Below are 46595 nucleotides of genomic sequence, written 5' to 3'. Positions count from 1 at the left end.
TTTGGTTACTTAAACGCAAGGCATTAGATATCATCATTCCGAGCAAAATCACAAGAAAAATAGATAATGTCTCTATACCGAACCAATGCCCGATAAGTAAACTGACGGCGACTCCGAGAATGATCCCTACTGTTCGTTGCATAGCTTTTTCAAGAGAATCAGCAACCGTAATCTGTACCGTTAAAACAGCGGCTAATGGCGCAAAGTATGGGTAATTATTAGACGTAAACTGAGTTGCCACTTCCCAAGACATGGCTGCCGCGAGAGTTGTTTTAACGGTTTGTAGTATCATACCGAAACGCATCGGAGTATCGTAATGTAGCTTCAAAGTCCCATTCCTCCCAAAATTTCAGCGGGCTTCTCCCGCCAAAACTTGCCGTTACTTGCGGTTCTCCGCGTTGGCAGTAATATTTATTAGACCAATTCCCACCGTTTTTCCACAATGGTTCTTTCCCGTTATGTACATACCCGAACCATCTCCAGCCTTCTCGCGTACATGGCTATCCGAAAACCTCAGTAAAATCAAGGCTTTGTAAGGATATGTTTAACTTTTGCAAAGTTCACTAACAGACTTTATTTTCCACTAACAAACTTTATTTTCCTTCACCACTCACTGATGCAGGAAAATAGAATTCGTTAGTGAAAGTCCAGTAATCACGTGGTTCTCTCAATGGTAAGAAATTTAATTAAGTTCGTTAGTTAAATGATTTTTTCAAGAATTGTTCAGTAAAAGTGGAAAATAAAGTTCGTTAGTAATATTTACTTTTGTAAATTAATTCAATGATTTTTCTTCATAAAATGTAACGCGGCTGCCGAATTGAAATGGCAGCCGCGCCAGGTATTTTTGAGCTAACGTTCTTCGTTATGCCACCGGTATCCTTTTCGTTCGGCCTTTTAAGGGCATCCAATTGCCATTTTTACTTTAGGGATTAACGCGGTTAAACATTCAGCTGATTTCTCCACATGGTCGAATTCACGTTCTATAGCAAAGACGGCTCTATTCATTTTTGCTTCCATTCCAAGCAAACTTGCGATCTCCGACATCTTCCTTTTCATTGATAAAATCTTCTCTTCAGACCACTCTATTTTATTTACGTTAAAACCAAAACGAATGATAATTTTCGGTTCAGTTTGACGAAAGACATGAATATGAAATGAACAGCTATCATTATTCCAGTATTTCTGATTTGGATACCATAAATGTTTATATACGAATCTCGCTTTCTCCGGAGCGGCAGTCCTCCCTACGTAAAGGTCTACATCGCCTGACAAGTGAATAGCAAGGCTAGACACCTCATCGATTAATGAGATTGGTCGGCTGCTATCCAAGATAGGTTTTTGCCGTGAATCACTAACCTCTACCTCTTTTGAGCTCCCCCGCGCAGCTTTGCTCCCATTGTCATTTTCATGACCTCGTGTATTTATTACAGCCGGTTGTGGCAGCGTACCAATAATTGAGCATACATAATTCGTAGCGGCTGGCGGGATAACGTATTTCACACCATTTGGGGTCTGCCTACTGAGAATAACAATAGGAGTTCCGTCCTCTATTGACTGATAGTGAATGACACGAGTAGGTACACTTCCCTCAAATTTCTCCGTTGTTTTGGAGTACCAACTCATCGTATCAAGAGCATCTTCCCAGGCCTTGCCAATTCCTAATATTGCACGAACTCGTTTTTGCTCAGATATTTCGCGAACCGCTTGGAGAGTCAGCTGCATGAATGGAAGATTAAAAATCATAGGAAGATGATCCTTTATCTTCTCATCGAATTTTTGGGAGTGAAAAGGAAACAACTCGATACTATGAAGGAATCTAAAGTCGTTAAGTCCAAAGTTACTTCTCAGTTCTTCATAAGGCAATTGAAATAGCGGAATAGATAATCTGGAATTTCCTAAATGCCCTGATCCACTTAAAATTCCCGTTATCAAATATTTTTTCAAAGAAATAGGTGAGTGTTGGTAAAAAAACAGCAAGTGAAATATCAAATAAATCAAGAAATAGGTCGCCATACTTCGTGAAATTTGCGTACATGAAAGGTGAATATGTAATAAAAATAGTTCCTAGCGCTAAAATAAGTAAACTAAGTGAAATCCAGCTTGCAAGTTGAATTTGCTTCAAAAAGAAAGAACATATCAGCATAATCGCCGCAATAAAAAGAAATGCACAGCCTAGAATGATGTTCTGCAAATCTCGAAATATAAATGATCGAGTCAAAGCTGAGTAATGATCCAGTTTAATTTCTGAATGTAAACCCAAACGATCCATCGATGTCCCCAGCTTTAAATATACGAACTCCCCCCCATCTTCACTACCTACAGGAAATAAGCTTCTCTGTTCATCAGTTGGAAAATCAAAGTTTATTTCTCGAACTAATCGATCACCAATATATACCCTGAGTTGCTGGGCATATATTTGTTCAATAAAAATGCCATAGTCTTTGGGTACATGAGTCGGAAGCTGAAATCGAACCCATGCCGAAGAAATATCTTTCGGTTTCTCGGGAGGCATGTCGCCATTCCTGATTGTTATCCATTTATTTGTAGGTGAGGGAATCACAACATTATCAATTCCTTCAGCTGAATCACTCCACAATATACTCCACACTGGAATCGGAATCGGTTTCAAATCTGCTTGCTCATCGGCATAAGTATGGGAAGACATGAAGCCACAACAAATAATCATAACCAACATCGTTTTCCACAATACTCGAGATATCCGTTTCATTCATTTTCCTCCCCCGAAGAAAACTGTAAGTAATTAACAATATAATAAATTCGACAGGTTTCTTTTCATTCCCTTTTTATTTCATGGTAAACATTTGAAAAACAAAACATAAACAACCCCCTGCAAATATCAGGGGGTGCTGCTAATTTTATAAATTTTTACATTTATAATGTGGTGAACAATTGACTCCATGCAGGCACAGTTTCAGCAACAATGCGGCCTCGGCTCACAACGTACCGACAACTAGGCTGCTCGCGAACAAGATCCATAGCATCATCTCCAGGCAGAATAATGAAGCTTGCTGAATGGCCAATCTCGAGCCCGTATTCCTTGAGCTGCAGGGTGTTCGCTGCGCGTGTCGTGATCATACGCACAAGCTCAGCCACTTCCTTGCTCCCCGTCATATGTGCTAAATGGGCAGCAATATGAGCTGCTTGCAGCATATTCCCTGTACCCAGCGGATAGAAAGGCGTCTGAATATCATCATGCGCAATGCTTACATTCACACCTGCCGACCATAATTCCTTTATCCGGGTAATGCCTCTACCTTTGGGATAGCCGTCGTATCTGCCCTGCATGGCACTATTGATAAGCGGACAACAAACAACATTCACACCCGAACGCGCCAGCAGTCCCTGCACCTTCTGGAAATAAGCTTCACTATAATAGGCTGCTGCGTTCGCATGCGCAGCTGTTACTCGCTCGCGCAAACCAGAACGAATCGCGAGATAGGCCACGTTTTCTAAAAACGTGGAGTGAGCATCGTCCATCTCATCGCAAAAAACATGGACGAAGCAGCCATACTTCTCTGCTAAGCTGAAGCAAATCTCCAGCGAGGCCAGACCTTCCTCACGCGTAGGCTCAAGATGCGGAATCGCTCCTATGCCATCAGCGCCAAGCTCAAGCGCTTGCTCCAGCCGGCGCTCATTATCGGGACACGCGCGAATGCCATCTTGAGGAAACGCGATAACTTGCAGGTTCATATATGGTTTAACGCGCTCGCGCAAGGCAATAAGTGCACGTAGAGCAGTCAGTTTCGGGTCGGAGATATCTGCTTGTGTACGCACATGCAGGATACCGGCAGCCATCTGCATCCGAAGCACCTTCTCTGCTCGTTCCGTGACGTCTTCGTAGGTGAGCGCTTGTTTCCGCTTTTGCCATAATCCGATGCCTTCGAATAGGGTCCCGCTCTCATTCAATGCGGGCTCCCCTGCCGTTAGGACGGTGTCCAAATGAATATGGGACTCCACAAATGGAGGGAGCAGCATGTGACCAACGCCATCAATTTCGCGCTCACCCTGCTCGTCAATACTTCCAAGCATGGCGATTTTGCCGTTTTTCACACCAATATCTATAAGACCTCGGCTCTCCGAATGTTCAAGCATACGCACATTACGAAATACAATATCCAGCAGCTCACTCACCCTCTTTACCTTGGTGCCTTTTAGTTATCCTTTTTCATCTCTGATTCATGCCACGAACTAAGCAACCATTTGGCAAAAGCGTTGACTAAGAGGAAGAAAATAATGCCTAGCGCTGATGCTGAAAGTCCACAAGCGAATAAGTAAGGTGTTTTTAAGCGAGCAGCGGCATATGTTATTGCATAACCAAGCCCGCCTTGGCCTCCGCCGATACCGGCAATGTATTCACCGACAATAGCCCCGACTACGGATAAAGTACAAGAGATTTTCAGACCGGCTACGATATAAGGCAGGGCAGCTGGTATGCGCAGCCTCCACATCGTTTGAATCGGACTCGCATTGTATAAATAAAACAGGTTGCTCATATTTTGATCCGTGGAATTTAGACCGATTAACGTATTCGAAAGCATGGGGAAAAATCCGATTAAGAATGTAATAATGACAATCGCATTCACACCCGCATCGAACCATATCACAATGAGAGGGGCAATGGCGACAATTGGAATCGTTTGTAAAATAATCGCATATGGATACACGCTCTTCTCGATCCATTTGGAGCTTGCCAATAGAATGGCGCCTGTGACGCCTAATATAATACTGAGGAAAAATCCAAGCACAGCTTCCAGCGTCGTTGTCCTTACAGATACCCATAGTCCATGTCTGTTTTCTACGGCTGCTGCGACGATATCGGAAGGCTTAGGCACGAGATAAACAGGTGCTTTCACTAAATAAGCGATGAGTTCCCATCCTCCAATGAAAACAACAAAAGCAACCAACGGCGGTAAAAGATGTTTAAGCAGCATCAGAAGCCTACGCCCTGGCGAAGCACCATCTTCCGATCGATTAGCCCACGCCGCCCGTTCTCGGGCAGGGAATATTTCATCCGGTAGTATTTGCAAGTATTTAGAATCTACAGCCATTGTACGTCCCCCTTCATTTACATCTCATAAATGATTTTCCCTGGATTCAGCAGCCCACGCGGGTCATTCTCACGTTTCTTGCGCTCCATGCTGCCAACTTCACCGCGTCCGCCATGATCCAGCACCCAGGTATGAGGATCAAATATTTTCACGCCGATGGATTCACAAAATTGAATAATCTCGTATAAGCGTTCTTCGCTTTCAAAGCGAACAATAGGAAGCGAATTAGGCGAGATTTCCCCACCGCTGCGTACCCATTCAAAATGCAAGTACACTTCTTCCCCATATTGGTCTTTAATCTTCCGAATTTGTTCCATATAGGAATCCAGCTTAAAGCCAGCTTGCAGATACGTCATCGAAGGGTCCGTTTTCATTGCCCATAACGTCGTATGATTCCAAGTAAAATCCGATACGCCGATCGTTTTCCGGTAATTCTTAGCCTCAATCAGATGGCCGATGTGCCCGCCATAGCTTTGGGCAAGAGCTTCGACTAACGGCAGCGTATCCTCAGCAAATTCAAGCATAACAGCGGCCATGCCTGGCTTAATCACTTTGGCAAACGGAACGAAATACGAGGGAATCGGCCACTCCATGGGAGCAATCAATCGTTTCAGAATAGCTTCCTCTCTGGCAAGAGCCTCACCGAATTGCATCGACTGCTCGAAGGTATCGAAATTAGCAATAGCCTGAGCCCATTCTGTGCGAGGAGAAAGCGGGATGGTTACCTCGGTCAAAATGCCTGTCGTCCCATAATTATGAATATAATCAAATAAATCACGGCCTTGGATAACTAAGCGCTGCGGCGATTCTTCCATGGTGTAGATGACAGCTTCCAGCACATTGCCATCCCATAGGTTTCCATGGGTAATCGAGCCGATTCCGCCGGAACCCCCACTCACAAAGCCGCCCACCGTCGCTTTCACATAGGTGCTGGGGTAAATGCGAATTTCTTGTCCGACTTCGCGAGCCTTTTTATCAATGACACCCAGACGAACTCCACATTGTAAACGAGCAAACCCAGGTCCGATTTCAAGAATTTCATCCATTCGGCTTAAATCTAGGACAATACCGCCTTGCAGGGGAACCGCCTGACCATAGTTGCCTGTACCGGCTCCTCGAACCGTAACAGGAATATTGTGGCGGTAACCAAAGGCTAATACTTCTGCCACCTCAGTTTCGTTACGCGGTATGGCAACGACATCGGCCGCTTTCATATGCTGCAATTGACGATTAAGTACAGGGGAGTACCAGTAATAATCTTTAGAGAGCTTTTCTCTCGTTTCGCCATCAACAAACAGGATATCTTTCGCAAGCTGCTCCTGTATCACTTTCTCCCAGCTAATATTCATGGCCATGAACTTATTCACCCTTTCATATCAATGATCCAAAGCGGCAGATACTTCACGAACTAAATCACTGAACTGTGTCGTTGTACGAAAGCTTTCATCTCGAGGAAAAGGGACGGGAATATCAATCCTCGCCGATATTTTACCTGGACGCGGTGTCATGACAACAACACTTGTGGATAAGAACACCGATTCGAATACATTATGAGTGACGAACAGCACAGTCATAGATGTATCCTGCTGCCAAATATTGAGCAGCTCCATTTGCAAAGTTTGACGCGTAATTTCGTCTAAGGCGCCGAAGGGCTCATCCATCAGAAGCAGCTTAGGTCTCGAAATGAGGGCACGCGCGATGGAGACACGCATCTTCATCCCCCCGGAGAGCTGTCTAGGCAGCACCTTCATATAGTCCTTCAAGCCAACCAGCTCCAATACGCGCTGTGCCTCTTCTTTCTGTGTCTTCTTATCTACTCCGCGCAATTCAAGCGGCAATCTTACGTTAGCTTCTACCGTGGACCAAGGCAGCAGCGTATGATCTTGGAAAACAAAAGCGATATCACTTTGTTTGCGCGCTTCTTTCGGCGTCGTTCCGAATACGTCTAATGTCCCTTTACTCGGTTTGGCAAGACCTGTGATCATTTTGAAAATCGTTGATTTCCCACATCCAGACGGACCTACAAAACAAAGGAATTCTCCTTCTTGTATCGTTAGATTCACATCTTGCAAGGCAATAGTACCGTTTGGGTAAGTCTTAGAGAGATTCTCCATGCTTACGAAATTAGGGCTTGATACTTGTGAATTGGATGTATGGATCAGAGAAGAATTCATAGCCATTTACTTCATCTCCTGTATGTGATTTTTTGGAACTTTCCTCCGTTATTGTTCCTTTTTCAATGACTTCATCTCAAAAGCTTGAAAGGTGAGCAGCGCCTCGGCAATATGTGCACCATACTTTTCAGCCATCGCATGGCCTTTCGTTATCGTTGCTTGCGTGGCATCACCAGAAATGCCCGAATGAGATAAATCATCCATGACCCAAGCAAAAGCACGGTTGCGAAAGCTCAAATAACGCGAATCCGGATAATTCGGATATTCCATAGGAGCAAGCTCCATATGGACCCAATCTGGCTTAGCAGACATCACTAAAGAAGTTTCCATGTCACCCGCATGAATACCAGCCTGCTTCTCCAGCGGCGTTATCCACTCATCAGCGGCACCAAGTCCGCCAGGATCTAATCGAAATACAGCCAGCCCCGTTTCAATGCGGATTTCCCGGCCCATCATATTTAATAAATCCGTGTTGCCCCCGTGCGTGTTCACCAACACCAATTTCTGAAATCCGCTTTTACTCAGACTTTTCGCTATATCCATCACGACAGCCATTAAAGTAGTTGCTGATAACGTTATGGTTCCTGGATGGCCTAGGTGCTCCGTACTTTTGCCATACGGAATGGCTGGAAGCAGCCATATATTCGCATCATCGGGAAGCTGTTCGAAAGCCTCGGTCAAGAGCACTTCGGAAATTAACGTATCGGTAAACACCGGCATATGCGGACCATGCTGCTCTATCGCGCCAACTGGCAGAACGATGAGCGCATCATCTTTGGGAACCCGAGTAACCTCGAGCTTACTTAAGCGGGGAAAAAAGCAGCGATCCCACGCCTTACCTTGATAGCGATTGAATGACAAGCTGAGCACCTCCAAATGAGTGGACATTATTGTACGCATAAGCTCTTATGAAAAAAGACCCAGACTCAGAGTGAAGAGCGGATCTTAAGCTTTCAAATTAGCATCGTTCGAAATTAAGGAGAGACTAACAGGTTAGCCATTAAGCTGCTCACCCTTTCGCGAATTCATGTTTATGGAAGGATACACTCTCACTTGCTTCTTGCCAAAAATGAGCTAAGGTCATATCCTGCCACTCCGTTTTTTTTGCAGCCATCCGCACAAAGCTTCCTTGACTATATACCCATCGGCGTTCAGGCAGCATGGTAAAGAGCTCTTCCGGCGTACTCCCGTCAATGATAATAAAATTCGCATGATTACCAGCCTTTACCTCATAGGATGTTAAACCCAGCACCTTAGCGGGCACATCTGTGATCATGCGCAGCAGTGTGCGAAGATCATCCGGTCGCCCCATATGAGCGGCATAGGAGCCAATAAGAGCAATTTGCAATAAATCGCCTCTGCCAAAAGGGTGAAAAGGATCGTGAATATTATCAGAAGCGACAGCAATAGGAATACCTGCTTCCCAAATCTCCTTCAAACGAGTTACGCCACGTCTAACGGGGAAACTGTCATGCCTTCCTTGTAAATACAAATTGACTGCAGGTAAAGAGACTGCTTTGAGCCTCGCGTCAGCCATACGCTCAATAATGCCGTGAGCATCCTGATCCGTCATCGAAGCTAACGCACATAAATGATCGACAGTAACTCTTCCTGAATACCCCTCTGATTTCGTTCGCAAAGCAATATGATCAATGGTGCGCATGGCTGGATTGTCTGTTTCATCACAATGCAAATCAATTGGCACATCATATTTCTCTGCTAATTTGAAAATATAATCGATATCTTCCTTAGGGGTTAATGACAAATGCGGTGCTCCACCAATCCCATCGACACCCATCCTTAGTGCTTCCTCCACGGCATCAACATCGAGTGACATAAAATTGTAGGGACACATCGGAAACAGCTGCAAGCTGATATACGGTGCTAAGGCTTCTTTGGCTTCCAAAGCAGCCTCAATTGTGCGTATTGCTACTTCACGAGAGGCTCTCAAATTAAAATCAAGATGTGTGCGAATGTGCGTTGTACCAAAAGACAAAGCTTGCAAAGCCGAACGCATGATTCTTGATTTAATCTCATTTTTGGTAAAAGACGGTGATGCACTTGAGTAATTGCGTACAGCCTCTTCTAATGTCCCGCTCCGGTTCTCAACCGAGGTTAGCGAGAAAGATTTGTCTAAATGCATATGAGCATCTACGAAGCCAGGCAGTATTATTTTTCCCTCAAGATCAATGAACGAGACGTTCGATTCGCCTTTACCCAGATGCGGGTTCCATTGTTCCAATGACACTGCATCAGAATGGGCAGCATTAGCTTCTTGCCTCTGAATCTGAGTCCAAATGCCTTCACGAATCGAGAGACGAAACAAATGCCCCTCATCCTCCATTGGCAATCGAACGTTCACTAAATCCATATTCATATTAGAAGCCAATGCCGCCACCTCCTGATTATGTCTTCAACTTCATTTCTTACTTCTTAGGTAAAAATTGCGTTGTGAACACTTTGTCGATGTTCTCTGCTGTTTTCAGAACACCTACATCAACAAGCTGCTTCTGAACTTCTGTCCAGCGTTCTTTGGTCATGACTCCTGTTCCCTTGGACGCTGCATCTCCGCCGAATACGAAGTCCATCTCTTTAGCAGCGCTAAATTTCATCATATCTAAGCCCATATCTGGGTTCTTCACTTGAATGGAAGGATTAATCTCCTCGGAATGATCCTTGTAATAATCCCACCCTTTAACCGTAGCTTCGACGAAAGCTTTCACTTGGTCAGGATGTTCAGCAATCATTTTCTCCGTCGTGAAGTATACACCAGCGTAAATGTTGTAACCGGAATCGGCAACCATGAGCGTACCGTGCTCTACCTTTTGCTGAGAAAGAGTGAATGGTTCAGAAGTTACATATCCTTGTGTAAGAGCTTTTGGATCGCTGACAAAGTTAACTAATTGACCTGTATATTTCATTTCTTGGGCACTGTCTAATTTGTATTTCTTCTTAATAAACTGCCAGAAGCTGGCCGTTGAAGCTACATATACCTTATGTCCGTTTAAATCACCAAAATCTTTAATCGCAGTATCTTCTTTATGATAAAACACAGCTTGCGGACTCTTTTGCATGGAGGTTGCGATAGCTACAATCGGAATACCCTCTTGTCTGGCTACTAGGATATCATCACCATTCGCCATACCGAATTGCGCTTTGCCTGAAGCGACGATTTGTGTAGAAGATACCTGCGGACCACCCGGCATGAGCGTCATATCAAATCCTGCGTCTTTGTAGAATCCTTTGGCTAAGGCCGCAAAGTTCCCGCCATGTTCTGGTTCGGCGAACCAGTTTAAAACAACAGTTGCAGGTACGACTGCTTTGGTAGCAGTAGTAGAAGCCGGTGATGCTGCTGGAGCAGTGGAAGCCGTCGTTGCTGCCGATGGTGCTGTAGATGGCGCTGACGTTGAAACCGAGGAGCCCGCGTTACCGCATGCGGCGAGCATACTTGAGATCATAACTAAGCTAATGAACAAAACAACTGGGCGTTTCGCAGCAAGCGGATTAGTAAGATTAAATGGTTTCATATTAAACTTCCCCTCCATATTTGGTTTTCTCTACAAAAGAACTTATCAATCTTTAGTCAAATATAGGGTTGATGGCCTGTTCAAGTCAACGAATAGACTAACGTTTTGTATTTTCACACAATAAAAGTACGTCTTTTTATTACTTTTCCAAGAGTTATTTTTAATAAATGCACAAATATCCCATAAAACACGAACGTTCGCTCAAATTGTACCAACCACCACGCCTAATTCTTTCAACCAACGACGATAAGCAATGGAGAAACGATCTACCTTATGGTTGAGTTCGACCTGCAGGTCCAGCGGAAGCAGCTCCGGCTTCTGAGTCTCGATAACCCTCGCATCTTGTTCAAACACGATATCCTGGAAGCGAATAAAATTCGCATCATCTACGTCATAGGCATAATTCCGCGAAACCATCATGAACACGACACATTCTTCTGCGGCTACAGGCAATACCGTCAACATAATCCACAAGGTTTGGCCATTGCTCGGATCTGCTTTGGACAATCGAGCCGATAAAGGCCGATAAACTTCTTTCATATAGACGTAAGTCGTCCCTTCACTCTTATCCGAACCAGAATGGGCAACCGGTTGAAAGATCGGAATATTTTCGATATAAATGCGTTCCTTCTCTTTGATAACCTGAAAGTCGGGCAGCTCCGCATAGTCGGGGTGTCCGAGCAGATTCTGATGGACGAACATCAAATGTGCAAAGTCTGTGAAATTCTCAATAACCCTTGTCCCAGCTGCCTCAACTTTGTAGGGGCCGCATGGTAATGGATGAAACTCCGGATTAGCAAACTCTTCGAAATGAGGCAAAGCTGCCACGGGTTCACCTATACATACCCAGATGAAGCCATACTTCTCTTCACAGGCATAGGTTTGCGCTTTAGCTCTGAGAGGAATTTTCTCCCCCTTGGGCTGCGCTGGAATACAGACACATTGCCCAGATGAATCATACTGCCAGCCATGGTATGGACAGACAAGGACATCATCTTGTACCCACCCTTTGGAAAGCATAGCTCCACGGTGAACGCATAGATCTTGCATCGCATGAACCCCTTTGCTAGAGCGGTAAATGGCTACTCTTTCACCCAAAATGATGACACCCACAGGTTGGTCTTTCAGCTCAGACGCGAGGTACACAGCATGCCAATCATTTTCAAGTACAGGATCATGTAGACGTTGTAAAGCCATTGAAATCATCCTCCCTATCGTTTCTGAAAATTTGTTTAGCGCAAGCTTTAAGATGAATTACTCTATATTTGAAAAAATAGGATATTGCCCAGCCAGTTTATTGCGTAGAGCATCAACCCTTGCTTGGGCCCTTTGCAGAATTTCTTGCTCATCGATCCACGTGCTTATGCCCTTCTCTACAACAACTTGACCGCCAACAATTACGAGATCGACATCATTGCCGTTCGCGTTATAAACTAGCGCTGAAGAAGCGCGATGCACAGGACTAATGTGTGCTTTGAGCATATCTACGGTCACTAGATCTGCCTTCTTGCCTGGCTCGAGACTGCCCAAATCAGCACTCCTTCCAACGGCCTTTGCGCCATTCACTGTAGCCATACGCAGCACATCCATCGGCGGCAATAAGGTAGCATCCAACTCATTCACCTTATGCAAGCATGCCGTGAACTTCAGCACTTCCAAATTATCTTGGCAATTATTGCTGCCAGGACCATCCGTACCTAGGGCGACATTAATGCCCATACGCAGCATTTCAGGTACTCTGGCAACACCAGAAGCCAAATACATATTGGATACTGGACAATGGATGACGGAAGCTTGCTTTGCACGAATCAGTTCTAATTCTCCATCATCGAGCCACACACCATGAACAACCTGAGTTTGTTCGCCCAGCAGTCCAACTTCATTCAGCAATTCCAAATTGCGGAGGCCATAGTGGGCCATCGTCGTGTCGATCTGCTCGCTTGTTTCAGCAACATGTACATGAGAAATCAACTTTCGATCCCGGCTAAAGACAGCCGCCCGCTCGAGATACCCTCGGGAACATCCATATAAATTAAGCGGCCCTAGTGCAATTCGAATCCGGCCGGACGCAGCCCCATCCCATTCATCGAGCAAACGATCTGTGCAGTGGAAGATCTGTTCCTCTGTCTCCCGCAAGCGGACTTCACCAGCCAAATCCGAGCCGCCTCTGGCCAAATGTCCGCGAATCCCTGAATCCACCATCGCTTGTAGTACACTTGCATCATTCTCTGGATACGTGTGGATATAATGGTGATCCATCATATATGTCGCGCCCGATTTCAAATTTTCGATACACCCAATTAAAGCAGCCAAATAAAAATCTTCAGGTTCCATCGCGAGACTCATTGGCCAAATAATCTCCTTCAGCCACTGTGCGAGCGGGGAGTGATCCGATACCCCTCTCATGAACGTTTGAAACAAGTGTGTGTGGCCATTAATGATCCCGGGAATGATGACTTTACCCGAAGCATTGTACGTATACGAAGATTGTGAGATTAAATGGTCCAAGCTCCCATCGGATCTCCATTCCCCCACTTCACGGATCACATCATTCTCCATATACACATAACCGGGTTTGAAAATCTGATTGGTGGCATTCATGGTTAACACCGTACCGTTGTAAATTAACTTATTTGACATGTTACCACCCCTCTATAATGTTATATAATCTAACATAAATTTGTTTATTTTATTTATGTGTTATGTTAATTAACATCATTATATGAATGAACCTTTTTACCGTCAACTCCATTTGTAAATAAAATCACTGTATATAGTTTCGTTTTTAACATAATATTAGTTAATTCGATTAACATAGTTTGATTTTTCGCATAAAATTTGATCTTTTCATGAGAATACTGTGATAATATTAACAACTGTATATATTTCACGAAAAAGGAGTCATGTCTGTGTTAGAACTCCCTCACCTCGACCAAGTCGATCAAGAAATCATCAAGTTACTACATGAGAACGGCCGAATATCCTATGCAAAAATCGGTGAAATTCTCAATCTCTCACGTGTTGCGATTAAAAAAAGAGTCGAAAGCCTCATCGAGAAAGAAGTCATCGAAAACTTTACGATCCGGTTGAACGCGACGAAGTTAGGAAAAGTAGTCAGCGCTTTTTTCGAAGTCGAAGTGGAGCCGCGTTTTGCTGAGGAAGTAGGCAATCAGCTTTCCGCTGACTCCAACGTTATCAGTATTTATCAAATGACAGGGAGCAGCTCTCTGCATATGCATGCTTTGCTCAAAGACGATGCTGCACTCGAAGACTTCCTCTACCAAAATATCTACAAATTGAAAGGCGTCGTACGCGTTAACACGCAAGTCGTTATTAAACGGTTTAAACAAGGGACTGGATTGGAATTGTGAAAAAAGACAAAAAAAACTGCGCAAGCATCTGTGCTCACGCAGTTTTCGTTATTTTGATATTAATTATAAGTTCAAACGATACATCGCCTTATTTTCTAATCCGCGGATCATCGGCGTCCATACTTCTGTTTCCGGCGTTGTCATCAGAGTATCCTCAACCATTTGGAGCTTCGCATCCATCGAATCTATGTAATGTAAAGCAACAGCTTCTGGAATTTGAGGCAGTACCGGACTCCCCCATTCAGGCAAGTTGTGGTGGGACAGCACAATATGCTGCAGACCAATGACAACATCTGATTGGAGATCAATCCCATGATGTAAGGCAGCTTCCGTAATCCAATTGGATGCCATTGAGATGTGTCCAAGCAGCTTTCCTTGCACACTGTAATCCGAAACGATTCCTAGCTGCGCGATCATCTCTTCGGGTTTGGCAATATCATGCAGAATGATGCCCGCTTTAATTAAATCAGGATTGAGAAATGGCCGCTGTTTACAAATAAATTCACCAATCTCCAGCATCCGTACAATATGATAAGCAAGGCCGCCGAAATAGGCATGATGATGAGTCTTGGCGGCTGGGGAATGGTTTAACTTCTCCTCTACTTTGCTCACACAAAACGAAACAATCGACTTGATGGTCGGATTCGTAATACTTTCCAAAACTTGATTTATCGTATGAATAAGATCGATTGGACTAATTGGTGCTGAACGAATGAAATCCGTAATATGTACGCCATCCTCTGGCAGCGCCTTGCGCAATCTACCGATTTTCACCTATCCCTTCTCCATCGACACCCACTTTTGTGTCTGGTATTTAAGTAACAACTACATTTCTTATTCTTACTAACCGGCGAAGTCTCGGTCTGAGCACCGCATTCCCCAAAATAATTAACAGGCTCCCATTCTGTGTATTGACGAATTATTTCATTGTTCCAACTTTCCGTAGCGTGTTTGACTGCCCCGGGGTTCATAAACAACCCAAGGACATCTGCACGTATGTCTCTATTGATAAACCCGAAATATGCCTCTGGAAAATATATATCCTGGTCTCCAATTGCACTCATAACAGAATCATAAGCAGTATCGAAGTCTCCACGGCGTAGTTGTATCTTTTTGAGTGGTCCTAATAGTTCTTCCACAATTCTCTCGCCATTCGGGCGGCCACGATATAACTCATTCCAATACTGTACCATTTCGTCAGTAGCAGTCATTTGATCAACTCCAATAATTATTTAAAAAGTCTTAGGTAGGTGATTGAAAACAGAAGAAATAAACCGCGATCAAGTATACGCGGTTTGGTAGTACTGAGCCAGTTATATATTCTTCATTATAAGTACTCACACCTTTGTTCCCTCAGCATTCCCGTCTGTTCGCTTTCAAGTTATAATGGTAATAAAGAAAATAACTTGGAGATGAATGCCATTGAATCCACTAAGAGCTTTAGCAAGCTTCCTTCAAAGCACATACAGAAGACTTTTCAAAGCCGAAATCAAGCACTCAAAGCACCTGGGAGCCTTTGATGACGTCATAGTAAGATCTACACGAGAAGCTACAGATGACTTGTTGAAAATGGGAACTCTGCTTATCGTGAAGGATGGCACTTTCTACAAGTGGGCTCGTTTTCAATGCCCTTGTGGGTGTGGTCAGAAACAGGTTATTTCACTAGAATCTAACCACAACCCACACTGGTCAATTTATGAAAGTAGCGGGACTATTACGCTGCAACCTTCTGTACATGTAAATGGTCAGGGAGGCTGTGGAGCGCACTTCTTTATACGGAACAATATGATCGACTGGGTATAAGTTACCAAACCATTTCAAGAAACATTGGTGTATCCCCGCTACCCAGCACATCACTTTGCCCACATTTACAATTCCTATTTTTACTTGATGATAGTCTGCGGACAGCGTGATTGCCGAAATTATAAAGAATACCGGTTAATTCCTGTCCGCGCGACATGCCGGTTAACTTATTAATAAACTCTGCCGCCGCAAGCGAAGCAATAAAAGTGGTATAAGCAATAACTGCAGGATCAGCTTCAGGCAGCTCCGGTGCATATCCTTCTCGAGCAAGAGACTCGCGCTCCTTTAAAGTTTTGGATTCGAGCATTATATCCTGAGAATTAACCACTCCCAAGCATAATAAGCATGCGCTTCCAGGTTGAACGATAGTTAGGCGGCTCATAATGGAATCGAGCACCTGATTATTGGACTCTATTTTTGTGCCCATATCGTAAAGAGGAATATAATACCTCAAAGCAATGTCTGACAGTATGGATCTTCCCAGCTGGTCATCGGTACATCCAAAAATTACATCACAATCACGAAGTGTCTTCGCAATTTCTTCTTGATTAATGCGATTGGCGTAACGATGAACCTTCGTTCCAAATCCGATCTCCTCAATCATTTCCCCCATGATATCAACTTTCGGCAAACCAATTTGTTTCTTAGCGGAACCGTGAATCCGCGTCAAGTTCGTATCCGATAGCGTATCATCATCATATAAGCTAATAGATCCAACCCCAAGGCGTGCCAATTGTTCGATCATTGGAGAACCTGTTCCACTAGCGCCAACAACCCCTACATGCAAATTTTGAAGAAGGAGCTGCATATCCTTACCGAACGCCCGAACATTACGATCAAATGCCGATAGATCGAGATCACTACGAGTGACCGGAAAGAAGAAACGATATTGGGTACCGATCACACGAATTGCATCTAACGGCTGCGCATAGACTCCTCCAGCTCCATCCTGCAACCATACACGACCAGTGATGCCATCTGGAGAATTCATTAGCAGACTACCGTGAACCTGTCCTGGAGCACGAACATATGCCGGCCTAAAGAGCTCCGGCTCCTCACGATCATCGACTTCGGAGTACTCCAGCCAGCCGCCTGGGTGTGAATGCACCCAAAAGAAACAGTAATCTTCCTTGGCTGCTTTCTGAAATCCATTCGCGTACACGTCAGCAGGTACGCGAATGTTTCTGCGAGTTTGTTCTAGAACTTCACTAGGCTCAATTGGCCTTATTTCCTTTACCAAAAGCCTTGTCTCACCATCAGTTTTTGATTTATTGCAGTAAACTATGGCTGCCTGCTCTACCGTGTCATCATGGAATAGATGACGGAACAGTTTAGTATAGTCTTTTTCAGTGAATGTCATTGTATATCTCAATGAGACCCCTCCTTATAATATGACGAGGCTCCATAAGGAGCCTCTTTAAGTTGCTTTGTACCGATTATTCGCCTTTGCGCAGTGCCTCAGAAACGAAGGTAAAATGTGCACGAAGCCCACCTGTTATAGGGTTCCAAGTACCCTGGTCACGATGGCGTGAGAACCTTTGCCAAGTACTCCCGATGTATTGTTCATCACAGACACTTGCAGGCAAATGCCCGTCCGACTTCGTAACAGCAGGCTTCACCCAAAACATGTCCATTGCAGCACTAGGGAAGCCTGCTGGAATTTTCACGAGCATCGTAACATGACGGGGTGAATAATTTTCACCCATATCGAAGTTATCGATCGTTAGAAATAACTCACTTGGGTTTTCTGGGTTACGGCGAAGTTCATACTGAAATCCATTAGCCTTCAGGTAACTAATCTCACGCTGCGGCAAAACTGCCGCAGCATCAACAAGTGTATTTCCGTTGTTAATATTGCTTTTCATTGAAATAAATTGCTCGTCCGTAATCAGGTATACGATCTGATCATCAGGAATTTGAATATCACTACGCGCGCTCTGTATTAAGTAAAGAGCAAATTCTGGAGGAATGTTTGCCAGCTGCTTCAATTCTCTTCCAGTCATTGCATGCTTCGGTGCGGTGTAATTCACTGTATCGATCGTAATGCTGACATCAGGATTAACACGATGCTTGATGAAAAATTGCATCTCATCAACCAAGATGACCCTCTGCTCGTCTGGAATTAACTCTGTCTCCTCGGGTCCGTCAACCTCAAGGTACAGGTCGTATTCTTCAACATTTGCACCTGCCAACTTCTTAATTTCGTTTGCAGTCATTGACTGCAGCGGCACTTTATACTCCGTAGTGCCAATGGTGATCTCAATCGGATATTTGCTTAGATTATGATTGCTTTCCATTTTTTGTTGCCCCCTATAAAAGATGTAATAGTATTCAATTCGTTAACTTTTCGCTCTGCTCATGACTAAAACAACGGAATCATTCTTAGCGTACAGTCATGGACCAGATGACCGCACTTTCTTTGCTTCTATGATGTATCCAGATTCATAGGTTTCACATCCTTCTAGGCGTAGTTGTCCGCCCATAATATTCGAGGTGTCAACGGCCAGAATATGACAACTCTGAAAATATATTTTTTCTCTCCCTGTAACTCTCGTTACTAGGTATCTGTCCTCACTATATAAGAGTGGTAACATTGCCCAATGTGACAAGATTTTTAAAAAAACTTTTCAGAGAAATATCGCTATGTTATGATAGCCTTACAATATCTGCTAATGATTAAAGGAACGGAACAGTTTGCTTACCTGTTCTGGAACGAAGAAAGAGCACAGCATGGACCAGATGCTGTGCTCTTCTTATTTTGATATAAGGATGGTTGAAGATGGAAATTTTAAATCAGAGTCAAGCAGAACAAACGGCTAATCTTGCTGTCGCAAGGAATGCTGCAAGGAAGATCCACAAAGATCTCAAATTAACATTTCCGGTTCCAATAAGAGAACTTCTAATTGAAACTTATGGTTTCACAATATTAGATATCGAAATTGATGAAGAGATATCTGCACTAGTTGACCTAGATAGCAAGTATATCGGACTTAACAACGGTCACCACATTAACCGTCAACGTTTTACACTGGCTCATGAATTAGGGCATATAATCTTGAATCATAAAGATGTTAGATATACCGATCATGAGAATTCTGATAAAGGTAAGGCACCATTTGAAAAAGAAGCTGATGAATTTGCTGCAGAACTACTCATGCCACAACATGAATTGAAGAGAGTTAAATCAAAAGACATTGCAGATCTTCTAGCACATTTCCACGTAAGTAAACAAGCGCTTTTTAATCAGCTCATGAAGTATAAATTTATTTGAATTGTATTTCCAGTTCTTTTAAAAATGCATCCCTCTTACTTTCAATTATCTTCTTAGCAAATTCCGTATTCGCGTTTTTAAATTGTTGGTTCGATGCCTTATCCGATCTTGCCATGACACGTCCTAATTGCAAATCAAGTAGCAATTGATTTTTTATTCGATTCGTTGCTTCAGTCAAATTAATGTTTAGAGATTTGAAAAGATATGCAACGCGAGAAGGTTTGTAATCCCAGATGTATTTATTGTTTAAGATTAGATCTGTAAATTCTATCTTAAGATCACCATCTAACTTTCGAGCTAATAACTCTGCCAAAGGAAATTCGTCCGATGTTTCCTCAACCCGTATTTCTTCTTGAGTTATATTCCCTTCCTTTACCGTGGATTGTAATTTATTGAATAGGTTTCTGAAATTATTTAGACTACGTTCTTCCTCAAAAATTTCGTCTTTTCCTTGAGTCAGAATATCAACGATATAGTCATCATTAATTTTTCTAGACATAGTACTTACTCCTTTAGTACCACTGCCGGGGGAGCCTCGTGTGTAAAGGTCCTCCTTCCCGACATGGTAAATATTCAGTTTTAAAGTGTTCCGATTCAGCTACTCGTCGATTTCGCTATAATGCTGCTCGACATACTTCTTAGTTTTTTCAATTGCCCTCTTGTATTTAACCGTTACAGTGTTAGGCAATTGACCCCAACTCTTCGCAATTTCTTGGATCTCTTCACCCAAGTCAATTCTGCGATAAATTAGTTCTCTTTCCTGATCGCTAAGGACTTCGTTCTTTGCTTTATGGAACAAAGCAAACTCTTGATCCTTCCTACTCCGAATCGCTGGAGTCAAGTGATCTCCTCCGACGCTTCCTTGAATCTTTCCTTCAGCGACCTTATCTAAAGGAGCGGATTTTCTCGACTCTGGTTCTGGTTGATATGACTTCCTCCTCAGAACGCCTCTGATGATGTACGGAGCAACAGTCGCAATGTTCGTACGAATCCGATTGTTAACCGACATTTCCCAAAGTTTTATCAAAGTCTCTTGCACAACTTCATCAAGATCTGCCCAAGAAATATCATTTCGGAAGTATTTCGTCATCCGCGTTAAGTATCTAAAAAGTTCATCTATGCTATCTTGGTCGACTTTATTACTCTTTGCAAAGTCTTCCTGAATGTCGGAAAAGTCATTATTGTTCTGACTCATATTTTAAACCACTCTCCTGTACACTTTCTAGGTAAACTTAGTTTTGGAATTAATCATAATTAGTTCCCCCCGTTATCAGCATCTTTCCATCACTCTATAAGAGTCAATTACGGGTAAAATGTGACAGAGTTACGTCAGGAAAGAGTTTAATAAATCAATTATTATAATCTTTTTGACAAAATTATTGTCAAAAAAGAGGATTCTAGAATATAATATAGAAATATATTTAAGAAACATATTATTAATACATTATATTCTACTTTTATATCACTTGATCAGAATGGCCACGAGCTGTTCGATTTGCCGATCGAAAAAGCTCATGAAATTAAAACAATCATAATTCATCATCCTCATCTATTGTGTCATAACCGGGAAATGAGCCTGAGAAACTCTCCCACATATCATTTTACCACCGTCCTGACCACTTGGTACAGGTCTATTTTTCTTTGTTTTCGGCTAAAATTTACCGATATCGGGTTAATATGACGGAAAAAACACCTCTTTTGTGATAATTTCTCCCATTTTCTTCGATTATATGATGCATTTAGTATTTTCATATATACGCCCCCAACATGTTTTTATCCAATTACAATTTATTTTGCCGGCTGCTGCCGGAAATACAGGTATTCCGAGACCGTTTAAGCTATCAAATTGACTACTTGATCAATAATTTTCATATATAGTTTGAAAGGATTTATTCCCGCCCGACTTGTGTTAAATCGAATCACGCCAAAAAACACCATCAAGTTGGTGGTTTTTGGCATTCATATTTGAATAGACCTCAGAACTAATTAGTTGTATTAATCTTTTAAGGTATTGCCAAACCTCGGAACGGAAACCTTAACGGATAAATTTACTTGAAATTTCTTGTTCAGCAATCTGAATCAAGCGTCTGGTGATATTCCCGGCCAATGGACCCTGCATCTCTTGTTGTCATAATTGTTCACTAACTTTAGACATGCTTATTGGTATACTCTTAATGGGAGGTGGGGCTTTCCACCTATAAAGGATAATTCGTTCGACTGTCTCCCCTCATTGACTTGAAGATTGTAAAAGATACTCATTCGACACCCCAAAAACAATTTTTTAACTACTTATATTCATCAATGTATTGGAAGAATCCTGCTCGTTAGCTTAATACCCGCCGCCAGCAGCAGCCTTTATCATTAACTAATAACGAACCTCAAATAATAAAAAAATGGTGTTCACAAAAGTGAACAACCACTAACGAACTCTATTTTCCACTAACACACTTTATTTTCCACTAACGAACTTTATTTTCCTTGATCACTCACTCAATTTAAAATGATTCAGGAAAATAAAGATCGTTAGTGAAGTCCCAGTAATTACGCGGTTTTCACGATTATTAAAAAATAAATTAAGTTCGTTAGTTGAATGGCTTCTTCAAGAGTTGATTCATTAAAAGTGGAAAATAAAGTTTGTTAGTGATTTTTACTTTTGTAAATACATCTGATGTTTTTTCTTAACAAGGTTGCCGAATTCTGCTGGCAGCCGGGCCGTTATTAAGCTATCGTATCCGTTAGCTTAATGAATGTCAGCTTAGACCACTAATCAAATCATGAGATTCGCCTGAAACTGGTTTAATCCAATATGTAGCAATAAATGATTTTGGTGCTAAATAGATTCTGTCTCTAACGGGTAGTTCAGACAAGACTTGTAATCAAGTAGATAACCTGGAATTCATCTAATTGATTCCATCAGTTTTTAGTGCCTCAATGACCTTTTTCAAAAATCTTCTGGTTTGGTCTATATCCGCAATAGTGTTTTTATCAAAGCGGCTATCAGCCCATGATGTCTTGCCCACAGAACGTACGAGTAATTTTCCACCCTTAATTAAATAGTAATTCGTTTCCCTGAAATTTCTACCGACGGATTCAGTAGTTTTCACAAATCCTTCATTCATATCTAAGAGTTTTTGTATGACATCTTTCGTTAATCTCATTATAATTTCCCTCCTCCAATGCGGTGCTCAATATATATACTCTGAATTAAAAAACGCCTCAATTACAATATTAGTTGATTATTTGAAATGATATCAATAATCTTTTCACATTTATCAAATTTGCAATGAATCCAACTGACATAAAATACACCTCTTAGCCCCTTATTTAAATAACAACTACATTTTATAAAATAATTTAAACATTGGAATTCGACGCTAACTCCATAAAATTAAAAAACTCAAAGTTAGCCAATTCGAATTGGAAGCATTGATTACGTTAATCTGCCAGTGTCAATTTTTTACATTAGTAAACACCAACTAACGAACTCTGTTTTCCACTAATACACTTTATTTTCCACTTACGATCTTTATTTTCCTTGATGAATTGCTTAATGTAATTCCCAAAAATATTAATTTGTGATTTTAGTGTTTCTGGTTTTCTGAGACGCGCAAGCATTATAACTCCTTTTACCTCCTTCTTTTTCTTGGCCTACTACTGGCACACCGTTTACATCCGGATCCTTTCCCAACTCTATTATCAGGACTAGCGAAGTAACTATGCTGCTTTTCTGAACATAACCACCAGACGTTCTCGCGTCTTTTTGGTTTAATCGCCGTGGGTAAAAGGGGATAGTTTTTCTCATAATCCCATTCTTTTGCAATGTGAGGATATAATTCAAGTAGAGACCCATTTATTGGGGTGATCATCTTTTCGCATATCCTACAATCTACAAATCTTACTCGGCTCTTTACTTTCATTCTAACTGAATGATTTAGACGACACGTCCACCACACATATATTTCACTGCGAGGAAATATATATTTGGGATTTAAACCAATGTTCTTTTCATAATCCCAGTACAACTTCAGATACGGGTACCTAGTTAGTAATCCCATTTTCGAGTCATTAGCTTTTTTATAACCGGAGATTATCCGTACTTTCCGCTTCAAGTTCAGATTTAATTTGTGAATCTCGTCTACTTCGATGTCTGAATTGAAGTTTTTCATGGATCTAAATTGCGGTTTTGCCAGCTGTACCATATTTAATCACCTGTTTATTTAAGAAGGTAGATGTTCGGAAAAAGTTAGGCATTTAGTCCTCAACCGAACAAAGCATGTATATTTAATTCTATCACGAATTGTTAGTTCTTTCCTTATTGCTTAATTGGTAACATAAAAATAAGAAAGTGTTCACTGGATACTAGAAAACTGGCTTTCCGTCTATTATTAGAGGAATGCTCTCCAGGACAATATTCCCTTTATTACGAATGATTGCATGGAAAACACATGGGCCGTCCCCTTTTAAAAGATCTAAATGTTGCGTGGCTGCCTGGTAAGTAGGGAACGAAATTCTTTGATCTAAGATCTCCAGATGGTAAGGTAATTCTAGTATTTTTTTCATAGTTTTTGCTCCTTTTTTATAATACTTGAACGAAAAAGACAAAAAGCACCCGTCAACGGCCTTAATCCGTCAACGAGTGCTTCTCGTGGGTTCGTTCAAATTCAATTAGCTATATAATATCTTCTAATTTACATATTGACAAGAGAATTTTATTTCTTTGTTGGTAACAAAATTCCTAGAACTCCAATTGTAATTAAACTAAACGATATCTTGAAGTATAAAGATCTCCTTCTCGCTACCTCAATTCCAGTAGAGAGTGCCGACAAAAATACAATAAAAATTAATGAAATCAAACTGAGCTGAATCATAAATGCAACTCCCTCATTTCCACTCTTTTTTGCTATTACCATCAGTTATTGCTGCAATAACTGATGCAATATGCAGAAGCATATCTATTCTCTCGTAATATCTTTAAAATACCACACTTTTCCGATCCCCTCATCATTCGTCATAGGTATTGCGATGATAGAGAACACTTCATCACTTTTGCCACTCAACGTGACATTCACTTTGCAGGAGTAGCCTGTACGGTTTGAAGTAATGGTGATCCCATTCACACTGACGAGTTGCTTGGGTTCGAAGAGGGTAACGTATTGTTTCAAAACCACATCCCGAGCAGTACCTTTTTTTTCAGCAAATAAAGTGAAGGTATAATTAGGCTCAATATAGCTTACTGCAGTTTCGATATCTCCGTTATTGATAGAATCCAAAAAATGCGCAATGGTATCTTTTACGGCATCGATCTCTTCATGGTTTTGTGGGAATTGCTTCTTACGTTCAGCATTCTTCTCAGTGTTTGCTTGAGGAATAGGGTTACCAAGCTTATTGTGATTCACCAATCGAGGAATCACCAATACAGCCAGAAGCAGTACCAGCCAGGCAATAATGAGATACTTGATCATTCTCATATCGCTTCCACGTCCTTCTTAATGATTAGGTGTTAAGAATTGGGCCGGATTTACATACGCCCCATTGACGATCACAGAGATGTGCAGGTGACGTGCTGTAGACTTTCCGGTGCTGCCCATAAGTGCTATCACCTTCCCCTGCTTGACAGAATCGCCTTTATGAACTTGAATACTTCCGTCCTTCAGGTGCCCATAAAGCGTCTGTAGCCCTCCTCCGTGGCTAATAACGACTTTACAACCATAACCATCATTACTACAGCCGGCCTCGTCTACGGTGCCATCCTTGATGTCATAGATCGGATAATCATTAGGGTCACCATGATTAGGTGCGATATCGAATCCTTCATGAAAAGCACCAGCTTTTCCTGTAACGGGATCTGTTCGAGCTCCAAAACCAGAGGTGATCGTCAAATTAGTTGCCGTTGGCCAAATCATGGTTCCATCACCGGTGGTTTGATTCGATGGTGGAAAATTTGTCGGCACGGACCCAGCTCCTGTATTGGAAAAAGCACCTAAGAACAATCCGTTATACCCGGCGAGTAAAGATGAATCATGATTGTTCAGTGCTTCAAACACAATCTCCGCATCACTAGCGGTAAATCCAAACTTCGTCATAGCACCATCAAACTTCGAAAAGTTGGGTGTACCACAGAAGCTCGTCCCCCCAACAAAACCTACATCTGGATAAAGCTGTCCGGTACTTGCATCAATGCCCTTATCCCGATCAAAAAGAGCCGCTAAGTTATAATCATGGATGATCTGCTTCAATTTGTTACTGTATTGGTTATCTGTTGCGTAGCCTGCTGCTTGTAACTCATTTGCAAATTCATACGGATTCTTCTTTTGAAGGGCGATCTGATAACGACCATTCATTAATAGAAACTTCGAGTGATCTAAAAAGGAAGCTTGCGCAGAAGGGTATGCCCGAAATAGTGCTTGTACTGGCACCCGTACCCCACCAATTTCCTCCGTCGTCCATAATAACTGTGTAGCACCTGTCCAGCTGGAATCCGCTTTGATGCCGAAAAAATTGTAACCTGGAGCTGATTTCCCATAACCAGACTCCAATGCAGCTTGGGCTAAAGTAATCGCCGCTGGGATTCCACTTTGTATCTCATTAGATAACGCATCCGGACCAAACGTATTAAAAAATGGATTGGTTAGATTGCCGCTTCCGGAAAGTACAACACCACTCCCTCCCGAGCTTGGGACAGAAGTCATCACACAGCCCTCATCTTGTTCCCAGGTAATGTCGGTATAGGAGTAAAATGAGGACTCCCCATCTCCATACGAATCGGAGTGCCCCCCTGACACCACTTTCTGGTGATAGGTAATATCAATATCCCGATTCCAAGTATGTACGTGAACCAATAATTTCCTCGGTGTATTATAGGAACTTTCCGAGGAGTCCGTCGTTCCATCTTTATGGGTGTGGCTTGTGGTACTTCGATGTTCATCATAGAAAGTTTTATAGGTAAAATCAGGTTTCAATAGGTCTGCAATTTTCGGGTCAATATCGGTCAGATCTAAATTCTTAAGCGTAATCCGCATATTATCGATTGCTTGAATGACGAGCTTGGGCGGACGATATTGGGCTAGTTCATCTGGAGTCGTCTCAATGATGGCCTCATCATACTCTTTATTGATCTTCGCTGTATCATCGGCCGAACCAAACCACCCAAGCTCATAAGCAGCAAATATCAACCCGCCACCGGCGATCAAGCAAACGATCAATGGTAAGCCTAATGATGTAACGAAATAGAGCCCAATCTTGACTAATAATTTGAGGATCAGCTTGCCTATCGCTTTGAGTGCCTTTTTTGCTATTTTTTTCAGAGCATTCTTTGCGGCCCCTTTTAATTTTCTCGAAATAACATTACCGATACCTTTGGCAGCCGAAGATAGATCACCACGAAAGAAATCTTGCATAAAATTAGCTTTAATACCTCCTTCCAAAAACAGAGAAGCTCAACTATTGTTGAGCTTCAAAGTTGTCTCGAAGCCGCACTGGCCTTAACAAAATTCATGGTTTTCGAATAAGCGAAGGTACGCTGACATTTCGCCGGCGAAGATCGATATGGTTTGACGGTCTACCCTTCTCCATAAAGTTAATTGGGTTGGCTGTCTTACCTTGATACTCCAACTTTTGCCCCTCTGAATTAAAAGTATAGGCAGGTGCTTCTTCAAGCGCACCAGGCTTTGTTAGGGAAGATATCATGTTTGGTTTAAATGAAAAGGGTTCTCCATTTTCCTTATGTGCCTTGTATTCTTTAGCAACCATTTGTCCTGATTGTAGAGAGGAATTCCCTCTATGGATATTGGAGATACGTCTGAAGGAACCATCCTCCTCCGTAGCTAAAAAACTTCCATCTCTCGTTTCCACTGTGAAAACAGATTGATCCGGGGTAAAATTTTGAGGGGCTAATGTAGTACCGGCAATTCGCGATTTAGCAAAAGCCTCTCCCATCTGATAACCCCCGCGTCCGAATAACGTCTCCGCTACCGCCCCTAACTTCTTCTCCGCAGCTTGACGCTGATAAGATGGTTGAAGCTTTGGATCATCGGTTCCAGCAGTACCTCCACCGAAGCCTTTAATTGCCGATGAAACAGCTGGTGCGGCTTTTAAAGCTGCCTTCGTTGCAGGATCGCTGTTCTTATAACGAGGATCTTGCTCCATCTGTTCCTTGGCTTCCTTGTAATGCTCCTGTACATTTCGTTTATAATCAGCAGCACCTTGAGTCCCGGCAACGGCGCCAGCACCAACGCGGTATCCAATTCCCTCGCCAACTGCTGAGCCAGCTTCTGCAAATATGTTTTGAGCCATTGGCCCAAGGCCAACTCCCATCGATTGACCCGCAAATCGCATGGCTGCTGCACCAAGTCCCGATGCAATTTCTCCGCCCATTCTCATGCGGCTTGCAAAACCATTCGGGCTTCCACCAGGTACAGAGGCACCTTTGTTGGATGAAGTTCCTCCAGCCCCCAGTATGTGTCGACCGATATTCGTCGAGGGAGATGATCCTGGAGTCCCTTCCGTTGTCGCCGTCTGTTTCTCTGCACTACCCGAAGCGAGTTGTTTAACAGCCGAAAATCCATTTCTCACATCTGAAATAGCGCGACCCGCATGAAGTAACGATCCAAGGCCAGCAGCTGTCCCCGCCATTGCCAGTTTGGAACCTGTCTCGGAAGTCGCTCCAAAAATAAAACGAACTGACTCCGATAGAGGGATAAAGAGTGCCATGGCTACCGTAACGTGAAACCAATCAAGGTTATTGTCAAAAAGATTAAAGTAGAGCCAAAACAATCCCGCATGGATCGCTTGAGCAGTGATTTGTGACCAGAGTTCCTTGAATGCAGCCATCGTGATCGACTGCAACATGGGATAGAACATAACAGCAATCCAGAGCGGCGCAAGTACGATCAAAAGGGCAATGAACATAAATCGCTGCAGATAAAAAACTTCCCACCATATACTTAATCCGGTAGTTGCAAGCTTAACAATGACTTGATTTAGACCGCTTTGATCTTTAGCGAAATCATTCAACTTTACTCTACTATCGGTCGGAACCTTGGACGTCATATTACCATTTAAAGAGGGATCCGTGCTGGACAAATCTAATGGCGCTTTAATATCCTGATAAATAACGCTGACGACCATATTATTTGCTTTAAAAAGCGTTCCTGTAATATTAAAGAAGTTGGCGATAAGGATGAGTCCGACCAAGCACTTAATCAGTGTCTCCGTGGTCTCCACTTTCAGTGTTGAGGATAATTGTCTCGTTGAAGACAGGATACCAACCTTGATAAAGGCAGCTGTAATAATGAATGTGATGGCGAAACTGAAAATGACGAAGCCACGCCGTAAGACATGGTCAAACTTATCTTGGGTAACGAACCCCCATACTTTATCTGCACATCCAGGGCGATTTACACTCCCATCGACCGAGGGACCAATGGGGTCCGTACTAAAGGTAGAGCAATAGAATACATGATCGGCAGGTTCGTGTATACCTCCGAACACCTTGAGGATGGTATCAATTAACGTTGAAATCATCTTCACGTACCATGGGTCACCATCTAAATACATATGTGGCCCGACAGAGGTAAGTGGTGCTGCAAAAGCCTGAGATGGCGCCAAAATTGACATGATGAGGATAACGAGGGTAATCACCCGGATTAACTTTCTCCTCATACACCGGCCTCCTCTAAAACATCCAATTCCTCAATCTCCGGTAATAGTCCATGAGACTGGAGATATGCCGGATCAGTGTCAATAAATGAACGCATCTCGTCGGACACGGTAACTTTCACATAGGCCGAACTTCCGCCGACTCGTAAAATCCCCTCACCCTTACTGTCATCTTTCTCAGACTCTGGAGGCTTCCTACAAATGACATCCAATTCCCCCTCGGAGAAGTTGAAGATTGATTTGAGATTTTGCTTCTCCTCGAGCGAGATTTGACCGATACGTAAGAACAGAGCTGTTGTCGCGTTCTTGACTACGGCAACCCCATTTGGATCATCTAAAAACGGTGCTAGGTCCTGAGTGATGATATCTATTCCACCGTTATATTTTCTTGATCTTCTGGCCATATCTTCCGTGAATTCCATCCCGCCAGGAATCCGTTTTTGCCGCCATGCTTCTTCAAGTTTGACTCGCTTTCTATACTTCCGTAAGGAAGGTCTTTTAATGAAATACTCCCACGCTTGAGTCGTAATGATATAGTTCATGAGATCATAGACATCGCTTCCCTCAATAGGCTTGAGATTAAAATTGATCCAGCACACATTGTCGAGCATGTTATCGATCGGTTTTCCGTCACCAAAATTGGTTTGCCCATCAAGGAGTTTTCCATCCGGATAATCCCGTAGGTAACCGCGTAGAACTCGCAGAATGCGTTCCGCATAGGTATCCTTTATTTCGCCATACGTTAATTTCTCCAGATCCGAATTAATCGTACAGTTAACCATAATTCGCTGATATATGTCACGCAACTCAATTTCACGCTTACGCTTTTTGCGATACTCAATCCCGCCATGTTCAGTTCGTATTGCTATCTTTTCATTCTCATACAGAGAATCTGGTTCTTTGGTGATTTCAAAATCCGTAAATACGTCCTTGATAGCCTCTTTGATGATTTGTTTCTCTTCTGCAGACATTCCGCCAGCTAACTTATCGTAGAATTTGAGAAGTTGACCAGTTTTTGCTCCAATAGGAACGATAACTTCCGTAACACGCCGTCCATTAGCTAATGTCTTCTCAATTTCCTCCTCTGTAATCGCACAAACGTTGATGCATACTTCGCTGCCTTCCCGAACTTCAACCTCTCTTCCGCCCATCAATCTGCATATTGGGCCATTTTCTCCATCCGGGTCGATCGAGAAGATTCGATAGCCTAAAAGTACCTGTGAGGAGGTAATATACTTATTGCTAAAACTCTTTCCACTTCCACTGGAGCCGACAATAAGGCTCGTATAGGAATCAAGATACTTGGCGAAAACGTTCAAAAATTCCATGGTAAAAGTATGTTTATTAACGGCTAGCGGAACACCTCCGCTATACGGAATCTTCGATGAGTAAAAGGGAGATGCCGCTACAAGTGCTGTCCGGTCAAAGAATCGACGATCCCCTTTTTCACGAAACAAGTTATTGCCAACGGGCAAAGTCGAAAGCCATCCGTCCCGCTGACGGTCGAATAATACCCGTAAGTTATGGTCGTTACCAATTAAATCATCTTGGATTAGCATGCCAATGTTATCTAAGGTTTTCTCATCTGGTGCATAAACTGTGGCCACACAAGCACCGAGGAATCCATCATTGTAGCCATCTGAGATTTCTTCAAGGAGACGCTTAGCAGCGTTCATTGATTTTTGGGCATCTGCCGCCTCGATGTCGTTACCGCTTTTGAGCATATTAACAAGTCGCGCACCTTCATCGGTCGCAGCAGCCTTATAAAGCTTGACCGCCTGACTCTTTGTTAATTTGGTCATATAAAATGTTACGTTGACGGCTCCAGCGCGATACAGTGTATCCAGTGCACCCGTTGTCAGTGTGGTTGTCCCAAACCGAAGAATGAACGATCTGAACGGATAGCTACTAACGGCACCTTCACTTTGGTAGCCAATATCACGTCGGCCGCCTGGAATGGCGTGACCATTTAATTTCAGATGATTCAGAAAGGAAGATGAAGTCGGTAGATCATAGCTCTCGGAGGATGGTCCGTTTATGTCCTTATTTTCATCTAATTTACCTGGTTTAAGCTTACTTAACCATTTCTTCGGCTTGAGCATCGTATTTCTCGTCCTCCTCTTCCATATACCGATATGAATCTCTCTCGTAGGTACTGCCTATAAATGGTGACAATGGATTATCGCTATCTACCAATTTTCTAAAGCGCTCGATACTCCCAGTTTTCTTATGCGTAGCAAAGTAAAGAGCTTCAAGGATCATGCGCTGGTCACATATTTCTGAAATACCACCCATGCGCGAATAATTGCTCATAATACTGCTGGCAAGCCGTCCAAACTCATTTCGTACTTTGAGAAGAATAGATTCTTCATCAAGATCACCTAGAAGTTTGTCGTTATAATCCAAAATCACTAAGAAATATCGGGCGTAGTCGTATTCCTCTACCTGACTTTGCCACTGTTCCATGAAAGGAAAGAACATGGTTTGGGCATATCTTTGTGCAATCGGATCAAGACTTGGAAAAGTTTCATGGTATTGTTTCAGCTGATCCGTAAGCTCGATTGGTCGTGAATGTATATGGGTCGCAATGTTTACTTCTCTCCCCGGACCAAGAGACAGACTTGCCAACAAGTGCTCGTAGGATTCATCCGTTTGCTTTTGCTCCTCGTAAGATCGCAGCGCATAATTGATGGGCTCACAAGCCACGGCGCCCACAAACGAACGCAGATCCTTACTACTAGTCTTCAATTCGATCAAGTTATTATGGAGAGCTTTAATATTGAGTAAATCCTGATACTCCCCTTCGATTTTTCGTACAGCTACCTCACTGCTGTGATCATTGGTTTTAGCCTTTTTTTTGCTCCCTCCCAAGTTTGGGACGATACTCTTTCCATTGATCCCACGGTAAAGAACGAGTACGCAAATACCGATAGCCGCATACATAAATAAATCCCACACGAATTATCCCCTCCAAACTCCGCTTTGTGTTTTTCTATGTCGGATTCGATACCATAGATGTCGATCCATAAAGTAACCGGTTTGAGGATGACGCATCAGAGCAAAGAGCAAGAACGGTACAGATACTGGGAGGCACATTACCCAAAAGAGTAGATTAATTAAAAATCCAAAGGAATCTACGTACACCCACTGGCAAAGTTGCAAGGTGAGTAAGAGTGTCGCTCCGAGGTATGCCGTCTGCCTCCAAGAAAAGCTCCATTCATAAAGTTTAACCGGTCTTCGTTCATTTTCCGTATCGAAAGGTAATAAGGCTCGCATGTTGAATCCCTCCTATTAAAAGAGATATGTAAAGCCCCTACTCGGTAGGGGCCGGTGAAAGACCGATTTTGTTAAGGTGTAGTTGCCTGCGCTTGCGTAATGAAGTAATCCGCTAGCGTCGGCGCCTTTGCGATAATAATGATCCCAACAATGGCGGAAATGATGGCTCCGGTACCAACCGACCTTTTTTGGGCGTTTCCGATCGCCAGAGAGAATATGATGGCGCCGATTACAATACCGAATACCGCTAAAACAGCACCCACAATACGCAAGTTAAGAATCCACTTTTTTAATTCGCTAGTGATATCCTTGATGCCAGTATCACCTGTAGTAGTTCCCAACTTTGCATCATTAAGACTGTCAGCATAAGCAGGTGCAGGATGGAAGGCGACATTTATCGTCGTGAAAAAGGAAAATGCTAGGACGATAACCAGTAAGAACGAGACTATGCCATTACGTTTTTTTAACATGAACATTCAACCTCACTTTTTTTATTTGGGATGTATCGGAGCAGACTACCTTTTCACCTCCTAGAAAGTAAAGAAGACGCGAAACCAAACCCCTAAGGGGTATTGATTTCGCGTCTTCCGCTCCGTAATAATGATAGATGAGAACCATCCATATTTACATGTTTTCCTATATTCATTCTAATGGAAAGATGAACGATTGACAATACATATAAACTGAGATTAATAAACATGAAAATAAAGGGTATTGACCCATATTATTACATGTACTATACTGATAGTATCCAAATCTATCTCACGAATGAAGGTGCTAAATATGCTTGATCCCGTAGTTGTCCTAATCGCTAATGTACTTAATAATTTCGGAGGGGCTATCGCCTTGCCCTTTGTGTTTGTTATTGTGTATGGGTTCACCTATTTCAATGGGCCTCTGTTTATTAATTCCTCCGGAGGAATTTTAATTTTCCTTCTTGCTGGGTTTCCCTCGTTTTTCTTTTCAGATAAGGTCATGAAATTACTCGTAAGCCTGCATTTGTTTAGCAACAGATGGTTAATCTCCGATACAGACTCTAAAAGTGTGGTCTTGTTTTTCATATCGTTTACGATTTTTCTAGTAGTCACCTGGAAAAGTATCGTAGAGAATTATAAAAGAGTCACAGGAAAGGATGACCCAAACCACGTAATTCGGACAAAGAAAAATCCAAGTCTACGAGACTACAAGAAACTTTATCTTAAAGGTGGTCCGATTCTAGATGATAAAGACTTCTCATTTTTTCATGATGCCTTTCCCCCGGAGACTTATCAGCAAATCATGAGCGGGCCGGAAAGCGAATATGAAAAGCTCTTAATCATGGCTTGGGTGTTCGAAGGCGTTCCGCTCGAACGCGCGAGAATCAAAGTGAACTACGATCTGGAAAAGAATCTGGTTCCCGATTACGTTTTCAAACATGCTAGGAATACAAAAAAGGAGCAGCCCGCTTAAAAGCAGGACTGCTCCTTTTTTATGCGGGCATCAAAACGAATATTTCTTCTTTACTCATTCTACTGTGTTCCTCGACAATCCATTGATCAATAAACGATAAACTGAACCAGATTGTGACGACTCCCATCAAAGCCGATGGGCTTCTCAGATCATCGAGCTTCGTAACCTCAGCTCTCCTTGAAGGCTCCGTCCGAGCCGATGTTGGATTGTTGGCTACGACACTTGTAACGCACGCTGAAGAATGTTTCTTGCGGCGTTGATGTCCCGATCACCTGTGTAACCGCAAGGACATCGGTGAATGCGCTCGGCTAGGGATTTCTTCACGATGTTACCACACTCCGAACATTGCTGGCTTGTGCCCCGCGGATCCACTTGGACAACCACTCTACCGGCACTTTCAGCCTTGTAGACGATGTATTGTACAAACTGGCTCCAACCCGTGTCCGCAATGCTCTTGGCCAGATGGCGATTTTGGATCATGCTCTGAACGTTAAGCTGTTCAATGGCAATCAGGCCGTAGCGATTCACAAGCTTTCGGCTAACCTTGTGGGCATGATCTTTTCGTTGATTGGCGACTTTTTCATACTGCTTGGCAAGGACCTGAACAGCTTTCTTCCGGCGATGGGAGTCTTTCTTCTTTCTGGAAACAGACCGCTGGAGTTGGATTAACTTTCTTTCGCTGTGCCGGTAATGTTTGGATGCCATAAATGTTTCCCCCTCCGAAGTAATGGCAAGGTGCTTCAATCCAAGATCAACACCGATTAGTTCTTGGGAGGGTAACAGGGGCTCTAACTCCATTTCACATGAAAAGCAAGCATAGTAACAGCTGTTTTTCATGATGATTGTACACGTTTTGATACTACCCTCCAGGGAGCGATGAAGCTTGATCTTGACCACACCGATTTTGGAGAGTTTCAGCTTGTTACCTTGCAACACATAGCCACCTTGCGGGTAAGTGAAGCTGTCATATCTCTGCTTTGGCTTAAATCGTGGAAATCCTGGAGTCTCACCTTGCTTGACCCGACGAAAGAAAAATTGATACGCTTTTTCGAGCCTTCTGGCCACATCCTGCAAGACTTGAGAATGAACTTGCTTCATAGCGGGAATGTGTTTCTTACGTTCGTTAAATGTATTTGCTTGCTCGAAGTAGGATAGCGATTTGCCGTGGCTTTTATAGGCAACGATTCGTTCCTCCAGCAATCGATTGTATAACAACCGACATCGCTCCAATGTAAACTCGATTTGCTTCCTTTGATCTTTTGTTGGATATAAGCGGTATTTGTAGGTTCTTAACACGCACTCACCCCTTATGTATTTAACCTAAAATTGGAACCAGAGTTGCTCTATTGCACCTCCAAAATCCGTAAATTGGATACATTCTACCTGCTCTATTGATGCTGCAACTCGTGAATGTGCCTCTATTTCTTCATCAACGTTCAGCGGCTTAGGAAGTATCCGATCAAAATAGCGCCTCACTACGCTCAAAAATGCCTCATCTTTTGGATAAACGGGTGAATCGTAATTCGTTTGCAGAAACGAAGAGCGAATCCCAAGTATCTCATGTAGATACAGCTCACCGCTTCTTGCAAATACTTCGGTATTTCGTAGATAGTAGTCCGCATTGTACTTGGTCTTTCCGAACCACTGGGCTACGAATGGATCGCTATCAGGCAGTTCATTGATCCTTTTCCTTACAGCTTTCGCATACGCTGAGTACACTGGGAAAAAGTCCGCTTGTTCACTGAGCAATTTCCCATCGTCGCGCGTCGAATAATCAGTTTGGTGAAACAACTCGTGTGCAAATGCATCCGGACCGTCCAGATCAATAATCGTAGCTTGATATAAGGGAAAATAAACGCCCAATGCTCGGTAATTCCCCAGCTTTCGAATGCGGAAAGAATGATCCTTTGAAATGGGAACATAGGTCTTTTTTCGGAATTCCCTTAACTCTTGTTCAAGTTCCGAAAATTTCTTCAAATCGACTTCGTTGTCCAGCTCCACTACACCATAGCAGTACAGGAATTCATTATCCTTCATACGTTGCTGAACCTTTTGCGAGATATTTTTTTTCGTCTGCCAAGCCCTGCTGTAATCGTGAACAGAGTCCGCGATCCGCTCAGCATCATCTTGCAGGTACGCCATATCTCTCATGAACATAGGGACCATAACCTGCTGAAGGAGGCGAGCTTTTTCATCGCTGTTTACCTTGAAATCTCCGTAATCATCCTCTGTGAGATAGTACAGGTCATGAGGAATCGATACCTCTATCTCTTCCGCATCTTCGGCATCACAGAACATATAGCCATGCTCTTGTGCTAGTCGAAACATGTCTTGATTTACTTCTGGATTATTAACGCGGAACCTAACCTGCTCCATTTGAGACCGCTCGGACAGGTCAAGCGCCAACTTATGCTGTAAATGAACTTTGTTCTCCTTCACATACTGGATAAAGGCATTGTTTGCATAGCATGTTGCTAATAAACGCCTTATGTCGTACAGCCGATAGTGATGCGGCTTCCATCCCCACCTACCCGCATGATACTTCTCGGGAATCTCTTGGCCTAGGACAGAAAAACCTTCGTTCGAGTTAGAACCGACTTCATACATCACTTTCACGATCGTCTTATCCCGGGCAGCTGCATTTCGTAATTTAAGGACAGAGTCGAGCACCTCTACCAACTTCGGATAGCCATCAAAGTCATCCATAGGTTGATATCTGACACGCCAGGGACCACTGCTAATCAGTTTTAGAAGCTCGGGTGACAATTCAATCGACCGGAATTTTCGGATTACTGCACGAACGTACTTTTTCCACAATTCATACCACGCATCTCCTTCATGTACGGTAACCTTTAAATCAGCAAGAAATTCATCGAGTCCCTTCTCATGAAAACGCCTTTTGAGATAATCCTCTTTACGCAAACTTTCGATACGATTGTTCATCTGTTCTCTTCCTCCTTTTGAAATAAAAAAACGCCATGAAAATTTCCCGTATTAGCGAGAAACCTTCATAGCGTTAAAATGCCTACTTTTGTAGAAACAAAAAAAACCTACAGATAGGCAGACCTCAATAAGGACTCATGCCACCCATAGGGTTTTGTTCTTCAAAGTCATGCTCAACAAGAGAGCAAATTAGTTAAGTACACTTTGAGTGTAGCATACACGTAGCTTTTAGAAAAGCACGTTTGCCAATAAATAAAGGAAGGCCACTTGATCTGATTGATCAGCGGCCTTCCTTTCATTGAATTTTCCGACTGCTATTGACAATGAAACGATCTGCAATTCCCTTAATTTCCTGTTTAAAATCCTCTGTCCAATTAACCGGTAGCGTATCAACTCGGTGAGAGCTGAGAATCTCACCAGTGGTCCGTCTCAATTTGATAATATAAAACGGGCCGTACTCATTATAGTGGCGCAAAGCCAGCATAACGGTGGAATTTTCGAACAAAGACACTATTTTCAAATAATCACAACCTTTTGTAAAGGTTGTCATGGGCTACTCCTAATATAGCATAAAGCGTCTATCCAGCGATAGATAATTTTGATAACCTTCGTGTCTTGTCATGGAAGTAAGCAAACATCTTTGCTTCATCTTCCTCGCTGATGAGAACAAACCTCAACCGGACATCCACAAGTCTTCTGAATTGGTCTACCTCCATCTTTTTTAAAAATCCCATCGCGATAAAGTTATCGAGCTGTTCCATATCCACTTTTCCATATTGAATGAGGAAGTGATCTCCTAGTGCTGCATAAACTGCCTCCGAATCAAAGGAAGGTTTCCCATCTAATAAAGAAACAGACCCATAATGTAGAGGTAACTTACGCTCCTGCTGCAGTATACTGCATTTCAGCATTTTTCTCTTTAATGTTTCGTAGTTCTTCTCAAGAGAAACTAGCTCCTGGCGTGAAGAACTCCACTGACTAATCAGCAGGTGCGGATCCTCTCCTAAATGTGAGAAGTCCTCTTCAGGTGTCCTGCCTGCCTTATTTGGTGAAAAACGCACATATTTGCGTCCTGGAATCAAAAAGGGTTCTACTGCGATGAAGTCTTCTGGAGAATCCTTAATGAGAGACAAATCAATTTGGGCAACATGTGGTAAAATTCCGATGTCGTTTAAGTAGTCGTTAAGAGCGACATGATTTGTTTCATAAACGTTACAAGCTACATACTTCCCAGCAACACCATCATACTGAACACGTTTGATATCCATTCGATCCAGTTCCTTACGAATGATGTCCTTTATGTAATCCGTTTTGCTTTCCAATCTCTTCATCTGGCCATAATGCATGTAGAAATCTTCCATCATCTTTGCTGCGCCTCTTGCCTCAATGGTTTTATCATGTGCCATCTGCAGATCCTCCTGTAAAAAATAATTGCTTCCCTTGAGCATGCTGCTCAGTCTTAACTTCAGTTTAATGAGCCAATAAATTCATGACACCGGATTCCTCTGCTAATTGCTGGCATATATTTTGCAATAGATTAAGCTGATCCTCTGCCATTCGGTATATATTGGCTTGGAATGTATCATTAAGATCACATCGGTTCATCGTTTCAAATAAACAGTGGATCTCCTTTTGAACGGCCCTAGTCAATATATCCATTGTTGCTCGGTCGTCAGGGATAATAACGGTTTTCAATGTTATGAGCTCCTCTGATAGTTATTTTCAAATCTTCTCGTAGAAAAACACCACACAAGTTGAGGCAACGATTCCCGATCGTCGTAATGATCTGGAATTTGCCATCAGTCCACTCGTGCGGTCAATAAACACATACGATATTTAATCCGGTCGATTAATGAGTGTCTCCATTGATGATCTCTATACTCTGCTCTAAGGTTAATTAAACGCATATGATTCTTCAAAAGATTCAAAAGCTGTTCAACGTTTGCAGCATTTTCAACATTGCTGATATGTCTTTCTTTAATCGAATCCCGCACGCACTGTACTTCTATGGCAGGATCTAATGGTTCAAATATTTTTCTTGCTTGATCAAGAGTTACATACATTTTGTTCATTCCTCATTTCCATGTTTTCGACAGAAAAAAATCCCCCAAGCACATCACAATTGCGCCAGGGGGAGCATTTTCAAGAGTTTCATTTTCAGGCCTATTGAATGGGGGACTAATCCTAGTCCCCATTCTGGGCTCAACAAAGTATCAAGAACTGCTATAACCTATACCTACTGCTCTAAGCTAACATCTGCCATAATCTTGGCTTTAACCTCATTGAACGTTGCGATTAAATCACTGTCTCCACGCTGAAACAACTCGTCCTCGTTCTTTGCACCGTACATTTGGCACAGAAATTGGACAGCCACTTCAGCTTGCTTCAAGCTAGGTTTCGCGGACTCAGTAAGGGTAAAGTAACGATTTAAAGAAACAAATGCCGCAAAAGAATCAGAAGATTTAACTTCATTTTTTTCATTTTCGTCTGCTGCTTTACTAATCACGTTCATATGTTTTCTCCTTATGCAGCACATACGAGTGGGGAACGGTGAATAGATAGCCTCCCACTCATCGCCGCTAGTAATTTAATAATAAGATTAATTGTAATATTATGGATAATTTCCTTAAAATGGGAGATCGTCGTCAGATATATCGATCGGTTTTCCGTCATCAATAAAAGGATCCTGCTGTTCGCGTGTTCCACCGCCGTGCCGATCGCCTCCGCCGCCATAGCCAGCGTTTGAATTCGATGATCCCGTACCCTCTTCGCGATTACCGCTATTGCTTGATTCAAGGAAACGTACATTATCGGCAACAATTTCAGTGACATAAACCCTTTTACCTTCATTGTTGTCGTAATTGCGCACCTGAATGCGGCCTTCCACTGCGGTTAGACGACCTTTACGCAAATAGTTCGCGCACGTCTCGGCGAGTTGCCTCCACGTTACGATATTGATAAAGTCGGCCTCACGCTCTTTCGATTGAGAGTTCGTAAACGGACGGTCTACAGCAAGAGTAAACTGAGTAACAGCGACTCCAGCTGGAGTATAGCGTAATTCTGGTTCGCGGGTTAATCTCCCGATCAATATAACACGGTTCAGAATAGTAATTACCTCCTAATAATTGGTTGGTTATCGCTTAATTCACACGATTATTACGAGCAGCTAACTTGAATAATGGTTACAGGTTCAGCGTACAGTTTTCACGGTAACGTTATAAACTATCTTCCAATAGCCGTTACTTTTTTGTATCGCCATTGCTACGTTCATTTTCCACCGGTGAATAAATCTGCCCACAAGCTTCACATTTGTAGTAACCGATCCAGTCTGAATCTGGTTCCACATAATTCCCTTCATTGTCACAAGGGAAAAACCCGCTACCAAAAGACGTATTGCCGCAGGCACATTTAAAATTATCATGCATATCTACAACCTTGACCGACATATCTACAACCTCCTAAGAATATCTTTGGTAACTCATTCGGCAAATCAAACATGTGCGATACGTGAAGGGATGCAGGAGCCAGGTTCTTGTATCCGGCTCCTGTTCTTCACCATCTTCGATCCATTGCAGCTCAAATTCAACTAGCTTACTAGTTTTATCTGTCGCAGAACATTCTTACCTTTCGCTTCACGGGTAAGAATCTTGCATTTTGACCCTTCTTTTAAGTCCAAATTATCAATCTGGGTAACAAGTGGGCCACAAGCGATAATTTCGGTCGGAATGCCCTTATGCTTAAAGGTCAATCGATAGTAAGGATCCGATTCCCCTTCAGCGTGAAGCTCAGCAAACTCCATAACAAGACTAGTATCCTCATTAGGCTGCTGGCTAGAAGCATTATTACCTTCAGTTTTCCCTTTTGGGGAAGAGTCATTCGAGTTCGCTGTGCGTTGTTCAGTAGCACCGCTATGCTTGGTGGTACTCTTCTCCGCTTTTTTGTTAATGGCATCTTGCAGGATGTAATCCATTTGCGGACACGTATGTCCCTTATCTTGCATTTTCTTTAACCAATCCTCAAATCCATTCAGAGTCCCATTGCCTGCCTCATATTTTGATTTGAGATTGGCCATGGCTTCGTCATGACGATCGAGATCGGTTTGTCGATTATTTCGGCCACCGCTGCCTCCGATAATCCCTCCGGTGTTACCTTTGTGAAAATCTGAAACAAAAAGTCCTTCCCATCCTTTTTCCAAATAGTAGGCCTGGTAGTGATCAGGGAGAAGAACAATGCCTTCCTTAAACTGCTTAGAGTTACTGTTAAGCTTGAATTCAACGAGCAGCCGTTTATAATCGACGGTGTCTTTCCTGACGACCGTAAACCTACCTCGATAGACATCTGAGGCGACTCCAAGTAAGGATGCACATTTTTTCATGGCATCAGAGAGCGCTTTTTTCTTGGAGTCCAGGATGGCTTGAGCCGTCGGTTCTGTTTTGCTTCTTTGAATGACCATCGTTGAGTCTCCGAACTGTGCTTTTTCGATCCATTCAGCACGTTCGTCCCTAATTGAGATTTTCCCCAATATGGATACACTGAAGAGGTTCATATCCACGATTTGCTCTGCCACTTCTAGTTTCCATCCTTCTGGCCCGAACACTTCATTGAGCCGGTCTGAGGTTGCCTGCGGACTTACTGAAACAAAGCCGTCATGATTCACCGAATACTCCTCGTAAGGGAATGGTGCATTTAACCTTTCAAACAAACTTGGGGAGTCTTTCGAGGTCATATCTAACTTCCTCCTTTGGGTTAAATTTAAATTCATATATAAATAAAAAGCCGAAGATTGCAGGGTATCGGAATACCGTACATTCTTCGACTTGAAAGCGCAAATGGAACAAAAAAAGCCCCATGTGCGGATACCTTATTTAGCTACAGACAGTTATATGCCTACTACTAAAAAGATCATGCCGCCCATAGGGCTTTTATCTTCGGAGTCAAGCTCAACATTGAGCAAAATAATAATTCTAGTTTCATACTACCATAAGATAAAATCACAAACAATATAAGAGTTCAAATATATTAATCTATCGATTAATAATAAAAAACCTAAGAAAAATAATTAAGAAAATCAGACAATGAATTGAGAATAGTTTAATTCCTTTATATATATAATAAATATTAAAGCTATTAAAGATAAAACCTATTAAAGAGTATTCTATTACGGTTTATGAGAATTCAATAGCCGTAAGGCTTTAGACGGTGTTTCGACGAATAAAAACAGACGCATGAAGTCCTTTCATAAAAAGAAACAGACGAAACTCTTAATACTCATAAAATAACAGAAAGATTCGGAATTCATTCCTAAGAAAGCAGAACCGAATTTGTTGCACTGCCTCACTTGGCTGCTATTGATCGGAAATATAGACTTATGCACAGTTTAGTGTCCGTTAATTTATGAATTTTAAGCAGATAAGCATCCGTAAAGGATTATATCCATAGAATTATGTCTGTATTTATATGAATAGTAGAGTAAGAAATAATGATTAAGGACTATATGATTTGAAAAATGCATAATAATAGATTCGCTGGGTTGAGTGGGAAACAAATGGATGAAATATGAGGACATGCCAAGTGGCCCTCTTTTTTGAATAAAAGAGAGCTTAGGAAGCGGAGTGAATAAGTATTGTATTTGTGAGGTATTCTTCAAGTCGGAAGTCCCTTGGTGGATCCACGAACAGCTCCCAAGTAGGCAACTTCTCAACTTCCTTCAAGAGCCATTTGGTAATCGCAGATGGGTGCTCATTCTTGCGAAGCTTGAATTCAGCTTTATACTCGAGGTCGTGGTACTTTTCTGGACATTTTTCAAAGTGAAGGGCTTTTAGTCGGACCCGCGGCATATCTAAGCTATTGTCCAGCTTCGGCACTTTCACGTATGAAGTTACACCGGCTACAGGAGAAACACCATATTCTTTTAACAACTTCGGTGCTGCTAATTTACACAAACGGCGGAAGGTTCCTTTGTCGATTCCCTTCATGGAAGATCCGAATGCGTTGAAGCGCTCCTGCCGATCTGTTCCATACGGAGCAATAAATTTATATACACCTGTTTCTTGTGCAATGGCCAGCAAGATGGTCATTGATTTGTTATGAATCTCATCTTTGAGGAAATCAAGTACATTATCAGGATATACAAAATGAGTTTTGTGAATGTCACGTATACGAGTAAGTACCGTGCGAATGTAGGAAAATCCTTTATCCTTCACTAAGCGGAATAGCTGGTAGAAGCTACGCCCCTCCTTAAATAATTCAAACTCACCGATACCTAATTCTGCCATTACTTCTCTCATAAAGCGTGCAATACGGCGATACCGCTTTTTAAATGGGAGTTCAGCATGATATTCGTCGCCCTGACCGGAAACATAAGGAATAATAAAATCTGAATGCACCCTATATACAGCTTTATAGCCACCAACGACGTTTTTCTTTATTTCTGCAGCAGCAAATAAAGGCTTAGTACCATAGATAGGTTTAGCCACAAGGTTGTCCAGGATCGCACGAACTTGATTCACTTGCTTACGATGCAGAAATTCAAATAAACCATCATTCAAATTCCGTTGGATGGATCTTTCCTTTCCGCCTTGCTGAGTAACAGCTTGATAGAAGAGTTTTTGCTGACAGATAGGCATTTCATTAAATGCTTCCGTAAAGACTACAGGATGAAGTAGGGATAGGTAACCTACCTTCCCCGTCTGTGAATCAACGTACTGGTTTAATGTATATAATTCTTCATTTGTAAACGAATCGATCTCCACGGAAATAAGGTTGTGAAGTACAAACTTATTAAAGGCAGCATAAAACTGATCTTTACTGCAAGCATTATCACAGTAAAGATTCTTCAGTTGGATATAGAGTTCGTGTTTACTGTAACCTTCGCGAAGTTTTCCAAATGGATTACAATACTTCTGAACAGTAGTAAACAACTGTAGGTCGGCTTTTGTAATATGATTTTTCAGTCGCCCTACTTGCTGACCCTTAAACGAGCGAAACCGGAACTTTTCCGATTTATCGGCATAATGTTTTTCGATTTCAAAGAAGGCTTGCAAAAAGATTTGACTTACCGCTACTTCATCTCGAATTATCATGAAATTCACCTCCATTCTATTGATTTTTCCGTTGAAAATATGGAAGGTTATCTGATATAATAGATACAGGCAATAAGAAAGCAGACCCTCGAAGGTTAAAAATTTCGAGAGTTACTAGACTCCTTGTTGCAGGATCCACGGGGCCAACCATGATTACTACAATATTTTTCGGTAGTTCGCTAAAACTACTCGAAATCTCTAAAGCTTCCAATCGCCAAATTGGAGGCTTTTTGCATTAGGGATGAATTTGATTGTTTGAAATGGATAAACAAACCAAATTCCACCCTTATTCGACATTATCATGAAAGTTAAATTCAGGCAAACGGAGTACAGTCCCTACAATGAACGGAGTACAAACCCTAAGTCGGAGTACAGCACCTACAATGAACGGAGTACAGCCCCCTGGTTTAACGGAGTACAAACCCTCACTCGAACGGAGTACAGACCCTAGGTCGGAGTACAGACCCTCATTCAAACGGAGTACAGACCATTGAATTTACAGAGTAGACACCCTCGAATAAACGGAGTACAAACCCCGATTTCGGAGTACAGCCCCTCGGTTAAACGGAGTACAGACCCTAGGACGGAGTAGAGACACCCCATTAAACGGAGTACAGACCCTAGGACGGAGTACAGACCCTCGATTAAACGGAGTACAAACCCTCAATCAAACGGAGTAGAGACCCTTGAATATACGGAGTAGAGACCCTACATCTTGCGGAGTACAGACCCTATATTACGCGGAGTAGAAACCCTACATTGAACAGAGTAGAGACCCTGGGAATGGAATTTTTTCTTAAAAAAATTTTTTGAAAAAATAAAAAAAATCGGGGTGTTTACCCGATTTTAAGTGTTTCAGTATGTTTTTGATTTTGAAACCAGTCAGAGAATTTGAGTTTTATATACTCAATTTTATTACGTTTCCCGTGTATTGGTTCGAAATCATCCACAATATTATTATCTTTAAGCTCTTCGAAGGCCTGCAAAAGATTGTTCACTGCGTCTTTTCTAACTTTACTATTGATCCTCAATTGATTAATTAAACTGTCTACTTCGAACAGTGTAGAATTCAGTTGAACGGAACGAATCATAGTCATATAAAGGATCTTGGCTGTTGGTGTGTTTAAATCGTTATATAGAACCATATTTATGAAGGAATAGTTACCTTCTAGCATGCTAGTATGTAAGGTGTTAGAAAGTTCAATTGTTGCTGCAGTTTCTTCACCCTCTTTTTCACCATTGCGCAAATACCAAGTGATCCTTTCAATAGGAGAATATTCATCAGTAACTTGAATAATTTCACTTATACTAGGGTCGAAGCATTCCTTCATGACAATGATTGTTTGCTGGATATTTCTAAGGCTCTCTCGAACAGTCTTGATTTCGCCACCTGAAATAATTCCCTCATATGAATTAATAAGTTCACCTAATGATTCAATCTTAATTTTAGGATTCTTTCCCTGGTCAAACCACATTTTCGTTAAACCAATGAAGACCTTTGCGTCGAAACTTTCCAGAAACACAGCATGTTTATTTGTGTACGTATATAAGGTGCTGTTGAGACCTTCTCGCTGTTGAACAATTGTGTTTCCAAAATCCTTTTGAATAGACGACTTGTTGGGCGTACTGGCCGAAAATAATCCATAGTCTACTAATGTATTTGCTATTGGGTGCTTAGGCTGACTACGATTTTCAACTCGCTTCATTTCAATGACTGTTTTATAAATAGCTGTTTGGAACTCGGCGTATATCTCCAATTCCGGATCTACTTGTGCCTTTGTTTCATTTGTTCTAAGAGATACTTCACGTATTTCATTATATCTTCCCCATGATTCGTTATATAACGTAATTAAGGAGGAAATTTTATATTTCATAAGTCGCTTGGCGATCCTCTGGTAGTCCTTCTCCAATAGTTGGTTTAATTCGGGGGATCTATGAGTTCCACCGAATTTGCGGACTAACTGACTTGTTTCTTGTTCTACAAATTTTTGAGCTGTCTTACTCACAGTCTTCCCTCCCACTAGCGAACTTCCTTTCTACTATTGTACGGTTTTTATAGAAACAATTAAAGTTTTTATTTTATCCATAGTAATAGATTAATTATGAGGAGCGTTGAAATAAACGGTCGGTGCCTTCAATATGATTTTTGAAGTCGGTAAAATTCTATGATCAGTTGATCCAATTTATGGGAGAGTTGTAGTAGTTCATGGTCAGAAAAATCATAACCATTATTGGCTGCGGCCAGGTTGAGAGTTAATTTAGCCGATTCAATTTCCTTAGCAATTGATAGTTGTCCTAATACCATTACTAACCCTCCTATTTTGCAATACCGATGAAAGGAATACGACTTCTTGTTGGCAGTGATGAACGGTTGTGTAGAAAGGCTTTGAGAATGCCAGTATATTCTTTATCGAATTGTCCTTTGTTTTGATATAGAAACTCTATTATTCCTTCATCGGTGAAACTATCCGCTCGATAGCTGCGGGGTAATTTTAACGTCGAGTAAATATCGGAAATCGCTGCAATACGGCCAATTTCACTGTGATCTGAGCTACCTAGTGGATATCCGCTCCCGTCAAGCCGCTCATGATGATTGAAACAAAACTGGAGAATATCTGGACCGAATTCAAGCTCATTTAGAGCGTTATACCCAATCTGGACGTGATCAATGATCAAATCGCGTTCTTCGGGGCTTAATCGCTTTGAAGATTTCAAGATGTCATCCGGCATCGTCAGTTTACCTATATCATGAAGGAAACCGACAAGAAACATGCGATCAGCATCTCTGGAGGTAACACGAATACTTTTAACTAAATGATAGGCGATGAATCCAACAATCAAAGAATGATCAGCTGTTGCCGGATCACGGCAATCCATGGAAACAAATAGAGCTCTTCCCTTCTCCCACTCTAGATCACCTTTATACATGCTGAACAACTGGTGAGACAATGAGCGAGAGTCCAGCAAAATATC

44 protein-coding genes and 1 pseudogene are annotated in these 46595 nt (G+C 42.2%); 4 read left to right on the top strand and 41 right to left on the bottom strand.

Annotated elements, in window-relative coordinates:
* The 12 genes from BLT91_RS27135 to BLT91_RS27080 all read right to left on the bottom strand — a co-directional run.
* Window positions 1-328, bottom strand: a 328-nt coding sequence (locus BLT91_RS27135) for an FUSC family protein (protein ID WP_175532544.1), incomplete at its 3' end; no start/stop codon positions are given.
* Window positions 329-894: 566 nt separating this feature from the next.
* Window positions 895-1944: a hypothetical protein gene (locus BLT91_RS27130; protein WP_175532543.1), complete on the bottom strand. Its 1050-nt coding sequence runs from the start codon at window positions 1942-1944 to the stop codon at window positions 895-897.
* Window positions 1853-2707 carry a hypothetical protein gene (locus BLT91_RS27125; RefSeq protein ID WP_141225092.1) on the bottom strand — a complete coding sequence of 285 codons (855 nt, stop codon included), beginning with the start codon at window positions 2705-2707 and terminating at the stop codon, window positions 1853-1855. Before BLT91_RS27125 ends, BLT91_RS27130 begins: the two co-directional genes overlap by 92 nt.
* Window positions 2708-2892: 185 nt before the next feature.
* Complete coding sequence (locus BLT91_RS27120; RefSeq protein WP_254777154.1) at window positions 2893-4152, bottom strand: amidohydrolase family protein; 1260 nt, start codon at window positions 4150-4152, stop codon at window positions 2893-2895.
* Between the two features lie 20 nt (window positions 4153-4172).
* Entirely contained in the window at window positions 4173-4952 is a 780-nt protein-coding gene (locus BLT91_RS27115; protein ID WP_254777156.1) for an ABC transporter permease, read from the bottom strand.
* 134 nt (window positions 4953-5086) lie between these two features.
* Complete coding sequence (locus BLT91_RS27110) at window positions 5087-6424, bottom strand: FAD-binding oxidoreductase (RefSeq protein WP_254777153.1); 1338 nt, start codon at window positions 6422-6424, stop codon at window positions 5087-5089.
* A 21-nt stretch (window positions 6425-6445) separates the two neighbouring features.
* Window positions 6446-7243 carry an ABC transporter ATP-binding protein gene (locus tag BLT91_RS27105; RefSeq protein ID WP_175532545.1) on the bottom strand — a complete coding sequence of 266 codons (798 nt, stop codon included), beginning with the start codon at window positions 7241-7243 and terminating at the stop codon, window positions 6446-6448.
* A gap of 48 nt (window positions 7244-7291) precedes the next feature.
* Window positions 7292-8113 carry a creatininase family protein gene (locus BLT91_RS27100; protein ID WP_254777155.1) on the bottom strand — a complete coding sequence of 274 codons (822 nt, stop codon included), beginning with the start codon at window positions 8111-8113 and terminating at the stop codon, window positions 7292-7294.
* Between the two features lie 139 nt (window positions 8114-8252).
* Window positions 8253-9620 carry an amidohydrolase family protein gene (locus BLT91_RS27095; protein WP_090826989.1) on the bottom strand — a complete coding sequence of 456 codons (1368 nt, stop codon included), beginning with the start codon at window positions 9618-9620 and terminating at the stop codon, window positions 8253-8255.
* Between the two features lie 49 nt (window positions 9621-9669).
* On the bottom strand, window positions 9670-10770 hold the full coding sequence (locus BLT91_RS27090) for an ABC transporter substrate-binding protein (protein WP_090826977.1): 1101 nt from the start codon (window positions 10768-10770) through the stop codon (window positions 9670-9672).
* A gap of 201 nt (window positions 10771-10971) precedes the next feature.
* Window positions 10972-11967 carry an aromatic ring-hydroxylating dioxygenase subunit alpha gene (locus BLT91_RS27085; RefSeq protein WP_090826975.1) on the bottom strand — a complete coding sequence of 332 codons (996 nt, stop codon included), beginning with the start codon at window positions 11965-11967 and terminating at the stop codon, window positions 10972-10974.
* A 57-nt stretch (window positions 11968-12024) separates the two neighbouring features.
* A complete protein-coding gene (locus BLT91_RS27080; RefSeq protein WP_090826973.1) occupies window positions 12025-13410 on the bottom strand; it encodes an amidohydrolase family protein in 1386 nt (461 codons plus the stop codon).
* Between the two features lie 269 nt (window positions 13411-13679).
* Here BLT91_RS27080 and BLT91_RS27075 point away from each other — a divergent pair, with 269 nt between their 5' ends.
* A complete protein-coding gene (locus BLT91_RS27075; RefSeq protein WP_254777152.1) occupies window positions 13680-14141 on the top strand; it encodes an Lrp/AsnC family transcriptional regulator in 462 nt (153 codons plus the stop codon).
* 63 nt (window positions 14142-14204) lie between these two features.
* Here the strand turns inward: BLT91_RS27075 and BLT91_RS27070 are convergent.
* Window positions 14205-14927, bottom strand: a pseudogene (locus tag BLT91_RS27070) (HD domain-containing protein); the annotation flags it as partial.
* 630 nt (window positions 14928-15557) lie between these two features.
* Here BLT91_RS27070 and BLT91_RS34050 point away from each other — a divergent pair.
* Window positions 15558-15944: a ubiquitination-like system serine protease family protein gene (locus BLT91_RS34050; RefSeq protein ID WP_368086862.1), complete on the top strand. Its 387-nt coding sequence runs from the start codon at window positions 15558-15560 to the stop codon at window positions 15942-15944.
* Window position 15945: 1 nt separating this feature from the next.
* Here BLT91_RS34050 and BLT91_RS27055 read toward each other — a convergent pair whose 3' ends face one another.
* Entirely contained in the window at window positions 15946-17316 is a 1371-nt protein-coding gene (locus tag BLT91_RS27055; protein ID WP_090826963.1) for a HesA/MoeB/ThiF family protein, read from the bottom strand.
* A 64-nt stretch (window positions 17317-17380) separates the two neighbouring features.
* Window positions 17381-18241 (bottom strand): E2/UBC family protein, encoded by an 861-nt coding sequence (locus BLT91_RS27050; protein ID WP_090826961.1) that lies wholly within the window; start codon window positions 18239-18241, stop codon window positions 17381-17383.
* 482 nt (window positions 18242-18723) lie between these two features.
* On the opposite strand from BLT91_RS27050, the gene BLT91_RS27045 reads away from it, so the two are divergent.
* The gene (locus BLT91_RS27045; RefSeq protein ID WP_090826959.1) at window positions 18724-19215 is read left to right on the top strand and encodes an ImmA/IrrE family metallo-endopeptidase; all 492 of its coding nucleotides are present in this window, start codon (window positions 18724-18726) and stop codon (window positions 19213-19215) included.
* Here BLT91_RS27045 and BLT91_RS27040 read toward each other — a convergent pair.
* From BLT91_RS27040 to BLT91_RS26985, 12 genes are all read right to left on the bottom strand, one after another.
* Window positions 19208-19714, bottom strand: a complete 507-nt coding sequence (locus tag BLT91_RS27040) for a hypothetical protein (protein ID WP_090826957.1) — start codon at window positions 19712-19714, stop codon at window positions 19208-19210. The two genes, BLT91_RS27045 and BLT91_RS27040, sit on opposite strands and share 8 nt — an antisense overlap.
* A gap of 99 nt (window positions 19715-19813) precedes the next feature.
* Window positions 19814-20410: an RNA polymerase sigma factor gene (locus BLT91_RS27035; RefSeq protein WP_090826955.1), complete on the bottom strand. Its 597-nt coding sequence runs from the start codon at window positions 20408-20410 to the stop codon at window positions 19814-19816.
* 1705 nt (window positions 20411-22115) lie between these two features.
* Window positions 22116-22373: a hypothetical protein gene (locus tag BLT91_RS27030; RefSeq protein ID WP_090826953.1), complete on the bottom strand. Its 258-nt coding sequence runs from the start codon at window positions 22371-22373 to the stop codon at window positions 22116-22118.
* A gap of 468 nt (window positions 22374-22841) precedes the next feature.
* Window positions 22842-23270: a zinc-ribbon domain-containing protein gene (locus BLT91_RS34045; RefSeq protein WP_368086863.1), complete on the bottom strand. Its 429-nt coding sequence runs from the start codon at window positions 23268-23270 to the stop codon at window positions 22842-22844.
* Window positions 23271-23574: 304 nt separating this feature from the next.
* Window positions 23575-23775 carry a hypothetical protein gene (locus tag BLT91_RS27020; protein ID WP_090826949.1) on the bottom strand — a complete coding sequence of 67 codons (201 nt, stop codon included), beginning with the start codon at window positions 23773-23775 and terminating at the stop codon, window positions 23575-23577.
* A gap of 392 nt (window positions 23776-24167) precedes the next feature.
* A complete protein-coding gene (locus BLT91_RS27015) occupies window positions 24168-24683 on the bottom strand; it encodes a hypothetical protein (protein WP_141225091.1) in 516 nt (171 codons plus the stop codon).
* 18 nt (window positions 24684-24701) lie between these two features.
* Entirely contained in the window at window positions 24702-26612 is a 1911-nt protein-coding gene (locus BLT91_RS27010) for a glucosaminidase domain-containing protein (RefSeq protein ID WP_090826945.1), read from the bottom strand.
* A 94-nt stretch (window positions 26613-26706) separates the two neighbouring features.
* On the bottom strand, window positions 26707-28875 hold the full coding sequence (locus BLT91_RS27005) for a hypothetical protein (RefSeq protein ID WP_090826943.1): 2169 nt from the start codon (window positions 28873-28875) through the stop codon (window positions 26707-26709).
* Complete coding sequence (locus BLT91_RS27000) at window positions 28872-30974, bottom strand: VirB4 family type IV secretion system protein (RefSeq protein WP_090826941.1); 2103 nt, start codon at window positions 30972-30974, stop codon at window positions 28872-28874. Before BLT91_RS27000 ends, BLT91_RS27005 begins: the two co-directional genes overlap by 4 nt.
* Window positions 30946-31830, bottom strand: a complete 885-nt coding sequence (locus BLT91_RS26995; protein WP_090826939.1) for a hypothetical protein — start codon at window positions 31828-31830, stop codon at window positions 30946-30948. The genes BLT91_RS27000 and BLT91_RS26995 overlap by 29 nt, the downstream gene beginning before the upstream one ends.
* A 3-nt stretch (window positions 31831-31833) precedes the next feature.
* Entirely contained in the window at window positions 31834-32148 is a 315-nt protein-coding gene (locus BLT91_RS34040) for a PrgI family mobile element protein (protein WP_090826937.1), read from the bottom strand.
* Window positions 32149-32219: 71 nt separating this feature from the next.
* Window positions 32220-32618 carry a hypothetical protein gene (locus BLT91_RS26985; RefSeq protein ID WP_090826935.1) on the bottom strand — a complete coding sequence of 133 codons (399 nt, stop codon included), beginning with the start codon at window positions 32616-32618 and terminating at the stop codon, window positions 32220-32222.
* Window positions 32619-32931: 313 nt separating this feature from the next.
* Here BLT91_RS26985 and BLT91_RS26980 point away from each other — a divergent pair, with 313 nt between their 5' ends.
* A complete protein-coding gene (locus tag BLT91_RS26980) occupies window positions 32932-33597 on the top strand; it encodes a hypothetical protein (protein WP_090826933.1) in 666 nt (221 codons plus the stop codon).
* A gap of 213 nt (window positions 33598-33810) precedes the next feature.
* Here BLT91_RS26980 and BLT91_RS26975 read toward each other — a convergent pair whose 3' ends face one another.
* From BLT91_RS26975 to BLT91_RS26910, 14 genes are all read right to left on the bottom strand, one after another.
* Window positions 33811-34893: an RNA-guided endonuclease InsQ/TnpB family protein gene (locus BLT91_RS26975; protein WP_090826931.1), complete on the bottom strand. Its 1083-nt coding sequence runs from the start codon at window positions 34891-34893 to the stop codon at window positions 33811-33813.
* A gap of 24 nt (window positions 34894-34917) precedes the next feature.
* Complete coding sequence (locus BLT91_RS26970) at window positions 34918-36540, bottom strand: hypothetical protein (protein WP_090826929.1); 1623 nt, start codon at window positions 36538-36540, stop codon at window positions 34918-34920.
* 295 nt (window positions 36541-36835) lie between these two features.
* A complete protein-coding gene (locus tag BLT91_RS26965; RefSeq protein ID WP_090826927.1) occupies window positions 36836-37090 on the bottom strand; it encodes a hypothetical protein in 255 nt (84 codons plus the stop codon).
* A gap of 28 nt (window positions 37091-37118) precedes the next feature.
* Entirely contained in the window at window positions 37119-37946 is an 828-nt protein-coding gene (locus tag BLT91_RS26960) for a hypothetical protein (protein ID WP_090826924.1), read from the bottom strand.
* Window positions 37947-38010: 64 nt separating this feature from the next.
* Window positions 38011-38235, bottom strand: coding sequence for a hypothetical protein (locus tag BLT91_RS26955; protein ID WP_090826922.1), 225 nt, complete (start codon window positions 38233-38235; stop codon window positions 38011-38013).
* A gap of 104 nt (window positions 38236-38339) precedes the next feature.
* Window positions 38340-38612, bottom strand: coding sequence for a hypothetical protein (locus tag BLT91_RS26950; protein ID WP_141225089.1), 273 nt, complete (start codon window positions 38610-38612; stop codon window positions 38340-38342).
* A gap of 164 nt (window positions 38613-38776) precedes the next feature.
* Window positions 38777-39052: a hypothetical protein gene (locus BLT91_RS26945; protein ID WP_090826918.1), complete on the bottom strand. Its 276-nt coding sequence runs from the start codon at window positions 39050-39052 to the stop codon at window positions 38777-38779.
* Window positions 39053-39166: 114 nt separating this feature from the next.
* The gene (gene ssb / locus BLT91_RS26940; protein WP_090826916.1) at window positions 39167-39646 is read right to left on the bottom strand and encodes a single-stranded DNA-binding protein; all 480 of its coding nucleotides are present in this window, start codon (window positions 39644-39646) and stop codon (window positions 39167-39169) included.
* A gap of 133 nt (window positions 39647-39779) precedes the next feature.
* A complete protein-coding gene (locus BLT91_RS26935; RefSeq protein WP_090826914.1) occupies window positions 39780-39986 on the bottom strand; it encodes a hypothetical protein in 207 nt (68 codons plus the stop codon).
* Between the two features lie 140 nt (window positions 39987-40126).
* Complete coding sequence (locus BLT91_RS26930) at window positions 40127-41266, bottom strand: Rad52/Rad22 family DNA repair protein (RefSeq protein ID WP_175532541.1); 1140 nt, start codon at window positions 41264-41266, stop codon at window positions 40127-40129.
* 874 nt (window positions 41267-42140) lie between these two features.
* Window positions 42141-43622 carry a hypothetical protein gene (locus BLT91_RS26925; RefSeq protein WP_090826911.1) on the bottom strand — a complete coding sequence of 494 codons (1482 nt, stop codon included), beginning with the start codon at window positions 43620-43622 and terminating at the stop codon, window positions 42141-42143.
* Between the two features lie 836 nt (window positions 43623-44458).
* On the bottom strand, window positions 44459-45628 hold the full coding sequence (locus tag BLT91_RS26920) for a hypothetical protein (RefSeq protein WP_090826909.1): 1170 nt from the start codon (window positions 45626-45628) through the stop codon (window positions 44459-44461).
* Window positions 45629-45756: 128 nt separating this feature from the next.
* Complete coding sequence (locus BLT91_RS26915; protein WP_090826907.1) at window positions 45757-45927, bottom strand: Spo0E family sporulation regulatory protein-aspartic acid phosphatase; 171 nt, start codon at window positions 45925-45927, stop codon at window positions 45757-45759.
* An 11-nt stretch (window positions 45928-45938) separates the two neighbouring features.
* The coding region (locus tag BLT91_RS26910; RefSeq protein ID WP_141225088.1) for an HD-GYP domain-containing protein at window positions 45939-46595 on the bottom strand (657 nt) is incomplete at its 5' end.

The organism is Paenibacillus sp. yr247, assembly GCF_900103825.1.
GTDB lineage: Bacteria > Bacillota > Bacilli > Paenibacillales > NBRC-103111 > Paenibacillus_E.
Note: the sequence above shows the minus strand (reverse complement) of the source record. Positions and strands in the feature narration are given on the sequence as shown.

What these genes read in the sequence shown, in the direction of transcription:
- BLT91_RS27110 (WP_254777153.1), bottom strand. Translation starts at nt 6,424, where the DNA reads ATGGCCATGAATATTAGCTGGGAGAAAGTGATACAGGAGCAGCTTGCG.
- BLT91_RS27000 (WP_090826941.1), bottom strand. Translation starts at nt 30,974, where the DNA reads ATGCTCAAGCCGAAGAAATGGTTAAGTAAGCTTAAACCAGGTAAATTA.
- BLT91_RS26945 (WP_090826918.1), bottom strand. Translation starts at nt 39,052, where the DNA reads ATGAACGTGATTAGTAAAGCAGCAGACGAAAATGAAAAAAATGAAGTT.
- BLT91_RS27045 (WP_090826959.1), top strand. Translation starts at nt 18,724, where the DNA reads ATGGAAATTTTAAATCAGAGTCAAGCAGAACAAACGGCTAATCTTGCT.
- BLT91_RS34040 (WP_090826937.1), bottom strand. Translation starts at nt 32,148, where the DNA reads ATGCGAGCCTTATTACCTTTCGATACGGAAAATGAACGAAGACCGGTT.
- BLT91_RS27095 (WP_090826989.1), bottom strand. Translation starts at nt 9,620, where the DNA reads ATGAATATGGATTTAGTGAACGTTCGATTGCCAATGGAGGATGAGGGG.
- BLT91_RS26915 (WP_090826907.1), bottom strand. Translation starts at nt 45,927, where the DNA reads ATGGTATTAGGACAACTATCAATTGCTAAGGAAATTGAATCGGCTAAA.
- BLT91_RS27080 (WP_090826973.1), bottom strand. Translation starts at nt 13,410, where the DNA reads ATGTCAAATAAGTTAATTTACAACGGTACGGTGTTAACCATGAATGCC.
- BLT91_RS27005 (WP_090826943.1), bottom strand. Translation starts at nt 28,875, where the DNA reads ATGAGGAGAAAGTTAATCCGGGTGATTACCCTCGTTATCCTCATCATG.
- BLT91_RS26965 (WP_090826927.1), bottom strand. Translation starts at nt 37,090, where the DNA reads ATGACAACCTTTACAAAAGGTTGTGATTATTTGAAAATAGTGTCTTTG.
- BLT91_RS26935 (WP_090826914.1), bottom strand. Translation starts at nt 39,986, where the DNA reads ATGTCGGTCAAGGTTGTAGATATGCATGATAATTTTAAATGTGCCTGC.
- BLT91_RS27020 (WP_090826949.1), bottom strand. Translation starts at nt 23,775, where the DNA reads ATGAAAAAAATACTAGAATTACCTTACCATCTGGAGATCTTAGATCAA.
- BLT91_RS27040 (WP_090826957.1), bottom strand. Translation starts at nt 19,714, where the DNA reads ATGTCTAGAAAAATTAATGATGACTATATCGTTGATATTCTGACTCAA.
- BLT91_RS26985 (WP_090826935.1), bottom strand. Translation starts at nt 32,618, where the DNA reads ATGTTAAAAAAACGTAATGGCATAGTCTCGTTCTTACTGGTTATCGTC.
- BLT91_RS27105 (WP_175532545.1), bottom strand. Translation starts at nt 7,243, where the DNA reads ATGAATTCTTCTCTGATCCATACATCCAATTCACAAGTATCAAGCCCT.
- BLT91_RS27015 (WP_141225091.1), bottom strand. Translation starts at nt 24,683, where the DNA reads ATGAGAATGATCAAGTATCTCATTATTGCCTGGCTGGTACTGCTTCTG.
- BLT91_RS34045 (WP_368086863.1), bottom strand. Translation starts at nt 23,270, where the DNA reads ATGGGATTACTAACTAGGTACCCGTATCTGAAGTTGTACTGGGATTAT.
- BLT91_RS26980 (WP_090826933.1), top strand. Translation starts at nt 32,932, where the DNA reads ATGCTTGATCCCGTAGTTGTCCTAATCGCTAATGTACTTAATAATTTC.
- BLT91_RS34050 (WP_368086862.1), top strand. Translation starts at nt 15,558, where the DNA reads ATGCCATTGAATCCACTAAGAGCTTTAGCAAGCTTCCTTCAAAGCACA.
- BLT91_RS26930 (WP_175532541.1), bottom strand. Translation starts at nt 41,266, where the DNA reads ATGACCTCGAAAGACTCCCCAAGTTTGTTTGAAAGGTTAAATGCACCA.
- BLT91_RS27115 (WP_254777156.1), bottom strand. Translation starts at nt 4,952, where the DNA reads ATGCTGCTTAAACATCTTTTACCGCCGTTGGTTGCTTTTGTTGTTTTC.
- BLT91_RS27050 (WP_090826961.1), bottom strand. Translation starts at nt 18,241, where the DNA reads ATGGAAAGCAATCATAATCTAAGCAAATATCCGATTGAGATCACCATT.
- BLT91_RS27090 (WP_090826977.1), bottom strand. Translation starts at nt 10,770, where the DNA reads ATGAAACCATTTAATCTTACTAATCCGCTTGCTGCGAAACGCCCAGTT.
- BLT91_RS26950 (WP_141225089.1), bottom strand. Translation starts at nt 38,612, where the DNA reads ATGAACAAAATGTATGTAACTCTTGATCAAGCAAGAAAAATATTTGAA.
- BLT91_RS27085 (WP_090826975.1), bottom strand. Translation starts at nt 11,967, where the DNA reads ATGGCTTTACAACGTCTACATGATCCTGTACTTGAAAATGATTGGCAT.
- BLT91_RS26925 (WP_090826911.1), bottom strand. Translation starts at nt 43,622, where the DNA reads ATGATAATTCGAGATGAAGTAGCGGTAAGTCAAATCTTTTTGCAAGCC.
- BLT91_RS26960 (WP_090826924.1), bottom strand. Translation starts at nt 37,946, where the DNA reads ATGGCACATGATAAAACCATTGAGGCAAGAGGCGCAGCAAAGATGATG.
- BLT91_RS27010 (WP_090826945.1), bottom strand. Translation starts at nt 26,612, where the DNA reads ATGCAAGATTTCTTTCGTGGTGATCTATCTTCGGCTGCCAAAGGTATC.
- BLT91_RS27030 (WP_090826953.1), bottom strand. Translation starts at nt 22,373, where the DNA reads ATGAGATTAACGAAAGATGTCATACAAAAACTCTTAGATATGAATGAA.
- BLT91_RS27035 (WP_090826955.1), bottom strand. Translation starts at nt 20,410, where the DNA reads ATGAGTCAGAACAATAATGACTTTTCCGACATTCAGGAAGACTTTGCA.
- BLT91_RS26970 (WP_090826929.1), bottom strand. Translation starts at nt 36,540, where the DNA reads ATGAACAATCGTATCGAAAGTTTGCGTAAAGAGGATTATCTCAAAAGG.